Below are 57,671 nucleotides of genomic sequence, written 5' to 3'. Positions count from 1 at the left end.
CAGGCATTCACATCAAATGCCAGCAGCGGCGATTCTGGCGGCGGCAGTTGTGCATGGTTGGTCAACACAAATTCCTGCGCCACACCATCCGGGCTGCGATAAACGGGTGAGCTGACAGGTTTTCCGCCCAAATAGTCTGGCCATCCATACCATGCCCCCTGCTTGATCTCGAACAGGAAATCAGGGCAGTTCCAGACCGGGCGCACACCACGCACATCGGTCCCCTGTTCGGTCGCGATCAAACGGCCATCCGGCAAGAACAGCAAGCCATAGGCATTGCGTATGCCCCATGCTACCAGTTCCAGCTCACTGCCATCCAGATTGCAACGCATGACACTGGCCGTGCAGGGCAATTGTGCCGCCATGCGGGTATCCGCGGCATGCACCTGGCCATAGCGGGCAAAGGCGCTGGTGGACACCAGTCGCCCTTCCGGATCGGTAATGGTCGCCACCTGCCCACTCAGGCTGATGTCATAGCCGGGAATATCAGCCGCATGTTTGATTTCACGCAGCCATGCAAGATCATTCGAATCGGTACCTATGATGCCGCTATTGGTCATGGCTCCCTGGCCGAAATAGATTTTATGATCCGGCCCGATCGCCACCATATTGGTATGGTAGTTGCCAAAACCGGGCAAATCATCCAGCAAGGTATGGTGCTGACCAGTTGCCAGGTCCAAGCGGCTGATACGCCCCGGAAAACCGCCTTCAGAAATGATGAGGCTATTGTCATGCCAGACCAGGCCATTCACCGGTTGCCGCAAATCCTTGAGCAACTCGGCAACGCTGCCATCTTCATTGACACGTAATACGCGCCCGCCTTTGGGGGCATGGTCAAACGGCAAACCCGACTCTGCCACATAGACCTGGCCATCCGGTGCCAGCGCCAGGCTGGTGGGAAAATTAAGCTCGGTAACAAATGCGCGCATGGTCATCAGTCAGTCTGCGATCATCATGCGCACGGCCAGAAAGCACAGGTAAGCACCAGAGAGCATTTCTATGCGCCGTGGCATAAACCGGCGCAACCAGTTGGCCAGGTACAATCCTGAACAAGCCATGGCAGCACTGATCACCCCCACCACAATGGCAGAAGTGAGTACCGGTGCACTGGAAAAACTGATGCCGGCACCGGCAATCACGTTGTCAAGGCTCAGTGACAAGGGCAGCAGAAACAGCACGGCTTTGTGATTCACAAAATCCGGCAAGGCCTTTGCCTCATTGCGAAAAGCCAGCCACAAGATCACCACCCCGCAGGCCAGCATCACCAACGATGCCAGGCCATTGGCCAAGGGACCGATCTGCGCAAGAAAAGCCCGCCCCAGTAGCAGGCCGAGTATGGCACCACCCAGTTCGCAGATACAAAACCCCAGTGCCAGCAGATGCAGGCGCCGGCGCTGCATGGGCATCAGGCCGATGGAAGAACCTACCTGCAAATTGTCCAGGCCAGCGGCAACACCAAATAAAATAACTTCAAGCATCATAGCCTCACTTGTCTTTCAAACCGTAGATACGCAGCACGCCGCCCTGTTTGCCAAATACCAGTGCACCAGCCACCATGTAGTTACCGGCCACCGCAGGCCCCAGGCAATAGCCATAACCGCCATTCATGCCGCCGGTCTGGTCGCCCAGTTGATCTTGCCACAGCATTTTTCCGGTATAGGCATCAAAGGCATACACCGCCACTTTGGAGGTGGAAAAGAACACCAGGTCATTCACCACCACCGGTGAACTGAGGCCAGATTCGCCGGGTGTCCGGTACATGGGTGGCTGTGCTTCGATATACAAGCGCGGATCGCTGTCATCCATGGCCCAGGCATCTTCCAGGGTTTCCCAGTCCAGCGCCCGCAGGAAGGGTGTGGTGCGGTAATCAATACCGGCTTCGACATTATGATAATTATTGCCACCGACACCCATGAACAGACGCCCCAGTTTGGTATGCACGGCTGCCGTGCTATAGGTGCCGGAATAATTTTCCTGATCTTCTTCATCCGATGCCTGATTCGGCACATAAGGATCAAGACGCTGGTCATTCGGTGATACGTGTGGATCAACAGTAGGGATCTGGCTGCCGTCATTGTAGTAAGGCAGTAACTGGCGCCAGTTCAACAATTTCAATGTAGCTGCATCAAGCCTGAAGAAGCCGCCATTCTTGCAACCGGCAGTCACCACGCGCTGGCCATTGATGGTCATCAGGGTGGGCGATCCGCCAAAGTCAACATCAACGTCAGAGGAACGATAACTGCTTTCTGGTGGTGGCTGGAAAAAACCACGGAACGTGCCCGTCGCGGCATCCAGCGACAGGATGCCGTTGGAAAACCCTTTGCTGGGCAAGGCACTGTCCGGCACCGGATTGCCGGTGGCGCAGTACAGGCGATCCAGTCGTTCATCATAGGCAATGGATGACCACACAGAGGCCCCGCGTATGGCCGGATTGTTCGGCCCCATTGAATACATGGCAGGCAAGCTGCCAGACACCGATTCGGGCGGTAATACATTCGGCAAATTGGGTACGCCTTCTTCATACTGGCAGGTGCAGTATATCCATTGCACCTGCCCGCTCAGCGCATCCAGCGCATACACAAAGCCAAAGCAGCCAGGGTTTTCACCCTCGCCCATGCCAACAAACACCAGCCCGTTAGTGCCATCCTGCGAAGCAACCACAGGGGACGACCAGCCCGCAGCAGGGACCCCAGCACTGACATCACCGAGGTTGGAGGTGGGCTGATTATGATCGGGGTCAGCATGGCGCAGGTCAACCACCCAGTTGAGACTGAGATCAGTCGCATTCAGGCAATAAAACTTGCCGTTGAAAGCACTGAAATACACATTATTATTCCATATCGCCGGGGTACAGCCCATGCCCATGAAGCCGTGGGTGTCGCCCTCTTTTGGATCTATCGGCCATTCATAATGGGCCACCGTCTTGCCGCTGGCCAGTTCAATTTTCATGAACTTGCCACCGTTTGCACCAGGTAATTCATGGTTGTTAGCCAGACCGACATACAGATAGTCATCCACGATGGCCGGCACTGACAATACCGGGCCAGGAATCGGTACATCATGCAGCAGCGCAAAGCGCTCCAGACTGTCACGATTGATGTCGCTGCCCTGTACCTCGCCGGTATGGGCAGTGTCACCATGAAACATCCACCAGTTAGTTTGCGTCATCGATGTTCTCCAAAAAAATCAGGCGGGAATATAGTCAAAGGTCGGACCGGCAGTCTGGCCGGGTACCACTTCCTGGGTCATCAGCAGTTGCGCCTGCTCACGCAGTGCCTGCATAGACAGCAGGGCCAGCGCCAGCCGGTCTGGCTGACCATTGAATACGGCATGCAGCTTGCGCAGCATGTCTGAATAGGTGGCATTGAAAGTCAGGTTCAGGTCTGCAATGCGCGGCTGGTATGCATAGTTCAGTCTTTGCGGATTGCTGATAACGGGGTAGATACCACCGGCATCAAATTCTATGCGGTGGCCTTCGAATACCCATGCCGGTTTGCCGGGCTGTGGATCAGGGTTGGCAACGAGTTTCCTGCCATAATAAATTTCGGCATATTTGTAATAGTGGGCCAATTGATGTTCCGGATCGATAGGACTGACATCGCTGCCCTCGCCCTGCTCGACGATCATATCAATGGCTGCCAGCGCACTGGCTTCATCCGTGACACCCTTGTACTGCAATTCGGGAAAACCCGTGACCAGTTGTTTTTCCGGCTTGCCGGTAAAAATATTGCCAAGCTTGCCGAGTGCCGTGATTTCTTTCTGTATATGCTGATAGAACTGCCCTATCGTCATGCCATCAGGTGGCGGATCGACCCCATCTACCGTCTTTGCCGGCTCTTCTATCACCATAAACACATCATGTACTAATTGTTTCGACATGGCTGCCAGCGGCACGATCAGGCTGTCTTCCACAGCACCAGGCAAATGACCAGGGTAATGGGGAATAAAACGCGGATGGTCGATTTTCGGGTGGCCACCTATCGCATTGAGGACATTACAGTCCAGCGCCATATGCAGCATTTCCTGCTTCACGATGGACTTGATGAGATAGGCAATTTCCAGGTTCTGATCAGTCTTGATCGAATACAGGGCATACAGATACGGCGGTATGGTCGAATGCTCTAACTCTATGGCTGTTTGCAATGAATGTTTGAGCGCTTTCAGGCGACCTTCAAAGCTATTGTCATGACATTCAATCAGTGCATGTTTGAGGCGAATCATGAATTCTCCTTGCTGGGATCAGTGCTGACGGTTATTTCATTTACGTTATTTCATTTGCTGGGCATGCATCATAAGCCTGGTGCGCGCTTGCAATGCCTTGTAGTGACTTGTCATGGCGTGACTATCTGTGACTGACAGCAGCCACTGGATCTGCTGAAGCTGCTGTCTGGTATGCAGGTGATACATCGTCATCTCCCTATTGGTACTAATTGGTGCTATTGGTACTAAGATGATGTGGCAACGGTGATTAAAATACGGCTTGCATTTTATGGTCTTATTATCATCTCTTAAGATTGCAATATATGCAAGGCATTAACATATAAATAAGAGAAAAAATTAACATTTATGTGCCATTTATGTAATTGCATATTTGAAATACCGTGCGCTACCAGACAATCGTCTTCCTGGCAATAAACATGTGCACTACATAAACAGTGCACTAAAAAGTTCATCATCCAGTCACAGATCATTGAAATTTCGGCATGAAGTACCGAATTTCAGTACTTCATGTGCAGCAAGACTAAGCCTGTGATTTTCAAATGGCGCTGGCATTCATTCTTTGCGAGACTTCGCTTCGAACTCTCCGCCGGAGAGCTTTAGGCGGCAAACAGGCCGCTATGAATATAAGCACTTTGCGTATCTCGATTAAAGGAACACCATGAACACCATTTTCAAACTCAGTGCCATTGCTCTTTCCAGTTTTATGGCCATGTCATTTTCTGCCCATGCAGAAGACAAGACTGCACCTGAAGCAGAATCTCAGGCAGTCGTTGGTGCTGGCGTATTTTACGGACCTGAATATGTAGGCGCGAAGAAGAACCGCTTCGGCCCTGCACTTTTTGGCGAATACAAAAACAAGAATGGCTTTTTTGCGAGCACCACACGGGGCGTCGGTTTTGCCACGAAGGTCGATGACTTCAATTTAAGTGCCGCAGTCGGTTACCGTGCAGGCCGTGAAGATTCACGCAATTCAAATTCTCTGTTCAGTTCTGATGATCTGAAAGGCATGGGCGACATCAAGGGTTCTGCCACTGCCAACCTGCACGCAGGTACCAATATCGCTGGCCTGATCAATGCCACCTTCGACGCCAACCTGGCCTTGTCACATCGCGAAAACGGTAATATGTATCGCTTTGGATTGTCCGCACCGCTGATGCAAACCAATACCGACAAAGTGGAAATTGGCGCATCGCTTAATTATGGCGACGCCAAATACAACCAGACTTACTTTGGCGTGACACCTACGCAAAGTGCCAATTCCGGCTACAAGGCCTTTACCGCCAAAGCCGGCTTCTCACAAGCCACCAGCAGTGTCGCATGGACACATGTGATTGACAAAAACTGGTCAGTACGCACGGCCGCTGGTGTATCACAGGTATTGGGCGACGCAGGCGACAGCCCGCTGACCAAAAAGAAAACCAATCCACTCGTCATCACCACGGTGAATTACGCGTTCTGATTTTCCCTCAGTGTTTTACTTGTAAGTGTGTTTGACAGCGGAACTGTGTCCTCCCTCGCAGTTTCGCTTTTTTTTGGTGATTTCTGCGCCTTATTCCGGCTTGTTACGCAAGGCCGTCATGACGCCGGCAATTAACAGAGTGATGCCCAGCAAGGTCACAGGTTCAGGAAATTGTCGCTTCAGGATAAACGCATACGTCAGGGCTGCCAGGGTTTCAAAGACGATCAATTGTCCGGCCAGATTGGTGGGCAATAACTGGCTGGCCTTGTTCCAGCACAGGGTACCTATCCAGGATGCAAACAAGCCTATGATCAGCATCAGGCCTATGAAGTACTGCGGGCGCGGGCCAAACGGCATGGCAAAATCCACCTGCGTTGTATTCATTCCGCCCCACAATAGCAAATAACCCAGCACAGCCAGTGGCAAGGTTGCCACTCCCTGCGCGCTGGCCCATATACGTGGATGACGGTCTGGATGATGACGCAGCCAGTCTGCATTGCGCAAGGGATACCAGGTCCAGCAAGCCACGGCAATGATGGCCAGACCGGCACCGCTCAGATAGGTCAGCAAATCGGCACGATTGGCCGTTTTCAAGGCAGCGACTTCTGCCTGATTGACGCAGGCAACGCCTATTGCGATCATTAGCAAAGACGGCAACATGCGGCGCCATGCAATGCGGCCATCACGTTCAGCGTTACGGTAATTGGCGGTGATGGCGATCACTACCGGCAAGGTACCTATCAGCATGGTAGGCAAAGGTGCACCGGCACGCTGTATGGCGCTGGCCAGGCACAGGTAATACAAGAGATTGCCGATAGCTGCCAGCTTCAGTGCTTCCAGCCAGTCTGCCCTGGTCAGCAGGCGCAATTGCCGGCGGTCCAGCCAGGCCAAAGGCAGGGTGATCAGGCCAAAAGCCAGATACCGTCCCACCGATTGCAAGGCCGCCGGATATTCAGGCAATAACAGAGGCCCGATAAATACCAACCCCCACATCAAACCCGCTGCCAACGCATAAAAAATACCTGCCCACATTTCTGGCCTTTCTTAAATAAAGCCAGCTTATAAGCCTGCCCGCATTCTGTCTTGTACCAGATTGCGATTAAAAAGCAGTTTGAAGGATCAGGCAGCAGGTATCAACTAACTACGCACCTGCTGCTGATAACGTGCCGGCGTGACACCATAGCGACGCACAAATGCCTTGTTCAGGTGGGATTGGTCGCTTAAACCGGTCGCTGCTGCTACCTGAGCTGGTGGCAAGCCTTTGCCGAGCAGGCATTTGGCTTCGAACAGGCGCAAGGCCATCAGCATTTGCTGGGGCGTTGCATGATATTGCGTTTTGAAACTGCGCAAAAAATGGAAAGGACTCAAGCCCGCCACCAGGGCCAGCTTGTCCAGGCTAAGGGTTTCCGCCAGGTTGGCACGCATATACTCCAGCACGTCGGCAAAGCGCTGTCTGCCCTCCTCTACCTGGGGCTTGTCGACACAGGCATGCTGACGAAACCCGTTCAATAATTCAAACATCAGGCTGTCAAAACCCAGTTCATCTTCTGTCTGCCATAACTGCTCCAGCAGATAGCTGAGCTTACGCGCACTCAGCGCATCATGGGCCACGGCATCGCGAAACCACCAGCCTTGTTCACCACTTATTTCTTCGAGCGCTTGCGGGTCTATATACAACATGCGATAGCGCCAGCCTGTTGCCGTCTCTGCCCTGCCGGTATGCAGTTCATCCGGGTTCATCATCACCACGGTGTCCTTGGGAGCCAGGTGATCACTGCCAGCGTACCGGAATCTTTCCACACCAGATTCTATCGCCCCCAGGCCAAAGGCTTCATGCGTATGCGGTTCAAATGCATGGGCAACGATATGAGCCCGGTATAGCTCTACGCCTGGCCGGTGGGCGACACGCTTGAATTCGGCCCGGTCAGATACATGTTCAAACACTTGCGGCACACCAGGAAACACCAGGCCTGCATGGGCGACCTGGCGATCAGGTCGTTCCAACTGGGTATCGGTGTTGATTACTGGTGGCGGCATGATGGCTACGACTACAAGACGGTTTCAACGCCACGATTGGCAAGCTGGTCAGCGCGCTCATTGCCGGGGTGACCAGTATGGCCGCGCACCCAGCGCCAGTCTATTTCGTGGATGTTGCGCGCTTCATCCAGTTGCTGCCACAGGTCAACATTCTTGACCGGGGCCTTGGAAGCCGTTTTCCAGCCCTTGGCTTTCCAGCCAGTAATCCATTCGGTAATGCCTCTCAGGACATACTGGCTGTCGGTATGCAGAGTGATCTGGCAAGGGCGTTTTAAGGCGCCCAGGGCTTGTATCACAGCCATCAATTCCATACGGTTATTCGTGGTGTCTTTCTCGCCACCGAATAATTCTTTTTTCTTGTCGCCAGCCACCAGCAAGGCACCCCAGCCACCAATGCCCGGGTTTCCCTTGCAGGCACCATCTGTATAAATATCTATTTTATCCATGTTTATTTTTTGATTTGTTGGCGACCGGCAGTGCGTGCCCGGCAGCTATGCGTTTCTGTTTCCAGGCGGGGCCGATCAGGTGCATGCCCTTGACGCGCTTTACCGCCTGCAACATGTACACGGCCCCCAGATAAGGCCACCAGCGCTGACCTGCCTTTTCCATAAAGCGGCAGCGCTGCAACCATTTTTCCGATTTGAAGGGGGGCGCATAACAACCAAAGTCGCTGCTACCAATTTCCATATCCAATAATTTCAACCAGTCCTTAAGCCGTGGATGGCTGATGAATTCACCTTCCGTGGGCAAGAAATAATTCTTGCTCAAACGCCCGCTGGCCTGTCTTGCGCCCCACAGACTGTTGCGATTGAAGCCGCTGATGATGACCCGGCCTTCGGGTATCAATACCCTTTCCACTTCACGCAATATCTGATGTGGTTCAGCAGCAAATTCCAGCACATGCGGCAACACCACCAGATCAATGCTTTGCGATTCAAAAGGCAATTCGGCAAAATCATGCACCACGACCGTAGGCCGGTTTTGTTTGGGCGCAGCCGGGTCGGGCAAGCGCGAATCGGTCAGCCAGCGGTGCGGCATGCGGCTGGCTGCCAGCGCATCGATTTGCGGCAAACCGATTTGCAGCGCATTATAGCCAAAGATATCCACCGTCAGGGTATCGAGCAAATTTTGCTCCCACTCACGGATATACAGGCCGGCAGGCAACTCTAACCAGGCACCCAGGTCTATAATGTTTTTTTCCAAAGCTTCCATGCGCGTTTATGAAGAATTCCCTGAGTATATTGACTGTACCTGCCTTTGACGACAATTATCTGTGGATCATCCACAATGGCCAGCATGCTGCCGTCGTTGATCCGGGTGATGCCAAACCGATATTGCAGGCTTTGCAAGAGCACGGTCTGATATTGTCCGCTATTTTACTCACTCATCACCATGCCGATCATATCGGTGGTGTGGCCAGCCTGCTGGAACACTATCAGGTGCCCGTGTTTGGACCAAGCAAAGATAAAATTGCGCTGGTCACGCAGAAACTGAAGCAGGACGACATGCTCACCGTACCAGAGCTGGGGCTGGAACTACGCGTGCTTGATGTGCCTGGTCATACCCTGGGCCATATCGCTTTTTATGCACCCTTGCAGCACTGGCTGTTTTGCGGCGATACGCTGTTTGCCGGTGGCTGCGGGCGTCTGTTTGAAGGCACACCAGCTCAGATGCTGCAATCCCTGGATCAGTTGGCAGCCTTGCCAGACGACACTGCCGTGTATTGCGCGCATGAATACACGATGTCAAATTTGCGCTTTGCCAAAGAGGTGGAACCAGGCAATCAAAACCTGCTGGAACGCATACTCAAAGAAAAAGCCAGACGTGACCAGGGTATACCTACCGTTCCCAGCAATATTGCACTGGAAAAGCAAACCAATCCCTTTTTGCGCTGCCGCGAAAGCACAATCGTCGCCCGCTTGCTGGAGAATGGAAAAATCAGCGCAGGCGGGGATGACGTCAGTCACTTTGCCGCCTTGCGTGAATGGAAGAATCATTTCTGAACGAATAACAAAAGAAAATGCAATCAGAAGAACAACAGACTCCCAATCACAAAATTGGACAGCCAGTAAAAACCGCCACTACACTGGCCCTGTTCTGCAAAGTCGTGGACAATTTTGGTGATATCGGCATTTGCTGGCGGCTGGCGCAACAACTGAAGCGTGAACACGGTATTGCCGTCACACTGTGGGTCGATGATTTAATCAGCTTTCGCCGTATCTGCCCGGATGTTGCTATTGATCAGGGCCAGCAAGACATTGCCAACGTGCATGTACGCCACTGGCGCAACCAGGATGGTATGTTCAGCGCGTCTGATGTCGCAGACATTGTCATTGAATTTTTCGCCTGCGATATACCGCCAGGATATATCTGTGCCATGGCAGAATGCACACCCAGGCCAGTATGGCTGAACCTGGAAGGCCTGACTGCAGAGGAATGGGTGGAAGGCTGCCATACCCTGCCATCGCCCCACCCTTCGCTGTCTTTGACCAAACACTTTTTCTTTCCCGGCTTCAATCACAAAACTGGTGGCCTGTTGCGTGAATCAAGCCTGGATCAGGACAGACCAGCCTTTCAGGCAAGCCCGGTTGAGATGGAAAATTTCCTTTCGGGTTTAGGCGTGACACCAGCCGAAATGGCCGCTACCAGAATCTCCCTGTTTTGTTATCCGCATGCACCAGTGGGAGCATTATTTAAAGAATGGCAAAAAAATGCTCAGGCAATCACCTGCCTGGTGCCTGAAGGCGTTGCTACAGAGGCCGTTACCGCCTTCCTGGGGCAAGCTGCCACAGTCGGCAGCACAGCCACCCATGGCGCGCTGACAGTCAGGGTATTGCCTTTTATTCCGCAGGCAGATTACGACAGGCTGTTATGGGCTTGCGACCTCAATTTTGTACGTGGTGAAGATTCTTTTGTCCGGGCACAGTGGGCAAACAAGGCCTTTATCTGGCACATCTATCCGCAAGACAAGAGCCTGCATCATGTCAAACTGAATGCCTTTCTAAAAACCTGCAGTTCTTGCACTTCCAGCCTGGCAGCCTTTGCCCGGGCATGGAATGATGCCAGTATGGAAACGGTGGACTGGTCACAATTATGGCCAGCCTTGCAGGCGGATATGCACCAAATTGCTGATTTATCCACCGAATGGCAACAAAAAATGCGCGAAAATGGTGATCTGGCGTCAAATTTGCTGAAGTTTGTGACATCAGTTCAGCAGGCAAGGCAAAAAGATGCAGTATAATGTTGGGTTAATTTTTAACCTGTTTTAAATCTCAATCAAACGTGGGCTTGCGGTGCTTTTTGCCAGTGGGCGACAGATGATTTTTATGCAACCTACTTTTTACGTATACTCGCTATGAAATTTGCAAAAGAAATTCGTGTTGGCAACATTATTATGGTTGATAGCAAACCTATGATCGTGTTGCGTTCTGACGTCAACGGTTCCAGCCGTACAGGTTTCACTTACAAGTGGAAAATGAAAAACCTGTTGACTAACAGCCCACAAGAAAACGTCTTCCGTGGCGACGACAAGTTTGACGTAGTTGTATTGGACAAAAAGCCAGTTACTTATTCTTACTTCGCTGACCCGCTGTTCGTATTCATGGATCAAGAATACAACCAGTATGAAATCGAAGCCGAAAACATGGGCGACTCCATCAACTACCTGAAAGACGGTATGGAATGTGAAGCCGTGTTCTATGATGGCAAAGCAATCTCCGTTGAATTGCCAACGACTATCGTTCGTCAGGTTATCTATTCTGAGCCTGCAGTCAAAGGCAATACTTCCGGTAACGTACTGAAAGAAGCCAAGATCGAAAATGCAATTGAAGAAAATTGCCATATCGTTCAAGTGCCACTGTTCGTCAGCCAGGACGACATGATCGAGATCGATACACGCACTAACGAATACAAAAAAGTCGTACGTAACTAATACGTAAAGATGCATAAAAAAACGCTGCTTTTTCAAGCAGCGTTTTTTTTCACCCTGAATTCAGCTTGCAAGCGAAAACCCTGGATCAGAATGCAGGAACAACTGCGCCTTTATATTTCTCTTCGATAAATTTTTTGACTTCTGGCGAGTTCAGCGCAGCAATCAGCTTTTTGAATGCCGGACTGTTTTTATTGTCTTCACGTGCCACCAGCAAATTGGCGTAGGGTGAATTGGCATCTTCTATAAACAGCGAGTCTTTCACAGGATTCAGTTTGGCTTCGATCGCATAATTGGTATTGATCAATGCCAGATCAACCTGCCCCAGCACGCGTGGCAATGTCGCAGCTTCCAGTTCCTTGAATTTCAGTTTTTTAGGATTCTCAACAATATCTTTTTGAGTGGCTGAGATGTTTTTCGGATCCTTCAGTTTCAACAAACCTTGCTTGGCCAGCAACAACAGTGCGCGACCAGAATTCGATGGGTCATTCGGGATAGCGACCGTAGCGCCGTCAGGCAAATCGGCCAGCTTCTTGTATTTGCTGGAATATGCAGCGAATGGTTCTACATGTACTTTGGCGATAGGCACTTCGATATCGTTCTTGTGGCTTTTCTTGAATTCATTCAGATAAGGCTGATGCAAAAAGAAATTACCATCCAGGTGTTTTTCATTGACCTGCACTGCTGGCTGTATGTAGTCGGTGAAGACTTTTATTTTCAAATCCACGCCTTCTTTGGCAAGTTGCGGCTTGATGAATTCCAGTATCTCTGCATGCGGTACCGGGCTGGCTGCGATGTTCAAGGTTTCCAGCGCCAATACGGATGCGGGAGCCAACAAGACAGCAGTTGCCAGGCCACCGGCCAGGGTGAAGCTAAGACGGCGTTTCAAATTTAAAGACATATAAACTCCATTTAAAGAATAGAAAACTACTTACTTCCGGGTGAACTTCAACACCAGTTTGTCACCGACAAATTGCAGCAACTGCACCAGCACAATCAAAATAAATACCGTGACGACCATGACTTCTGTTTGAAAACGTTGATAGCCGTAACGCAATGCCAGATCGCCCAGACCACCGCCACCAATAACTCCTGACATGGCTGCGTATGACACCAGAGCAATCGTCGTCACCGTGGCGGCGGCCAACAAACCAGGCAAGGCTTCTGGCAACAAGGCATGCCAGATGATTTGCCAGGTTCTGGCCCCCATGGCCTGACAGGCTTCGATAATTCCCTTATCCACTTCACGCAAAACGTTTTCCACCAGACGTGCAAAAAATGGGGTTGTGCCAATAACCAGCGGTGGTATTGTGCCCGGCACACCCAGTGATGTCCCCATCAATAACAGCGTGAAAGGAATCAGCACTATCAGCAAAATGATGAAAGGAATGGAGCGCAAGACATTCACCACAACAGATAACACTGCGTAGAAAACACCCTGTTCCAGCAATTGTTTTTTACCAGTCAAAAACAGCAGCACCCCCAAAGGCAAGCCCAGCAACACTGTGAACAACAAAGAAGCACCTGTCATGGTCAGCGTATCCAGCGTCGCCACCGCCATATCGGCCCAGTCAATTTGAGAGAAATCCATCAATGCACCTCTACCGCAGCACTGATACTGATCCTTGCCACCCTGACGCCGGCATTCACCAGCAACTGTTCAACCCTGTCTGACTGTTCTTGCGTACTGCGCAACTCGACCAGCAGTTGCCCATACGGCGTATTTTTGATGCGTCCTATCACGCCTTGCAAGATGGCGATATCAATCCCGGTTTGTACGGCGATACGGGTGATGATGGGTTCATGTGTACTTGATCCGACATAACTCAGGCGCAGTAAATGACGGTCCAGATCTTGATCTTTACGCTCCAGCACCGATAAATCCAGCGCCTGGTTTTCTGCCACCAGGCTTTGCGTCACCGCATGCTGTGGATGCAAAAAGACATCAACCACTGCGCCAGTCTCTACAATTTCGCCTGCATCAATGACTGCCACCTCATCACAGATCGTGCGTATCACCTGCATCTCATGCGTGATCAATACGATGGTCAGCCCCAGCTTTTGATTGATATCCAGCAGCAGGCGCAAGATGGCTTGCGTGGTTTCCGGGTCCAGTGCCGAGGTCGCTTCATCACACAATAAAAGTTGTGGATAATTGGCGAGTGCACGGGCTATGCCCACACGCTGCTTTTGCCCGCCAGATAATTGCGCAGGATATTTGCGGCCCTGATCTTTCAAGCCCACCAGCTCCAGTAATTCTTCTACTCTTGCCTGTATGGTGTCGCTGGTATATTCCCCCGTGAGCTTGAGCGGGAAAGCAATATTTTCCGTGACAGTTTTTGCATGCAGCAAGTTGAAATGCTGGAACACCATGCCGATACGCTGACGCAAACCATGCAGGCGCTGACGATCAAACGCGGTGATATCCTCACCCTCTATCCATACTTTGCCGCTGCTTGGTCGTTCCAGAAGATTCAAAGTGCGCAACAAGCTGCTTTTACCTGCGCCTGAACGTCCTATGATGCCGAAAATTTGTCCTTTTTGAATGTCAAGATTGATATTGTGGAGAGCCCTGACTGCATGGCCATTTGCCTTGTAATATTTGCCTAATTGCTCGATACGTAACACTGAATTCCCAACCGAAAGATGTAGCCGATGGAGAACACTGTATCGAAAGGAAATGCGCTTTTCCAATCATATAAACAAACTTGTATATACAAGCCTGACGTATAAAGACAGAAGGAAAAATCATAAACTTGCCACGCATCAAGTTTATTTCAAGCAAGAAAAGTGGATTTGTGTTTAAATCGCTTGTATATTCCAGACATGACTACTATGTTGGAAAGAGATTCTTCAGACGCTCCATGCGAGCAAAGCGAGTTAATATTATGGTTACTTCAGTCACTTCTGCCAGTTCGGCGCAAAACCAGCAACTTATCCAGCAAGCTGCTGACGCACGTGCAAAACAAAATAGCGAAACCATAGGTGCTGCGGCTGATCGCGATTCCGGCACCGCCGATGCGATTGCAGATCAAAAAAGAGTTACGGATGCGCAAGCTGAACAACAGGCGCAGGCAGTCAACAAGCAAAATAGCGCGAAACAAGCCGAATCAAAGCCACCAGAACAGCCTAAGCCCGTCGTCAATACCAGCGGACAAGTGACCGGTACGACAATCAATACGACGGCCTGAACCCCACCTCAAGCATATCAATGCACATAAAAAAAGCCACGCTGAACAAATGTCAGCGTGGCTTTTTTATCTGGGATGTGCTGATCTAAAACAGCAGGCACTGGCAGATAACTATCTGCAAATCAATCACTCTCAGGCTTTATTCTGGAATAAATTGAAGTTGGATTTGTCATAGGTTTGTTCAGGAAATACCTTGATCAATTGATTATCCGACAAGCCCATGTGACGCTCGCATACCTGCGCCAGAACGGAACGAAAATCCGTGGTCACCGGCACATCACGCCCTTCATACAACTGGTCACTGCCCAGACCGCGCCAGTCGCCATAAACTTTGCCGCCCGCGACCTTGCCACCCATGACCCACATGACATTGCCATGTCCATGATCGGTACCGCCATTGCCATTCTGCTTGGCAGTACGGCCAAATTCTGACATGACAACTATCGTGGTGTCGTCAAACATGGGCCCCAGGCGTTTGGCAAGATTGGCCAGGCCCAACCCTAGTGGTGACAGACGGTTGGCCAACTGACCTTTACCAGCACCCTGGTTGGCATGGGTATCCCAGCCGCCCAATGCCATAAAGACCATCTGGATTTTGGGATCATTGCGCATCAGCGTGGCAATACGGGTGCTGTCATCAGGAAAGCCATTAGGCAAAGGTGCGCCACCGTTGGCTACCTGCTGTTCTTTTTCCATCGAAGCGCCCATCATTTCCTGGTGGGCTTCCTGGGCATCGCTAAAGGTTTTCGCGTACTTATCGTTTTCCTTGTACATCTGTTCGAAGGCAGCACCGACCTTGGGTCTGTCGAGCACGTTGGCCTTGGTACCAGCCGCACCGCTGGCAATATTACTGGCAGCGATACTGCCTGACAGAATACGCGGCATGACCGCGCCTACACTGACAGCGCGGGTAGGCGTTGTATTACCTGGCAGCACCCCCAGCAAGCGGTTCATCCAGCCATCTGCCGTGCCTTTACGACCGGGCGTACCGGATTCCAGGTAATCCTGGGCATCAAAATGTGAACGGGTAAAATCTGGTGAGCCACTCGCATGCACGAAGGCCAGTTTCTTTTGTTGCCATAGTTCCTGCATATCAGCCAGTGCGGGATGCAGGCCAAAATAACCGTCCAGATCAATCGCACCATCGGTTTGCCCGGGGCGGGCCAGCGCAATGTTTGGGCGCAGTCGCGCATAATTTGCATCGCCGTAAGGGGCCACCACATTCAAGCCATCGACCGCACCACGCAACATGATGACGATCAGCTTGTTTTTTGTTGCGGCTTCTGTGGCACCGCTACCTGCACTTGCGGCCCATACACCATGACCGACAGGAATCAGCAAGCCAGCTCCGGCTGCCATGGAATATAAAAAATTTCTGCGTTTCATTTTATTCTCTTCATTCTGGATGGTGCACATCGTTCAATCACAGCCGTCTGCTTGCCAGTCGCTTTTCAATGCTGCATAAAATCCGGGCTGCCCAGGATCAGGGCTGCGCGTAAAGCTTCCTGATTGCCATTCACTATTTCTATGGTGCGACCAGACAAGCCTGCGCCCATGGTTTGGATCAAGGCTGCGGCACTCACGGCAGGCATCACTACTGGCCGGTCTGATTTTTCTTCAGCCTGTTTGGCCAATTGTTTCTTACCCATTTTTTCGCCATCTTCAATGTCCTTGTCGAATGGCAGGCGTCCTGTCGCAAGAGCCGTGGCAAAGTTGATGCGACGTGTAATGGCATCCGGGTTCATCCAGGCATCCTGGGTATTTTTATAACCATCTGGCGTCTGGCTACCGTACAGGGGCATACCCAGTTGCGCCAGCACACCCAGTACAGGCCGGACGTTTTGCACTGGTACATCGCTGGCACGGATGGCAGATATGACGTATTGGTACGGGGTTTTATATTTCATTCCCATATTGTGCGGATCACGAAACTCGGCACTGGCAAACAGGCTTTGCAGCACCGCACGGATGTCACCATGGGTATCCAGATAACGTTTGGCCAGCATGTCCACCAATGCTGGTGCAGGTTTGTCGGCGACAAAATACTGTGCCAGCTTGAAACTCAGATGACGGGCAGTGGCTGGGTGCATGGCCAGAACATCCAGCGCAAATTCTGCTTCTGCCTGACCACGTGGTGCAATGGTTTTCCCCAGCCATTGTTTGCTGCCATTATCGTGCCTGTCGGCATCGAAATAAAAATTCTGATTATTCCTGAGCATGGCGCGCTGATCAAATGTCCAGCCTGTCAGCATGCGCGCCAGTTCAGTCACATCTTTCTGGGTATAACCACCATCCACGCCCAGAGTATGCAACTCCATAATTTCACGGGCATAATTTTCATTCAAACCATTCGACTTGCCCTTCTGCCCTGCTGCCTTGGCCTGACGGCCATTTGCATGAAAATCGGCCGAGGTGGACAGCCAGTTATCAAGATAAAACAACATCGCAGGGTGCTTGGCCGTTGCCCCCAGCAAATCACGGAAATTGCCAAAGACATAGGGCCGAATGGCATCACGCTCATAACTGGCAACCAGTGCACGGTCCAGGCCTTTGCCATTGAAGACATTGAAATGATTGAACCAGAAATCCAGCATCACCTCTTCCAACTGGTGTGAGCTTTCTATCGCCCGATACAACCTCGCTTGCGCGGTTTGTTCAATGATGCGACCTACCAGCTCACGACGCTTCTTTTGTGCTGCATCAGACCCATCGTTGGTATCTTTCAGGGCTTTTTGATAATCAAACAATATAGATCCTGCACTCTGTCCCATGACATCAAGGGATTTCAGTTTTGTTTGCAAACCTTCTGGCAAAGGCAGGGATTGTGGATTCAATTGTTGTTCGATATAACTGTCCACACCCATTTTCTTTACCCGTTCTATATCACCGGGGCGCGGGCCAAAAGCCAGACGGTTCAATACATGCACCACTTCTGCATCCGTTGAAACGGCAGCGGCAGCAGAGCCCGGCACTGAACAGATACTTGCAGTAATGACCAATAGCAGCGAGCCAGAAATTTTTGCCAGGTTTTTCATATATTTTTATACCCGTTATTGAAACTGTGGAAACTGTGAAAGTATTTACTCAGAAGAAAAATGTCTTTGCTTATCTGTTTTTCTTATGTCCTCAATATAGAGGCATGGGAAGTGCTTTCACAAGTAACGATATGTAAATCAAATGCGGCAAAACTGTGGATTGTTACAGACGTGCAACCGTCCGCCCTGCACGCTCATTTGCATCGTGTCGCTCTTGTAGAAAATGCTTCCATTTGTAAATTCGCCTTATCAAAAAAACTAGAATATGTTTCATATATACAAATGCAATCCCTGTTCTGATGAAATGTTCAGGCAATGGTAAGCTTGCGCTATTAAAGCTTGAAGGTTGCCCATGTTTTCCATTTCAAAAAAATTGTTTGTCCCTGCTCTGCTTGCCGTTTCAATCGGTGTTGCTTTACCAAGCTTCAGTCATGCTGCCAATCTCAAAATCGGTTTGGCGGCAGATGTAAACTCCCTGGACCCGCATTATTTCAACAGTGGCCCCAACAATGCCATGGCTTCGCATCTGTTTGAAGCATTGGTCAGCGTCGATTCTGACGGTCGTATCGCACCTGGACTGGCCTTGTCCTGGAAGGCCATCAAACCCACCACCTGGGAATTCAAATTACGCCACGGCGTAAAATTTCATGATGGCAGCGAGATGACGGCAGAGGATGTCGTGTTTTCTCTCGACCGGCCAGCGCAGATAAAGAATAGCCCCGGCCCCTATACCAGCTTCACCAAGCAGATTGTCGGCAAGCAAATTGTTGACCCGTACACGCTGCGCCTGAAGACAGCAACAGCTTATGGTCCGCTACCGCTGGACATGAGTTCCATCTTCATCGTTTCAAAGAAAGCCACGTTGCAGGCCAGCACTGACGATTTCAACAGCGGCAAGGCAGCCATCGGTACCGGCCCCTACAAGTTCGCCAGCTTCAAACGTGGCGATGCCGTAGAACTGACAAAAAATGATGCCTACTGGGGTGAAAAATCAGCCTGGGACAAAGTCACTTTCCGCATCATCAGCGCAGGCGCACCGCGCATGGCAGCCCTGTTGTCTGGCGATGTCGATGTCATAGAAAGCATACCTCCGGCAGATTTGAGCAAACTGAAGAGCAATCCAAAATTCAAACTGGAACAAAAGATTTCCTGGCGTACCGTGTTCTGGCAACTGGACCACCAATCCAGAGTATCGCCTTACATTACCGACAAGGCTGGCAAACCGCTGGCGACCAATCCGCTGAAGGATATACGCGTGCGCAAGGCGATCGCCAAGGCCATCAACCGCAACGCATTGACTGAACGCATACTCGAAGGATTGGCTGTACCAGCATCCAACCTGGTCGCCCCCGGTGTGTTTGGCTATAACGACAGTTTGAAGGTCGAAGCCTATGACCCGGAAGGTGCAAAGAAATTGCTGGCTGAGGCTGGCTATCCAAATGGCTTTGCCATCACCCTGCACGGGCCGAATAACCGCTATATCAATGATGAACAGATCGTGCAGACGGTAGCGCAATTTCTGAGCAAGGTCGGCATACAGGCCAAGGTAGAGACACAACCACTGGCAGTGTATTTCCCGAAAGCGGCCAAGGGTGATTACAGCATGGCCCTGCTGGGCTGGGGTTCGCTGGCCGGTGATTTCGCGCTGCGTACCATTTTGGGCACGACCAATGCCGAAAACGGCTGGGGTAGCTGGAACTGGGGCAAATACAGCAATCGTGCGCTGGATGAAGCGATAGAGTCATCGCTGGCAGCCGTTGAAGCCGACAAGCATGAAGCCTTTGCCAAAAAAGCGGCAGCCATCGCCTTGCAAGACTATGCCGTGATCCCGCTGCACCATCAATACGCCAGTTGGGCTTTGCGCAAGGGCCTGCATTACAAGGCCAGGGCGGATGAGTTTACTTTTGCGCACCAATTCAAACCTGACTAATCAAGCATGACTGATCGCGCTTTAATATCCAGTCACAAATAAGAAATCCCGCGATTGCTGTCGCGGGATTTTTTTATTCCAGTCCAATTCAAGTTCCGTTACCTGAACTGAATTAGTAAGCGATCAGGATTTCAGTAATACGCCCTGACACACTGCCTTTTGCGGATCAGTCGCGGGCAGCTTGCCGCAGATACCATCGAGTTGCGTGCGAGCTTTCTGGTAGGCGACCTGATGCTTGCCCTCTTTATTCCAGTCTATGAGTTTCTTACCCATCTTTTCCAGATAAGCACGATTGCGCTCATAGAAGGCATTGTCCACTTTCGCTGCTTCACCAAATACGCTTTGTACAGCCTTGGTTATACGCGCATCATCATTCGGTGCCAGATCCACCAGATTGCTGACGTAGTTGGAACCCCATTGCAAGCGGGTGGCCGGGCCTTTGGCAGCGTCATACGCCTGCTCATACCAGTTTGCTGCCGCCACCTTGTCGCCGCGTTTTTTTGCATTCGAACCCAGGGTGGACATGAAATAGTAAGGCGAATGGGAACGCTTGAGTTCGGCCTTCAGTAAGGCATCAGCATCGTCCAGCAAACCGGCATCCCCCAGTGCGTGAGCAGCTGCATTGACCACGGACTGACGCTCATAGGCATCGGTAGTCGCCTGTTCGATCAGGCCCACACGCTTTTGTACATCCTTTTGCAAAGCTGCCTCTGGCTTGGCATTGTCCAGACTGGCCAGGGCCACCTGGGCACCGACAGCGCCCAGCCGGTCGGTCTTGGACAGCGTCGCATCATCGGCCAGTTTGACCAGCGCTACATTCCAGGCGCGTACCAGCTTGTTGCGTGAATCTGATTTGACCGTGGTCAGAAATTCAGTTACTTCCCCTGCCCCATAGGACAACAAATCCATATTGTCGCGCGCTGTGTTGGCATCTGAAATGGCTTTCAGGATTTTCTCGCTAGCCTGTGCCTTGTCTATCGCTGGCAGAGCCTGACCAGGCTTGGCCGTGGCCGCCGCATAAATGCCACGCAGATACAAGCGTGTCGCATGCAGACCGGCAGGGCTCAATTCAGACAGTTTCAGCAAAGTAGCGGGCAGGTCTTTACCAGCGATCAGTTTCTGTTCAGGGTCATCCCATGAATAATCTGCGAGCAGGCTCCAGTCTTCATTTTTCAAAGTTTTGCCACCAGCCAGTGCCAGCTTCAAGGTGTCTTGCACCGACAGACTGGTGTTCAGGGCCAGCGTCAATACCTGCAAGTAACGTTCTGAATCCACCTCGCCTGGCAGGCGGGTGATTTCTGTTCCATCCGGCTTGAAAAGAATCATGGTCGGGTAACCACGCACCTTGAATTGCGCCGCAAATTTTTGTGCCCCCGGCGTATCCCCATCCAGATAGACGGGGATGAAATGACGCGATTTGTCGATAAATTCCTGACGGTTGAAGATGGTCGCCTTGACCTGGTTACAAGGCGGGCACCAGATCGCACCCCAGTACAGGAACAGGGGTTTGTTGCTTGCCTTGGCCTGGGCAAAGGCCGCATCAACATTATTGTCTTTGCGCCAATCAATACCATTTTGTGCAGCATGCGCAGATGCGGATGCCTTGGCGTCTGCCGCCAATACGGGCAGACTTGCAAAGCTGGTAGCCAGCAAAGCTGCCATCAGGGAGGGGATCATCTTCATAGGATTTGACCAGGAATAAATATATCAAGCAATCAGTGTAACAAAATTAAGCGCCGCTTTGCACCAACAACATGTTGCTCTGCCAGACTGATTTTGCGCAAGCTTATGCGGTTTATGCTTGCCAGAGGCCAACAAGGGCACTTGATATACATTTTTCAAATAAGCAAACAGAAATATCATCGTTCCCAAGGCCGTCATTTTTGCGCAAGATGGGACTACCCCAACACTGGCAAAAATACAGGAGTAATACATGACAAGAATCAAGCATATCCAGCAACTCATCGAAAAACGGCAGAGTCTGCGCCGCAAAAGCATCAGCGTTGCCCTGCTGATTGCAGGCATAGGTCTGTTTGCCACCTATACATCGGCACAGGCAGCCAATAGCATCCTGAACGCTTCGTATGACGTCACCAGGGAATTGTTCAAGGATATCAATCCGGCCTTTGTCGCCGACTGGAAAAAGAAAACCGGCGAAACCGTCAGTGTCAATCAGTCACATGGTGGCTCCAGCAAACAGGCACGCTCTGTGATCGACGGACTGGAAGCTTCGGTCGTTACCATGAATCAGGCAAATGATATTGATATCCTGGCAGACAAGGGTTTGCTGCCGCAAGACTGGGCCAAACAATTCCCGAACAATGCTGCGCCTTTTTATTCCACCATGGTGTTCCTGACACGCAAGGGTAACCCCAAACATATCGCCAACTGGGATGACCTTGGCAAGCCTGGCCTGAAAGTCATCATCCCCAACCCCAAGACATCCGGCAATGGCCGCTACAGCTATCTTGCCGCATGGGGATCCGTGATTAAAAATGGCGGCACCGAAGCACAAGCCCGACAACTGGTGGAAAATTTATTCAAGAATGTGCCGGTACTTGATGGCGGTGGACGCGGCGCCACCACCACCTTTACACAGCGTGAAATCGGCGATGTACTGGTAACCTTTGAAAATGAAGTGCAACTGGTACGTCAGGAATTTGGTGACAATTTTGAAGTGGTGTATCCCAAGATTTCCATCCTGGCAGAATCCCCGGTCGCCGTAGTAGACAAGGTGGCTGACAAACTGGGCACGCGCAAAATCGCTACCGGCTATTTGCAATTCCTGTACACCGAAGCCGGCCAGGACCTGATCGCCAAACATTATCTGCGTCCACGTTCAGAAATCGCAGCAAAAAAATATGCAGCGTCGTTCAAGCCTGTGAGTCTGTTCACCGTGGATGAGGTATTCGGTGGCTGGAAACAGGCACAGAAAAAACACTTTGATGATGGCGGTGAGTTCGACAAGATTTATCAAACCAAGAAATAAGCTGCGCTGTAACTAACTGCTTTCTGTTCTGGCATGGACTGAACGGAAAGTGGATTTTACGGACATAATCCGGCACAAATAAAATCTGCAGCAGAAAAGCAAAAAGCCTTGATTTCTCAAGGCTTTTTATTCTCTTCAAAAGAGCTTACTGGCGTCCCCAAGGGGATTCGAACCCCTGTACTCACCGTGAAAGGGTGATGTCCTAGGCCTCTAGACGATGGGGACAAAATCTGTCCGTATTACTGACCTTAACTTGTTGTCCACAATGAACTTGATGAAGTTGATTGGCGTCCCCAAGGGGATTCGAACCCCTGTACTCACCGTGAAAGGGTGATGTCCTAGGCCTCTAGACGATGGGGACAACAAGTTATGTTCTGCTGCTGCGCATCTTTTGGTGGAGGTAAGCGGGATCGAACCGCTGACCTCTTGCATGCCATGCAAGCGCTCTCCCAGCTGAGCTATACCCCCGACGCTGCAGAACAGAAACGAGATTATAGGGGAAGCTTCATAAGATGTAAAGCCCCCCACCCTCACTAAACTGCAATAAGGCTTAAACGCTGCAAAACAACTTCACGGCCAAACAGCTCTATCACCGCGTCAATGGATGGTGTTTGCAATTGACCTGTCAGCAGCAAGCGCAAAGGCATGGCCAGTTGCGGCATCTTCAACGAGAAATCAGCCAGGGTTTGTTTCATGGCGGCAGACAGGGCCGCCTTATTCCACTCTACGGTTTTGCACAGTTCAGCGTATTGACGCAAGGCGGGCAATACGGCTTCTGTCACGTGCTGTGTCATCAGTGCCGGGTCTGCGGCTGGCTGACGATAAAACAGCATGGCTGCCTGCCCCAGTTCTAATGTGGTATTGGCACGTTCTTTCAAGAGTGCGATCACCGCTGTCAATGGCGGCGCATTGTCGAACTGTGCACCGTCATTCAGCATTTGCGGCTTGATCAAATCAGCCAGACGCTGATTGTCGGCTGCCTTGATGTAATGATTATTGACCCAGGCAAGTTTTTCAGGATTGAACTGGGCAGCAGAACCAGACAAATGATTTAAATCGAACCAGCTGCACATCTGCTCCATGGAAAAGATTTCGTCATCACCATGACTCCAGCCCAGACGCGCCAGGTAGTTCAACATGGCTTCAGGCAGATAGCCTTGCAGTGGATAATCCATCACACTGACAGCGCCATGACGTTTGGACAGCTTTTGTCCATCCGCCCCCAGGATCATCGGCAGATGACCATAATGCGGCAGGGTCGCGCCCAGCGCATTGAGAATATTGATCTGGCGCGGTGTGTTATTGACATGATCGTCACCACGGATAACGTGAGTGATCTGCATGTCCCAGTCATCGACAGCGACGCAGAAGTTATAAGTTGGCGTGCCATCTGGACGGGCAATGACCAGGTCATCGAGCTCGCGATTGGCGATGGTGATTTGTCCTTTGACGACATCCAGCCAGCTGACTTCGCCATCCAGCGGGTTTTTAAAGCGGATGACGGGTTTGCGGTCAGCCGGTATTGCTGGCAGGGTTTTGCCAGCTTCTGGACGCCAGGTACCGTCATAGCGCGGTTTGTCGCCGGCAGCACGCTGACGTTCACGCATGGCTTCGACTTCTTCTGGCGACGAATAGCAGTGGTACGCCGTACCTTTGACCAGCATGTCGGCCAGGACTTCACTGTATCTGTCCATACGCTTCATCTGGTAGAACGGACCTTCATCATGCTGCAGGCCCAGCCAGTTCATGCCATCCAGAATTGCCTGCACGGCTTCCGGGGTGGAGCGTTCAAGATCCGTATCTTCAATACGCAACACAAAAGTGCCACCGAAATGACGGGCAAATGCCCAGCTGAACAAGGCAGTGCGGGCGCCGCCAACATGAAGATAGCCGGTAGGGCTGGGAGCAAAACGGGTGCGTACAGTCATGAGATCACTAGCATGCATCCCACCGCCAATTGAAGACAGGCAGGCAAGACGCTTTAATGGTTAAAACCAGCATTTTACCGTTTTAACATCGGGGACGGATAGCTTTCGACATTGCCTATTGCTGGAATCAAGCCCGCTGCCAGAGTGGCAGACTGCCTGCGTGGTAGTATGGCGCTGAAAATCAGTCCGTTTAAGAGTAGATCACCCTCATGCACGCCCCACTTCCCGTACGCGATGGCATCGCGCCCAGCTATATCTGGATACCTGAAGGCCATTGGGACAATGTCTTCCATTTTTTGCAAGCGTACTTTCCCGATATTACCGCCAGCACCTGGCAGGCACGCCTGGAAAAACACGAAGTCGCCGATCAGCACGGTACAGTCTTGCATGCAGGCAGCAGCGTCAAACGTGGCATGTGTATTTTTTACTACCGCGAACTGGAACATGAAACCCATATCCCGTTTTATGAAGACATCCTGTTCCAGGATGCGCATTTGCTGGTGGTGGACAAGCCACATTTTCTGCCTGTGATTCCGTCTGGACGGTTTCTACAGGAAACCCTGCTGGTCAGGCTGAAGAAAAGCACCGGACTGATGGATCTCAGCCCCATACACAGGCTGGACCGGGAAACAGCAGGAGTAATGCTGTTTTCACATAATCCGGTAACACGCGGCCAATACCAATCTTTGTTCCAGAGCAAAAGCATGGCAAAGACTTACCATGCCGTTGCTGCCCATTTACCTGAACTGACATTCCCGTTGCGTCATTACAGCCGCATGGAAGAAGCAGAAAAGTTTTTCGTCATGCGCGAAGCAGAAGGCAGTCCAAACTCAGAAACCCTGATCAATATCAAGGAAAGACGCGGCGAACATAGCCTTTATCAATTACAACCCATGACAGGTAGAAAACACCAATTGCGCCTGCATATGAGCAGCCTGGGTGCGCCCATACTGAATGATGCCTTCTATCCCGTTGCCCTGCCCTGCAAGGCGGATGATTTTTCTGCGCCTTTGCAACTTCTGGCTAAATCCATCTGTTTTGATGATCCATTGACGGGCCAGCAACGTTATTTTGAAAGTAAGAAATCATTATGAATGCCTGCCGAATGCCTGTCATAGAGGGCGACACTGGCAAACGAGTTGACAGCAAGCCTCTGAAGCGGTAATATTGCGGTCTTCGGAGTGTAGCGCAGCCCGGTAGCGCACCTGCTTTGGGAGCAGGGGGTCCAAGGTTCGAATCCTTGTACTCCGACCAGATTCTAGGGATCGTCACAGACGGTCCCTTTTATTTCAGTAGATTCAAATCTTGGCTATTTCAAGTTGAATAGCCTGAAATAAAAAATGACAGACCAGTTTTTCGGAGTGTAGCGCAGCCCGGTAGCGCACCTGCTTTGGGAGCAGGGGGTCCAAGGTTCGAATCCTTGTACTCCGACCAGTTAAAAAGGATCGTTGATTATTCAACGATCCTTTTTTCTTTTCTGTGCCGACCAGCTATTCAGATTTACCTGAAACGAGCCAGTACCCGCACATCATTGCCCACCAGGCTGACTTCATGAAACTGCAAAACCCTGGCCTGATCTACATGGGTCAATTCAGGTAAATGAAATAAACCAGCTCCACTACCCAGGAGCTTGGGTGCCAGATACAACAATAATTCATTGACGCAACTTTGCTGCATCAATGCGCCATTCAGTGTTGCCCCCGCCTCCACATGCAATTCATTGATTTGCCTGCGACCCAGTTCTTGCATCAGGACTGACAAATCAATTTGCTGATTCGAATCTGGCAAGCAGATTACCTCTACCCCCGCCTGTTCCAGTTGCGCCTGCTTTTTAGCATTTGGCACAGCACATACGATCAAGGCACCGCCTTGCAAAACTTTAGCTTGTGGCGAGATGCGTAACTGCGAATCGACGATAATTTTTTGCGGCTGACGTGGCGTGTTCACACCCCGCACATTCAGCATGGGATCATCTGCCAGCACCGTGCCTATGCCAGTCAAAATGGCATCTGCCCTCGCCCGCCATTGATGACCGTCCTGCCTTGCTGCTGGTCCGGTGATCCACTGGCTTTGGCCGTTTGGCAAAGCCGTGAAGCCATCCAGGCTACCAGCAACTTTCATCCTGACCCAGGGCTTGCCAGTTTCCATGCGCTGGAAAAAACCTATATTCAATTCACGCGCCTGCAAGGCAAGATCAGGAAACAAATCACATTCCACGACCACACCTGCTTCCCGCAAGATACTTAAACCGCGCCCTGCCACTTGCGGATTGGCATCCTGCATGGCAGCCACCACGCGTGCAATACCTGCATCGCGCAAACCATTCGCGCAAGGTGGCGTGCGGCCAAAATGGCTGCATGGTTCCAGCGTGACATAGGCAGTGGCACCTCGCACGTCCTGGCCATTTGCGGCGGCATCACGCAGGGCCTGCACTTCTGCATGCGCCTGCCCGACGGGCTGGGTCCAGCCCTGCCCCAACACCTGGGCATCGCGCACAATCACGCAACCCACTTTGGGATTGGGCGAAGTTTCTATGGTAGCGCGGCCAGCCAGCACCAGCGCCTGTTGCATATACCCATAATCGGCCTGCTGATCCGCGCTCAGGTGATCCATACTCAGATGCGCCTCAAGTATTTTGTATGGTGATGGTGGGGAATTTGCTTGTCATGTCCTTGGCTTTTTCAGCAACCTTGATGGCGACTTTGCGGGCGATGTCTTTATACAGACCGGCGATTTGCCCTTCAGGCTCAGCAATCACTGTTGGCGTACCTGAATCAGCTTGCTGGCGTATCGCCATCGTCAAAGGCAGTCCACCGAGAAAATCAACGCCAAAGTCTGCGCACATTTTCTGGCCGCCACCTTCACCAAAGATATGTTCGGCATGGCCGCAATTCGAGCAGATATGTATGCTCATGTTCTCGACGATGCCCAGGATAGGAATGCCGACTTTTTCAAACATCTTCAAGCCCTTGCGTGCATCCAGCAAGGCAATGTCTTGCGGCGTGGTGACGATCACAGCACCGGTGACCGGTACTTTTTGCGACAGGGTCAGTTGCACGTCACCCGTACCTGGCGGCATGTCGACGATCAGATAATCGAGATCGCGCCAGTTGGTCTGCTCCAGCAATTGTTGCAAGGCCTGGGTGACGATGGGGCCACGCCAGACCATGGGTTCATCCGGATCGATCATGAAACCGATGGACGATACCTGCAGGCCGTGATTTTCCAGCGGTTCCATGGTTTTGCCATCGACGGTTTCAGGGCGACCAGAAATACCCATCATCATCGGTTGTGAAGGGCCATAAATATCGGCATCCAGAATACCTACTGACGCGCCTTCGGCAGCCAGCGCCAGGGCAAGATTGACTGCGGTAGTCGATTTACCGACACCGCCCTTGCCGGATGCGACTGCAATAATATTCTTCACATTCGGCATCAGCTTGATGCCGCGCTGTACGGAGTGGGCAACGATTTTTGAAGTCACATTAACGGCAAGCTTGCCGACGCCAGGCAACGCCGCAAGGGCTGCCACAACGGCAGCATGTATCAATTCGAACTGACTTTTGGCGGGATAGCCAAGCTCAACATCGAGACTGATGTCGGCGCCTTCTATCTTGATATTTTTTGCAGATTTACTCGCAATCAGGTCTTTATTTGTGTTCGGGTCTATCACTTTTGCCAATACGGCTTTTATGTCATCAACTGTAATACTCATGCAATTCTCCATAGATATCCCGCAAGTCTAGCGCAATTTGCGCGCCAGGGCTGCCATAGCTGCATACAGGCTTGTTGTAAGTGGGCATATTGAAACGGCGCAAGCTTCCCCGCAGGATCAAGTTCAAGCATAATGAGTTCGCTACTATTTTGTTTTTTCACAAGAAAATCAGGAGATATTGATGCAAGCAAGAGCCGCACACCCATCCCGCAACAAGTTCTGTCTGTTGTTATCTGCGCTGGGATTGCTCAGTTGTTCCCTGACGGCCCACGCCGGCCTGCTGGTGGGACACTTGACTGACAAGAATACACAGTCCGTCGCCAACGCCGTCCTGTTTGCAACGCCACTGGATACCCCGGTGCCTGCCAAAAAAGCTGGTGACACCAGCATCGTTGCACAAGAAAATTATGCGTTCAGCCCTTTCCTGACGGTGGTACGCAGCGGTAGCCTGATACGCTTCCCCAACAAGGATAATCACGAACATCACCTGAAATCATTTTCGCCGGCAAAAACCTTTGAACTGCGCGTGAACAGCAAAAAAGAAGAGCCTGCCCCCATCCTTTTCGACAAAGCTGGCGAAGTGGCGCTGGTCTGTCATTTCCATGACTGGATGCGCGGTTTTATTTATGTCGTCGATACGCCGTATTTCGCCAAAACGGATGCATCAGGCAGTGCCGTCATCAACAATTTGCCGGCAGGCAAGTATGAAGTCAAGGCATGGGCACCCAATATGCTGGGCGAACCCCTGACGCAAACGGTGCAGGTGGCCAGCGATGGTCCCAGCAATATCAAGTTCCAGTTCAATTTCGTACCCAAGGCACCACCGGCACCCCGCAACCTGAGCAAGGGTACAGCGACCTTTGGTTACGATTAAAGCCATGCTGCATTGATCATCAGCCCGCAACAAACCGGGGCTGATGACCAAGCCACTAAGCCGGGACCAGCACTTGCTGCTCATACTCCAGAATGATAAATTCAGCTGGCATAGTCAAGGCTACCTTTATTGATACACGCATCATGCCCTGTAGTATGTCTTCAGCTGTCATGCTGCTGCCCATCCCCATAATGACACCAAATGCTTCAGCAGGTGAAGACCCCACGAGGCAGCCAGCCTTCCATTGCGCAGTCAGGAAACTGTTGATACTGGCAGTCACGGCAGACCAGGTCGAATTATCATTTGCAGAGAACGCATAGGATTTCAATGCCGTTCTGATGGATTTATCCAGCATGATGACGATGCGCTTGAAATTCACATAACGCCAGTCATCACTATTGCCAGCCATAGTGCGCGCACCCCAGATCAGCATACCAAAATTCGGGAAAACACGAATCGCATTTACAGCAAGGCCATTCAACGGCACGTTTATTTTCGCTTGCTGGCTATCATCAAGCATTACAGCAGGCGAAACCGCATCAATGATGGATGTATTCGCCGGCGCATGAAAAACCCCACTGGTGGCATCATTACGCGTATACACACCTGCCATGGCAGATGAAGGTGGCAGCAGATTGACGCTGGTTGCCAGATTTTGCATGGTTTGCCGGTACAGGGGTGACGCCGCCTGCAGGCCTAGATGGCGCTGCCTGACCGTAGCCGGATCGGCGGCCTGGGTCAAGGTGTCAACCAGGGTAGTCAGATATGTCTGCAATTTATCTGCCGGCTGCAACGCAAACAGCTCCAGCGCTTCGGTAGCCAGGTCAGCACTGAATTGCGGCAGGCTGGCTGCCGATATCCAGGTATAGTCAATGGCACTGACACTCACTACATTGGTGTTAAGCCATGGATAATAACTGACGCCGTACTGGTTAAAGTCTTCCCCCAGGCCTGCCACTTTATAAAATCCGCCATTACCGGTGCCACCCGTGATCGGGTCTTTGCTGCTGCCGTCAGAAGGTAAATAACCGTTCAGCACATCCAGGATATACACCAGGTTCTGCGTTTCACTACATAGTCTCAAGGCAGTCTGTGACACACTCGCCCAGTCATCCAGCGCCAGGTACACGGCGTCCGGCAAGACCAGGGTATCCGGTTCAGGCAAGCCTGCCAGCCCGGCAAGTGCTGCGGTATATGCATCTTTTGAAAAAACACTTCCATTACTGATCACACCGGCATAAGTACCCAGAGAAAGGACGTAGCAAGTGCCACCGCCATTGCTGAAAAACATCTGCAAACCCGGATACAGCAAAAAAGCTGGCGTAGCTGCGTTCACAGCATAAGGAGGATATGCCTGAGTCAGGCTGACATAGTCATATTCAACCTGTGCGGCTCCGCCAAATATGCGCGCATATTCTTCCAGCGAAGTGATGGAAATAGGCTGACCCACGACGCTTTTCCCATCCGCAGTGGCAGTCTGTGTGTAGCCAATAAACAGAGGTATGCCGGTAGCAGCCTGTACTACGTGGCCGGTAAAGCTGGCGACTTCAGCGCTATATTCAGCTGTATGTTCAGTGGTATGTTCAGTGGCAAACACGACGCCTGGCGTGGTTTCTTGTATCGACATGAATCCTTACTCCGGTAAGCATGCAGCACGCCATGATCAGCAATGTCGTATTTGCATAAGTAAAAAACAATCTTATTTAATCACAGAATCCCACAGGCATCTGAACTAATTGACAAGTATTGATGTAATAAATAAGCCCGGAACGAGTATTTGACAAGCTGCTTGCTGAGCCGACGACCGACAAACCTGCAATGACCGGCAGCTTTCCAAGGCAAGAATGGTACCGCTATCCATATTTATCTAGAAGTGAATCCGGGCAACGGCTAACCAAGCCATGGCTACCTCCTTGCAAAGACCGTCAAAGGCTAACAGGTGCTGTTTTTTGCAAAGTGACATTCCCGCTCATTTTTTAACAAAATAATGATTGATCTTTCCAAATGACAGCGCTACCATTGAGAATAACAAGCCTAACATTTGGCAATTTTTTCAGGTAACAGGAAACCACAATGTCAATTGAACATTCCCCCCTCGCTTATGGCGATACTCCCCGCGTCGTTAACATGCGTGTCGTGCCTGTCGCTGGCCGCGACAGCATGTTGCTTAATCTGAGCGGTGCACACGGCCCTTACTTCACCCGCAATATCGTGATCCTGACCGACAGCGCAGGCCGTACCGGCGTTGGCGAGGTACCGGGGGGTGAAAAGATACGGCAGACGCTGGAAGATGCACGCGATCTGCTGATCGGCAAACCCATAGGCCAGTACAACGCCATACTGAACCAGGCACGCACCGCCTTTGCTGACCGCGATGCTGGCGGACGTGGCCTGCAGACCTTTGACCTGCGCATTGCGGTGCATGCCATCACTGCGCTGGAAGCCGCACTGCTTGATCTGATGGGCCAGTTTCTCGGTGTGCCGGTCGCCGCCTTGCTGGGAGAAGGACAACAACGCACTGCCGTCGAGATGCTGGGCTACCTGTTCTATATCGGTGACAGCAAAGTCACTGATTTGCCTTATGCGACAGTACCCACCGACGCCGAAGATGACTGGGCACGCCTTCGCCACGAGGCTGCCCTGACACCAGAAGCCATCGTGCGTCTGGCTGAAGCGACCTATGAACGTTACGGCTTCAACGATTTCAAATTAAAGGGCGGCGTGTTCAGCGGTGAGGCAGAAATGGAAGCCGTGACAGCACTGGCCGAACGCTTTCCTGATGCACGTATCACACTGGACCCGAACGGCGGCTGGTTACTGAAAGATGCCATACGCCTGTGCCGCGATAAGCATGATGTGCTGGCCTATGCAGAAGACCCTTGCGGTGCCGAGAATGGTTATTCAGGGCGTGAGGTGATGGCAGAATTCCGTCGTGCCACCGGTTTACTGACGGCCACCAATATGATCGCCACCGACTGGCGCGAAATGCGCCATGCAATTGCCCTGCAGTCAGTCGACATCCCGCTGGCAGACCCACATTTCTGGACCATGCAAGGCTCAGTGCGTGTAGCGCAGATGTGCCATGAATGGGACCTGACCTGGGGCTCGCATTCGAATAATCACTTCGATATTTCGCTTGCCATGTTCACCCATGTGGCAGCCGCAGCACCGGGCAAAATCACGGCAATTGATACCCACTGGATCTGGCAGGATGGTCAGTTCCTGACCAAAGACCCATTAAAAATCAAAGGCGGCATGGTACAGGTGCCAGATAAACCCGGCCTGGGCATAGAGCTTGATCTGGACGCCGTCGAGGCGGCACATCAACTCTACCTGGGCATGGGCCTGGGGGCACGTGACGATGCGGTAGCCATGCAATATCTGATTCCAGGCTGGAAATTCAATAACAAAATGCCTTGCCTGGTCAGATAAAAAAATAATCGGAACTTATGCAAAATCGTCCCAGCAAGGAGCTGCAACGCAGCTGGGGCGGTTTTGCGTAGGTCCCAACAACATCTAGGAGACAGCAGTATGAATACCGTATCTACAACGGCCCCTATGGCCGTGCCCGCTTCCAGTGTACTTGACCAGGCAGTCAGCAAAGTCAAATGGCGCATCCTGCCACTATTCGTGGTGATGTTCATCGCCAATTACATAGACCGCGTCAACATCGGTTTTGTGCGCAGCCATCTGGAAAAAGATCTGGGTATCGGTGCCGCCGCTTTTGGTTTTGGAGCTGGCATCTTCTTCCTGGCTTATGCATTGTTTGAAGTACCTTCCAACATCCTGCAACAGCGCTTTGGTGCCAAAGCCTGGCTGACGCGCATCATGGCAAGCTGGGGCGTGGTTGCCACCGGCATGGCCTTTGTGCAGGGCGAAACCTCGTTCTACGTGATGCGCTTCCTGCTGGGTGTGGCTGAAGCGGGTTTCTTTCCGGGTGCGGTCTACTATTTCACGCAATGGCTGCCGAACCGTGAGCGCGGCAAGGCAATGGCGATTTTCCTCAGTGGTTCGGCACTGGCATCGGTATTGTCCGGCCCGCTGTCAGGCGCGCTGTTGCAGATTGAAGGCGGTGGTTTCCACGGCTGGCAATGGATGTTTATCATCGAGGGACTGGCTTCCATCGCACTCTGCTTTGTCGTCTGGTTTTGTCTGGATTCTCATCCACGTGACGCCAAATGGCTGACTGACGAAGAACGGAATGAGCTTACCGCCGTCATCGCTGCCGAGCAAAAAGAACGCGATGCCAACAAACCCGGACATGTCAGTGCGTTCAGTCTGTTGCGCGACAGCCGCATTGCTCTGTTTTGCTTTATCTATTTTGCGATCCAGCTGACCATCTACGGTGCTACGTTCTGGCTGCCCAGCATCATCAAGAAGATGGGCCACTTCACTGACTTCCAGGTTGGATTGTTCAACTCGATACCCTGGCTGATTTCAATTGCCGCCATGTATATGTTTGCTGCGCTGGCACTGCGCTTCAGGCATCAGCAGATGTGGGTGGCAATTGCATTGACCATCGCTGCCGGCGGCATGTTGGCATCCACCGTGGGTGGCCCGGTGTTTGCGTTTGTTGCGATCTGTTTCGCAGGCATAGGTTTCAAGGCAGCATCATCGCTTTTCTGGCCGATACCACAGGCTTATCTGGACAGCCGCATCGCCGCTGCCGTGATCGCGTTGATCAATTCATTAGGTAATCTGGGTGGATTCGTGGCACCTGCCACTTTCGGTTTCCTGGAACAAAGAACAGGTTCCATCCAGGGTGGCTTGTATGGCCTGGCAGCGGCTTCCATGGTGGCAGCAGCACTGGTTTTCCTGACACGCAAATCAAAAACTGCGGCTTAAGCATAATGTGCCACACACCTGCCCATGCAGGGGTGTGGCACATAAGTTTCAGAACGAAGACCCTGGCAAAGACAGGAACTGTACTTCTTCCGCCGTTGAAGTACGCCCCAGTATGGCATTACGATGCGGGAAGCGGCCAAACCGCTGTATGACTTCGCGATGCCGTATCGCGTACTGATAATAGCCTTCAAAAATCTCATGCTGCGTTTCTGGCACATCCTTACGCAGGGCATCATACAGAGCCACTGCCCTGTCCTGATCTGCCAGTGCTTCTGAATGTTCCAGCGGCAGATAAAAGAAAACCCTCTGTATCGGGCGCAACTGACGATCTGCCTGCACGGTCAGGCCTGCTTCGGTATATGCCCTGGCCCGGGCATCACATGCAAACGATTCCGGCGTGGCTCTATACATATTCCGGGGGAATTGATCACACAGAATGATCAGCGCCAGCCGCCCTTCGGCGGTATGTTGCCAGCCATCGAGTTCACCACGCATAGCCTGTGCATTCAGATCGGCAAATTGATCTCTTATTGAGGTATCAAGTGCTTCACTCTTCGACCACCACAGTTTTGCCTGGGATTTCGCCGTCCTGGCATCATCCACGACACCGCCCACATCCTGGCCAAACCAGAAATCCAGTACTACATTAATACCATCCATCAATATCTCCCTGAATAAATTGCTGTCAAACAGTAGCATGATCAGGCATTTTCAACATTCTTTTATTTCTGTCTTGACTGAAATAAAAGAATTACCTACACTATGTATATGGAACTTACACCTGTCAAACAAAAATTTATCCTGCACTGGGGCGAAATGGGCACCTTATGGGGCGTCAATCGCACGGTCAGCCAGATCCATGCCTTGCTGTATATCGTGGGTTGCCCCATGCAGGCAGAAGAAATTGCTGACACCCTGGGTGTGGCAAGGTCGAATGTATCGAATTCGCTGAAAGAGCTGCAAAACTGGAAGCTGGTGAAACTGGCCCATGTCATGGGTGACCGCCGGGCGCATTATGAAACTTCACTGGATGTCTGGGAATTGTTTCGCACGGTGGTACGTGAACGCAAGGAAAGGGAATTCAACCCTACTATCACTACCCTGCAACAATGTCTGGACAGCCCCGATCTGGATCAGGAAGACAAGGCAACACAACTACGTATCGCCGAAACCCTGGCCCTGATGAAGACCGTCACCACCTGGACCGATGAAATGTTGCGACTGGAACCAGCTACCCTGATGAAGCTGTTGAAGATGGGTGCTGCAGTACAAAAATTTGTGCGCGGGGATGAGAAGTAAGTGTCTCTGAAACGCAGGGATGGTTGCAGTGAATAAGAACAAAAAATAAGTACAAAGAAAAATGCCCTGGCATTTTTTTTAAAAATAAATTTCTTTTTAAACAGAAATGTCAGAAATAAAAATCAGTACAATATAGGCATAAAAGGAAATCAACGTGAGCGACTATCCACTGACACTGCTGTATGACGAATCCTGTCCCATCTGTAAACTGGAAATGGATAATTTGCGTGAACGGGATCATCTGAACAGATTGCTTTTTGTCGATGCATCTGCCCCTGGTTTTGATGCTGGAAAATATGGGGTGACACTCAGCGAAATCATGCGTGTCATCCATGGTGTCAGGCCCGATGGCAGTATCGTGACCGGGGTGGAAACGATCCATCTTGCCTACAAGGCAGCAGGTTTGGGATGGTTGACGGCAGCGATCAATTTCCCTTTGCTCAAACCCATATGCAATTGGGCTTATGTACATTTTGCAAGCAACCGCCATCATGTGTCTGAAATACTGGCGGATGTCATCATACGCATTGCCGCGAAGCGGGCTGAAAAACGCAGCAGAGCTTGCAAGGCCGGTAAATGCACACTTAAATAAGACGAGATCATGAAAATTCTTATCTGCGGTGCCCAAGGTTTTATCGGTCGCCACATCAGCCTGGCTCTGCAAAAGGCAGGACATGAAGTCTGCCACGGTGTGCGTCGCCCGCAAGCTGTAACTGGTACTGGCCCTGCTGAAATCGCCATCGACTATGCGCACGATACCGACCCGGCCATCTGGGAAACACGTCTGCGGCAGTTGGGGCAAGTCGACGTCGTCATCAATGCAGTAGGCATACTGAATGAAACATCCCGATTACGCTTTGATGCAATACATCGCGATGCGCCTGTAGCCCTGTTCAGGGCGGCAGAAAAATGCGGTGTGAAATCGGTCGTACAAATCTCGGCGCTGGGTGGCAGGCAAGAAGCAGAGCATCCTGACATCATGACTGGCTATATGCAAAGCAAACGCGCTGCCGACAACATGCTGATGGAAAGCGGGTTGACTTACCTGGTCTTGCGCCCTTCTTTGGTGGTTGGTGTGGATGGAGGCAGCAGCCAGTTATTCCGTATTCTGGCCAGTCTGCCGGTACTGGGCTTACCTGGCCGCGGTGAACAGCAAGTGCAACCTGTACATATGGATGACCTGTGTACTGCCATCAATATCTGGCTGGCGAATGCAACCCGCTCGAATCTGGTGTTGAATGCAGTCGGCCCGCAAGCCATGTCTTACCGGCGCATGCTGGAAATTTATCGACAGGCCATGGGTATGCCGGCGCAAACCATGTTCCCCATCCCCATGTCTGTCATGCGTGTAAGCGCGCGTCTTGCAACTCTCTTGCCGCAAACGACCTTGACACCAGACAGCCTGGATATGCTGGAACAAGACAATGTCGCTGATGCGCAGCCATTTGCCGCGCACCTGCATCGGCCAGCAATATCACATGAAGACTGGTTTGCCGGCATACCGGCAAACATGTTGGCAAGTACAGCCATTGCAGCATGGAGTTTGCCATTGTTTCGCTATGTCCTCGCGCTGGTCTGGTTTGTCACAGCAGCGCTGTCCTTCGGGATTTACCCCATCTCGGGTAGCCTGGCCTTATTGCAGCCTTTGGGTCTGAGTGGGGCGCCTGCCATGTTCATGCTGATGGCGGCATCCAGCCTGGATTTATGTCTGGGTCTGGCAACGCTGTTCTGGCCGAGGCGCATTTTATGGCTGATGCAAATTGCCCTGATCGTTGGCTACAGTTGCATCATCGCGATCTATTCGCCTGAATATTATTTACACCCGTTTGGACCGGTTTTGAAAAACCTGCCCATCCTGGCCTTGCTTGCTTTTTTATTTGCTCATCAAAGAGACGCACAATGAACACCTATCTCTTACTTAAAACATTGCATATTTTGTCTTCGGTTTTGCTGGTTGGTACCGGTTTTGGTTCGGCCTTTTATATGTTCTTTACCAATCGCAGCAGGCAGTTCAAGGCACAGGTGGTGGTTGCGCGCCTGGTGGTACTGGCTGACTGGTGCTTTACCACACCAGCCGTGATTATCCAGCCACTGACCGGCTTTGCCATGGTGCATATGGCAGGCTGGCCATTAAGCACACCGTGGATCGTGTGGTCTTTTGTCCTGTATCTGTTTGCCGGTGCCTGCTGGTTGCCCGTGGTATGGCTGCAAATACGCATGAAGGCCATGCTGGAAATTGCCGATGCAAATAACACTGACCTGCCCGATGTATTCTGGCGTTATTCCAGATATTGGGAATGGCTGGGCTACCCTGCCTTCATCGCCATGATAGGCGTGTATTTCCTGATGGTGAACAAGCCCGTTTTTTGAAGCAAAGCCAGCGCTCAGTGATAAAATCAGGCCATGAAAAAAACTACCACGCCCCTGTCAATTACTGAAGCGCCAGGCACCACTGCTGTACGCAGCCGCCGCAAAAGTGGCGGCCTGACCCTGAGTGATGTCGCCAGGATTGCCGACGTTGCGCCGATCACTGCATCACGCGCATTGAAATCACCCGACCTGGTTTCACCTGCCGTCCTGCAAAGGGTGAGGGATGCGGTGGAAAAAACCGGCTATGTACCCAATTTGCTGGCTGGTGGCCTGGCTTCCACCAAGAGCAAACTGGTAGCAGCCGTGGTTCCCACCATCACCGGTGCGGTTTTTCTGGAAATGGTGCAGTCGTTGACAGCCAGCCTGGCCGCGTCTGGATACCAACTCATGCTGGGACAATCCGGCTATGAAGATTCGCGTGAAGATGCCTTGCTGGAAGCGATTATCGGGCGCAGGCCGGATGGCGTTGTTCTGACCGGCATCATGCGGTCTGCACTGGCCAAACGGCGCCTGCAGGTCAGTGGCATACCTGTGGTAGAAACCTGGGATCTGACATCGACACCCATCGATATGCTGGTTGGCTTTTCTCATGAAAAAATCGGCATTGCAGTCGCCGAATTTCTCCATGCGCGTGGACGCCGCAGAGTCGCCACCATCAGTGCCAATGATGACAGGGCGGTGCGACGCAACAAGGCGTTTTCTGATACGGCACAAAACCTGGGCATGTTGGATGCCGATAGCACAGAAGTTCCTACCTGTATCGTCCCCGCCCCCACCACGCTGGGCAGTGGACGCAGCGGCTTGCGCAGCCTGTTGCAGGACCATCCCACCATTGATGCCATATTTTGCAGCTCTGACATGCTGGCGCTGGGTGTTCTGACTGAAGCACAGGCAATGGGTATTGCTGTGCCCGAAAAACTGGCTGTGATCGGGCTTGGTGACCTGAGTTTTTCATGTGACCTGAACCCGGCACTGACATCGGTAAGAATTGATGGCAGCGCCATCGGTGCCATCGCTGCGGATTTTATTATCCAGCGTGCGGACGGAAAAGTGATCAGCGACCCGATACGGGATATCGGGTTTTCCATCATGGAACGGGACAGCACCTGATCTGAACCTTGCTGCAACATCAGTACTTCATCAGATTCAGATCAGGTGCTTGGTGCCTAATCAGTCAGCGCAGCGCTTCATAGAATTCTGCCTCGATAATGGACAGCGCTGCCTTGGCAACCACCTTGGCACCAGTATCCGTATTATTCTGGTTTGCGACTTCCTGCATGGCGAATGCCCGGTCACTGTCTGAAGCCATGCCGGTCAACTCCACTTTGACGACCCGCCCCTGCACAGGTTTCAAAGGCAGACTGACATAACCCAGGCTCTTCGGTGTCAAGCCTTCATACACCAGCTTGCCATCAACACTGATGCGTATCGGGTAACTGCGTTCACGCCAGCCAGTAAATTTGAAAACCGCTTCGGTCAAGGTGGCAGGACGTGCCAGCTCATACGCGATCCATGCTTCACCCGGCACGCTGCTGCTATGCCATGCCGTGGTTTCATCGTCGTCATATGACCTGGCTGCAGTATCGACATTACTACCTGCTGTTACCTTTGCAATATCCATCGCCAGACGCGATGGTTTGAATGACGCCGTGGCCGGTGTTGGTCCACGTTCCAAATACGAAGGCAATTGCGCACTGGCCAGTTGCAAGCCCAGACCGGAATCCACTTTCACTGGTGTTGACGTGATGTCCAGGCTGGCTGATTTCAAACCGGCAGCGGTAGCTGTCAGATGTATTTTCCCAGCCTGTGTAGTGCTGCGCAACAGCACGCGATTGACACCGCCCTCGACCGGCAAACTGGGTGACAGGATGTAGTTATTCTCACCCTGGGCAATACCGCCACGCCATTCTGCCGGGCCATCCAGTTTGAAATCAACCAGGTTCAATGCCACAGGATTGCGCTGGCCATTTGCATCAACCACTTCGACTTCCACCAGCGCCAGATCAGCGCCATCTGCACGCCAGCCACCTGGTGCAGACTTGACACTCAGGCGCAAGGCTGCTGGTTCACCGGCTGTTTTCAATACTGTTTCACAAAGCTTCTTGCCGTCGGCTGCATAGCCCACAGCACGCAATTCACCAGCCTGCCAGTTGACATCCTTGAAGCTGAACAGGAAGCGCGCGCTTTGTTCGCCCTTGCCAAGTGATGTGCCATTCAGGAACAGTTCCACTACATCTGCACTGGATACCACCGTTATTGGCTTGGTGGTCGCTGGTGTGTAATTCCAGTGGCCAATAATATGTATGCGTGGCTGTTCTACATCCACCCAGCCATCCCAGATGACCTGATGCGCATAGAAACCGTCTTTGGGTATGCGCATGGCATCCACTTCGCCACTGCGGCGATAATTTTCTGCGCCGCGATGATGGGTATTGGTGTCAGAAAAAACGATATTCACACCGCCACTGCTGACCCGCTTGCCAGTGCCAGGACGTTCACGCCAATAGTCATACCAGCGCTGTACATCTTCTATGGCGTGGGAATCCTGGTTGCGGTTATAAATGCTGGCATCCTGCCCTTTGTGCAGGGGGCCGTCACCATCCTTGTGATAAGGCGCGGTGTAGTTGTCCCAGTATTTACGCAAGCCTTCATCACGCGAATATTCCATGGCCCAGAATGGCAGTCTGGCGCTCTTGTTGATGTAGAGCATTTCACCACCGTATTCGGCCACCTGGCTGTTCAGCATTTCCCGGCTGCCGGCCGCACGTCCGCCATATGGATCATACTGATCACGGATGGCTTTCATCTCGCGCATATGGGCTTCACTGACACCCTTGTTGCCGGATTCGTAAAACAGAATGCTGGGATTATTGCGGTTATAAATAAGGGCATCGCGCATCAGCAACACCCTTTGTTCCCAGCGGCGGCCTTCAACATCGGCTTCAGAATCACCGGCTGGCATGGCCTGTATCAGCCCTACCCTGTCGGCAGATTCTACGTCCTGCTTCCATGGTGTCACATGCATCCAGCGCACCAGGTTGCCATTGCTTTCCACCATCAGCCGGTTGCTGTAGTCGCTTAACCAGGGTGGCACCGACATGCCGACCGCAGGCCATTCATTCGAGGTACGTTGTGCATAGCCATGCATTTGCAATACACGGTCATTCAGTTTGATCATGCCATTCGCAAATTCGGTTTTGCGAAAGCCGGTGCGGGTATGTACGGTGTCCACTGCACGGCCATTCACTTTCAGCGTTGTGCTGACATCGTACAGATAACCGTAACCCCAGCTCCAGAAATTCAGTTTACTGACACGTGCATTGGCTTTCACTGTCGCCGTTTGGCCTGCGGCGATGGTTTGTGCCGGGCTGGCAAATGTGGCGATCTTTTTGCCATCGAGATCAGTGATAGCGACTTCATAGACCACGTTGCTGGCAGAAGTTGTTTCATTTCTGACCTGGGATTCGGCAGTAATCGTCGCTGCCTTGCCCGGCACATCAAAGTCTTGCGCATAGACATAGGTGCCGGTTGTGCCCAGGTTGGAATACAGCGGCAGGGTCTGGTACAGGCGACCACTCAGATGCAGGCGGATATTCTTGGGAATGCCGCCATAATTCGCATTGAAATTATTGCTGGACCATTGGTAGCGCTGGTTAGTGGCTTTTTCACGGTATTCCCAGGCATTGTCGGTGCGCACGGCGATCGTGTTTTCACCGGTAGTCACGACGTCACTGATATCGACGCCAAAAGCCATGACGCCATTTTCATGCAAGGCAACGGATTTGCCATTCACAAACACTTCTGCCGCCTGGCGAACTCCTTCGAATTCGAGAAACACCTTGCCAGATACGGCACCCGCCGGCAAGCTGAAGCGCTTGCGATACCAGGCAATACCGGTGGACAGGTCCACGATATCTTTTTTAAAGGCATCGTCTTCATTCCAGGCGCGTGGCAAAGTAACGGCTTTCCAACTGGCGTCATCAAATGCCGGGTTGGCCGCACCGGATGCGTCACCAATAAATAATTTCCAGCCAGGATTGAAGTCATAGGTACTGCGGGCAGGTGCAACGACTGGCTCTGTGGCCAGTGCTGCCTGCACTGGCTTTGTCATTCCAGCGCCCAGACCAAGCGCCAGCAACAACAAGCTTTGAAACAATAATGGGGAAGAGCGAAGTGCTGGCATGTTTTTACATTCACAGAAATTGTTGAAATCCGGAGTACCTGCCTTAAACCCACCGGCATCAGGCAACCCGCGCTGAAAATGAAGCTAGGCATTACAAAGTTGACATAAAAATGGTAGCGCTATCAGTTGCGAACGTCAAGCTGGCGTATTTTTACAGCCTGCCTTGAATATATGAGGTTTCTATCCAATTCCTGCTATGGCAAACCATCACCGGCAGGACCATTTCCCGATCAATCAATTTGGCGATTATTTATTGCTTCTGACAAAAAACCAGGCAGGATTGCCTTTTGGCAGACCTGCAAGCCCGGAATGCTAAATCAATAGCAACTAACACGGCTGAAAATCAAACGCCCGGCCTTATTCCATGAGAAAAGCTGCATATCAGGGCAGACAGCCTTAAAATAGGGGTTTTGGACAAAGTCCTCCGGCTGCAGTACCAGCCACCCTAGCAGAAAGAACCATGATTTCCCCCGTAAGCCCCAACGCCACAGCTGCAATGTCTGCCACGCCTGCAACCACAGTTCCAGACAGCTTTTGCGCCTTGCCCGAAGCCGTCATCAAAACCGCTGCGCAACACCTGAGCGATATCCTGTTGCTGGCATTTGAGCATACCGCGCAACAGCGGGCTGTGCTGGTGTTTGACAGTAACTGCGAGCTGGCGATGACGCTGACTGCTGCCTACAGGCTATGCCTGCCACATGCACAGTTCATTGATTTTGATAAAGAAACACCCGATTACATTTTGCAAACCCTGAATGCCCTGTCGGCCAATGACCTGGCGATTCTGGTTCAATCCACCAATTTCCGCCTTGAGGCATACCGGCTGCGGGTAGAGTTATTCAAGCGCAGCCTGAAAGTCATAGAACATCCCCACCTGGCACGCATGTCGGGGCAGGAAGCACTGTATTACATAGAATCGCTGGCTTATGATGCCAGTTATTATCGCGGTACAGGCAATGCACTCAAGCAAAAAATCGACAATGCCAGCAAGGGTATCGTCGATAGTGGTGGTGCCGAACTGATTTTCAGCGGCCGCTTTGAGCCTGCCAAACTGAATGTCGGCGATTATCGCGAGATGAAAAATATCGGCGGGCAATTTCCTATCGGTGAAGTATTCACAGAATCCGTCGTGCTCGAAGATGTATATGGACAGGTGCGGATATTTGCCTTTGGCGATACCAGTTTTACCGTCAACCGCCCGGCACAGCCGATTACCCTGGTCGTGGATAAAGGCCAGGTCGTTGACACCCACGATTCCACACCTGAATTTGATCTGGTACTGGCGAATATCCGTAAGGATGATGGTGTCATCTGGGTGCGTGAACTGGGTTTTGGCATGAACCGTGCCTTTTCCAAAGACCGCAGCGTACGCGATATCGGCACCTACGAACGCATGTGCGGCGTGCATTTGTCCTTGGGAACAAAGCATGGCAGTTATGCAAAACCACATATCAAGCGCGGCGAAGGCAGGCACCATGTTGACGTGTTTGCCGTTACCGAAGCCGTAAGACTGGACGAAGAAGTGGTGTACAGCAACGGTGCCTGGGTGGTCTGAACTGGCTGCGACAAGCAACAAAATTAGCAAAAACACATAAAAACCCTGCTCTCATGCCAGAGCCAGGGGCAAAGCATCTTCAATTTGGGCTTTCGCTGTTAGAATAATGCCCTTGTCCGTTCATAAAAAGTGCATCAACCATGACCCGTAAGCTGTTTGTTACCACTGCCCTGCCGTACGCGAATGCGCCTTTCCACCTTGGTCACATCATGGAGTATATCCAGGCTGACATCTGGGTAAGGCATCAGCGAATGTCAGGTAACGAGGTACATTTCGTCGGCGCGGATGATGCACATGGTGCACCTATCATGATTGCGGCTGAAAAAGCCGGTATCACACCACAGGCTTTCGTGGCGCAGATCGCGGCTGGGCGTAAACAATACCTCGACGGCTTTCATATCCAGTTTGACAACTGGCATTCAACCGATGGTGAAGAAAACCATCAGTTGTCACAGGATATTTACCGCAAGCTGAAATCGGCCGGCTTCATCACCAGCAAAACCATAGAACAGTTCTTTGACCCGGTCAAAAACATGTTCCTGCCTGATCGCTACATCAAGGGTGAATGCCCTAAATGTGGTGCCAAGGACCAATATGGCGATTCCTGTGAAGTCTGTAGCGCCGTGTATGCACCGACTGAATTGAAGAATCCTTACTCGGTCCTGACCGGTGCCACACCAATCATGAAATCGTCAGAGCATTTCTTCTTCAAACTGTCAGATGAAAAATGCGTGGAATTCTTGCGCGGCTGGGCCTTGAAAGACAACCGCCTGCAGTCTGAAGTAGCGAACAAATGCAAAGAATGGCTGGAAGGCGAAGGCGGTCTGGGCGACTGGGATATCAGTCGCGACGCACCTTATTTTGGTATCGAGATTCCTGATCAACCGGGCAAGTATTTCTATGTCTGGCTGGATGCGCCTGTCGGTTACCTGGCGTCGCTGAAGAATTACTTCGGCAAGACCGGTCGTGATTACGATGCTTTCATGGCAGACCCGACGACGGAACAAATTCATTTCATCGGCAAGGACATTACGTATTTCCATACCCTGTTCTGGCCAGCGATGCTGAAGTTTTCTGGTTATAAGACACCGGACAATGTGTATGCACACGGCTTTGTGACTGTCTCTGGCGAAAAAATGTCGAAGTCACGTGGCACAGGTATTTCACCGCTGCGCTATCTCGAAATCGGCATGAACCCGGAATGGCTGCGTTATTACTTCGCCGCCAAACTGAATGCCAAGGTCGAAGATCTGGACATGAATCCGGATGACTTTGTCGCGCGCGTCAATTCCGATCTGATCGGCAAGTACATCAACATCGCCAGCCGTGCAGCAGGCTTCATCACCAAGCGTTTCGATGGTGTGATCGCGACTGACTGGGCCACGGCGGATGATGCTTTCCTGAATAATTTGCGCAAGGTCGCGCCAGAAATCCAGGCGCTGTTTGAAGCACGTGAATATGGCAAAGCCCTGCGTGCCGCCATGGAACAGGCAGATCTGGTGAATGCCTATGTCGATTCCAACAAGCCCTGGGAACTGGCGAAAAAGCCAGAGAACGATGCCAAACTGCAGGAAGTATGCAGCCGCTTGCTGGAAGCTTTCCGCATCCTGACCATCTTCCTGAAACCTGTCTTGCCGCAACTGGCCGCCCAGGTAGAAGCGCAATTGAATATCGCCCCATTGCAATGGGCAGATGTTGCGATGCCATTGCCACATCATCACAAAATCAATCCGTATGCTCACCTGATGCAAAGGGTGGACATCAAGATTTTTGATGATCTGTTTGATATACCTGCTGCTCCTGCAAATTCTGCTACTGCAGAAGCAATCCCTGTGGACGACAGCGCAACAAGCGATATTGAAGCACTGGCCGAAGAAATCAAGATTGATGACTTTGCCAAAGTGGATTTGCGCATTGCCAGGATCGTCAATTGCGAACATGTTGAAGGTTCAGACAAGCTCTTGCGCCTGACCCTGGACGTGGGCGAAGACCGCACCCGCAATGTGTTTTCGGGTATCAAGTCAGCTTACCAACCGGAACAACTGATAGGAAAACTCACCGTCATGGTGGCCAACCTGGCACCACGCAAGATGAAATTTGGTTTATCCGAAGGCATGGTATTGGCTGCATCAGCCGCCGATGAAAAAGCCAATCCGGGTCTGTACATACTGGAAGCATGGCCCGGTGCCCAGCCAGGCATGCGCGTTCGTTAATACCTATCTTTGCTTTGTTCTGATATGCATATCGTCGTCCGTGAAGCCGCCTTTGAAGATGCGCAACTGATCGCGCATCTGACCCGCACTTGCTGGTCAGAAAAGGTCGCGACCAGCTCCACCGGTCATCATGAAAGCAGCGAACGGGTCAACCATGATTTGATGCAGGGCGGCGGTTTTGTTCTGCTGATCGATGACGAACCGGCAGGTTCGGTACGCTGGTTGCCAGTGGATGCAGAAAGCAATTGCTGGGAAATGCTGCGCATGGGTGTGCTGCCCGCGTTTCGTGGCGAAACCCTGTCGCAGCACTTGCTGGAAGCAGTCATCCATGCCGCCCAGATCGCCGGCATAGAAGAATTGCGCCTGGGTGTACGCAGTGACCAGCCGCGCCTGCTGGACCTGTATGCGGCATTTGAATTTGAACTGGCACCCGAACTTGAATATTCGCATGCCAACCCAAATGAGCCAGCCCCTTACGTCATGCGGCGTTTTCTGAGAAACTAACGAAATCGGCATAGATTCTCGTATCTAATATATTTTAGGTATACTCTTTCCTTGTATTCATAGTGCAGGTAATCGCTTGCTCTCCTGTGCTTGCTTTTTTATCCAGCAATGTGTATATGCCCGCCATTGCTTAGTATTGACTTGCTTACATTGGCCCATTCACTGTACCCGTCTATCCTGATTTGGAAATCCATCCATGAACAGCCCCATTAGCCCTTCTGCCGTCACTTCCCCTATCCCTGCACGTCTGGTGCAATTGCGCGCTGCCATGCAGGCACAGGGGCTGGATGCGTATATCGTTCCCTCATCAGACCCCCACCTGTCCGAATACCTGCCTGACCGCTGGCAGGGGCGCACCTATTTTTCCGGTTTTACCGGCTCGGTAGGTACGCTGGTCGTCACCGCTGATTTTGCCGGTTTGTGGGTCGATAGCCGCTACTGGAGTTCAGCAGAAACTGAACTGGCACCAACCGGCATCAAGATGATGAAGATCGCCTCTGCTGCTGCCACACTGTATATAGACTGGCTGGCAGAAAATCTGCAAGCCGGGCAAACTGCAGGCGTGGATGGCACGGTTCTGGGGTTGGCGACTGCCAGGGCTCTGGAACAGGCTTTGAAAGCCAAAAACATCAAACTGGATACCGCTACAGATCTTTTGCAGCAGGTCTGGGATCAACGCCCAGGCTTGCCGCAAGCGCAGATTTATGAACATGCAGCACCGTATGCCGTGGTGTCACGTGCCGACAAACTGGCCATGCTGCGTGAACAGATGCGCAGCAAGAACGCTGACTGGCATTTTGTGTCCACTGTCGATGACCTGGCCTGGATTTTCAATCTGCGCGGCTCTGACGTCAGCTATAACCCGGTGTTTGTTGGCCATGCACTGATCAGCCAAAATGAGGCAACACTGTTTGTATCCAGCGGCAAGGTACCGGCTGAGCTGGCAACAACACTGGCACATGACGGTATCAGCCTGTCTGACTACAGCAATGCAGCAACAGCTCTGGCCGCCCTGCCCGCTGGCAGCAGCATCATGATAGACCCGCGCCGTATTACCTATGGCTTTCGCCAGACCATACCGGCCACTGTGCATGTGATAGAAGCCATCAATCCCTCGGTCTTTGCCAAGTCGCGCAAGACCGCACAGGAAGCGCAGTACGTGCGTGAAGCGATGGAACAGGACGGTGCTGCCCTCTGTGAATTCTTTAGCTGGCTGGAAGGCGCACTCGGCAAGCAACGCATCACCGAACTGACCATTGATGCAGAAATCTGTGCTGCCCGTGCACGCCAGCCACACTTTGTCTCACCGAGCTTCAGTACTATTGCCGGTTTCAATGCCAACGGTGCCATGCCGCATTACCGCGCCACGGAGGAATCACATTCCGTAATTGAGGGCGATGGTTTGCTGCTTATCGATTCTGGTGGTCAATACCTGAACGGCACGACTGACATTACCCGTGTCATGCCCATAGGCCAGGTATCCGATGCACAAAAGCGTGATTTCACGCTGGTGCTGAAGGGCATGATCAATCTTTCGCAAATGCGCTATCCACGCGGCACCCTGTCACCCATGCTTGATACTGTCGCCCGCGCCCCTATCTGGGCCGACGGCATCAACTATGGTCATGGCACCGGTCATGGCGTTGGCTATTTCCTGAATGTGCATGAAGGTCCGCAAAACATTTCAGGCGCTATTGCAGAAGCTCACATGGCGATGGAGCCTGGCATGATCACATCCAATGAGCCTGGTATTTACCGTCCCGGCAAATGGGGCGTCAGGATAGAAAACCTGCTATTGAATGTGCCAGCCATGCACACCGAGTTTGGTGAATACCTGGAATTTGAAACCCTGACACTCTGCCCCATAGACACGCGCTGTATCATCATCAGCCTGTTGCGTGAAGATGAAATCAAGTGGCTCAATGATTACCATGCTACAGTCCTGCAACGCCTGTCAGCCCGCGTCAGTGGCGCTGCGCTGGAATGGCTGCAGGAAAGAACCAGAGCCCTGGTGCGCTAAACAACCAGGATTGTCCATTCACATAACAAGGCACGCCATGGAAGAAAACAAATTATTGCAGGGCCGGAATTTTCATAATATGGATTTGGCCGGTTCAAATTTTGGTCAGGTTCAATTGCGCACCAGTTCATTCCATAGTGTTGATATGGAAGCCTGCCGCTTCAGGGATGTTTCATTCATCAATGTGACGATGGAAGCCTGCGAGTTTACTGGCATGCGGATAGATGGCGTGCTGGTCTCTGATCTGCTGCGTGTCTATGCAGAGAGCAGTAAGAAATAAGCCTGCATCCGGCAGATCAACACAAAAACAGCTTCATGACAGGCGGCATATGCGTTACCGCCTGTCTTTTCTGTAGTCTTGTATACAAATTGCTTCTTATTTCTTGCCTGTTTCCGCCAGTACTTTCAGTCGATTGACGGCATTGGTATTTTGCGGATTAAGCTCCAGCGATTTCTGGTAATTGCTGACCGCCAGTTCATTCATGCTAACTGCTTCATAGGCTTCCGCCAGGCTGTCATAGGTATTGGCGCTCTTGGGATACAAGTGCACCGCCAGTTTGAATAATTCCACCGTACCCTGATCTTTTTTATCTTTCAGTCTGAAGTAAGCCCATTCATTCAAGACTTCTTCCCGCAGGTAAAAATCGGCATCTTTTGCTTTAAGCTCCTGATAAACGGCAATCGCCTTCTCATAACCGGCTTTATCCAGCGCCTGCAAAAATACGGGTGGTATTTTTAGTTGCGCCAGACGGTATTCGCTATTGATGATCTTGCTGCCGATATCGGCAACATCCGTTGTTGCATTGGACAAGACCACAACACCCTTGCCAGCTTTCCGGTCAAAACCGATATAGCTGCGATAACCACCGGTACCACCTGAATGCCCCGTGATTTCACTGCCATATCTTGTGCTGTACCCGCCCCATGCCAGCCTGACTGGTTTGCCCGGCTCTTGCGGTTCCAGCGGTTCCTGCATCTTGTTGATGACTGCCTTCAGTGTGCTGTCTTTCCCCATATTGGCAGCCAGAAATTTCAGCATGTCATTCGTGGAAGAACGGATACCCCCTGCGCTTTCCAACACACCAAGATCCCAATTGGATGTGGCATCCAGTTTTGTTTCGCCGCCAAAATTCCCTCCCACGACATACGGTGTAGCCAGATGTTTTTTCATGTCGTCGGTCAGGCGTATGCCGGTACTGCGCATATCCAGTGGAATAAGGATACGGTTTCTTATCAGGGTTTCGTAATCCGTACCAGCACGCAAACTGAGTGCATGTCCCAGCAGGCCTACACCTACATTTGAATATTCTGGATTGGCGCCGATATCACGTGTCAACTGATAGCCGGATAAAAACTGGTAGAGCAAATCCTGGGTGTAATCGACGTAAGGATTTTGAGGATTCTTTGGTGCAAAATTGGTTGGCATTCTGGGCAAACCGGACACATGCGTGGACAAATCACGCAGACTGATCTGCTTGCCACCTCGACCTGGCACGGTCACCGTTGCTGGCAAGTACTTCGCCACGGGATCATTCAGCCTGACTTCGCCTTTTTCTGCCATATCCATCAAAATCAGGCCGGTGAATACCTTGCTGATGGAACCTATTTCAAACACGGTATCTGCATCTGCCCGGGTACGATCCTGCACATTGGCATAGCCATGGCTGATCACGCGACTACCTTTATCGTCAATGATGCCAATAACAATACTGGCCCCCATTTGTTCACTGTCTATGCGCTGTTTGAGAATAGCCAGTATGTCTGCATCATTGAGTGCAACTGGGGCAGCAGCCTGGACATTGATGGCGCAAAGCGTCAATGTGACCAGGCTCAACTGACAAATGCGGCGCAGAATTGGTGTTTTCAATTTTTTCCTCCATGATATGCAAAGGTTTTATGTCACGCCCTCTCCTGCCCGCAAGATGGAAGGGATCAGAGTGAGCCTTGGCTTACTTGCACAGCATGAAATATGCCACGATGTAGATGTGGCAACTTAAGTGTTTGATTTTATTCAGATTATCTATCTACATCTGTGCCCGCTTTACAAATAACGGGCAACTGCGGACAACCGCGGACACATGCCGGACAGGATAGAGAGAGGATAGAGAGAGGATAGAGAGAGGATAGAGAGAGGATAGAGAGGGAATAGAGACAGGATACCCTGCCACTAGTCCCTCCCATCCCAGACAAGCAGGGTAATTTATGCGCTGACTATCGTACCGGGAAATTGCACGCAAAACTTGCTGCCGACATCCGGTGTGGATTCGATCAGCAGGTTTGCCTTGTGCCGTAGCAGTACATGCTTGACGATCGCCAGGCCCAGGCCCGTACCCTGGGTTTCGCGTGAACGGCTTTTATCAACGCGATAAAAACGCTCTGTCAGACGAGAGATGTGTTCAGTACTGATACCTATGCCGTCATCCTGTACTGCAAATTTTGGTCCCTGTTCGGTATCAATCCAGCTGATTTTGATATGGCCATTCTCTGGCGTATAACGGATTGCATTCGTCACCAGATTGGTCAGTGCACTGCGGATTTCATCATTGCTGCCACGAATGTCCGGCCCGGTGCATTCCAGGGTAATCGTGTGCTTGCCGGCAGATAGCGCATGCGCTTCCTGCAATATCTGCTCCAGCAAACCCAGCATGTTGATGCGTTCAGGGCGTGGCGGATAATCGACTGATTCCAGCCTGGTCAGGGTCAGCATGTCTTCAACCAGACGCTGCATGCGCTCGCCCTGCTCTGTCATCAGTTTCAAATGCATGTTGCGGGTCTGGTTATCCAGATCAGCCTGCATCGATGCGATTTCCAGAAAACCATTGATGACGGTTAAAGGTGTGCGCAATTCATGCGAGGCATTGGCGATAAAATCGCGCCGCATCATGTCTATGCGTTCAGACTCGGTGACATCGTGAGTCACCAGAATCTGGCGCCGATTTTCAAACGGGATGATATGCGCAATAAGCTTGCGGTCACGGAAAGACAGCGTCAAAGGTGTTTCGTAACGCCCCAGGATGATGTAATCCATAAATTCCGGGCTGCGTACCAGATTGGTGACGCGCATGCCCTTGTCTTGTGCCAGGCTCAGGCCCAGATGGCTTTCCGCAGCAGGATTGCACCATTCGAGGAACAATACATCGTCCATGATGACTACGCCATCCGGCAACAGAGTCATGGCCTGGCGAAAACGCGCTAGCCATTCCGCCAGCTCGGCCTGGTTTTTTTCATCACCGCGACGCAGTTTGTACAAGCGAGAAAAAATATCAGTCCAGGCGCCCCAGCCATCCGGCAAACGCGAACTGCTGGGATGGTCCAGCCAGTCCGCCAGGCGCTGCAGATAAAACAGCTGGATACAAAACAGGCCAATCAGCCCGGCCATGCCTATCAACAGACCGGTAACAGCGCCCCACAGATAGGCAGCACAGGCAGTTCCTATCAATACGACTAAAATACGCACAAACGCAGAAATCCAGAAAATGAGGCGTGGTGACATGAATGATCCTGAATATTGCTTGGAATGATAGATGGCTACTTGTACCAGGTCATGCCGACAGCCGGCTTGTTTTCAACTTGTTTCCGGCATCTGTCCAGCCTGCCCAAGCTTGTTGAACTTGATACCTTGTCAAGCTTACTCTATCTGAAAAAGAATGGTGTGTTTTCTCATGATCCTTGCCATGAACGATGGCAAGCAAAATCACGGATGCAAGAGATGATGCAGTCAGATGCAGGGAGGCAGCAAAATGGCTTGCTGCTAACCCTCCACGATGAAGTGATGTAATTCGCATAAATGATGCTCAGACTGACAGCATATGCCTGAGTAGCTGCACTTATTTTTCAGACAGCATATAGCCTACGCTACGTACTGTCTTGATCAGGGATTCGGCATTTTTCAAGACTTTGCGCAGACGCAAGACATGCACGTCAACAGTTCGTTCTTCAATGACGACATGATCGCCCCAGACCTTGTCCAGCAACTGGCTGCGCGAAAATACACGCTCCGGGTGGGCCATGAAGAATTTCAACAATTTGTATTCAGCGTGGCCGATATCGACCTTATTGTCTTCAATCTTGACCGTGCAACTGACGGGATCAAGCACTACCGGCCCGGCAGTCAGAGCAGTTTGTGCATGTTCAGGACTCTTGCGACGCAACAGCGCCTTGATCCGGGCAGTCAGTTCACGTGGTGAAAAAGGCTTGGTCACGTAATCGTCAGCACCATGATCGAGGCCGGCAATCTTGTCTTCTTCCATGCTTTTCGCAGTCAGCATGATGACCGGGATTTCATTGAATTGACGATCGGAACGTATCTTGGACAAAAGTCGCAAGCCACTTTGATCTGGCAACATCCAGTCCAGCAAAATCAGTTGCGGTGTGCGGCGCTGCAAGTAATCCCAGGCTTCTGCTGTAGAGTTGACCGCAAAAGTGTTCCAGCCGGCAGCACGCAGTGAAAAACTCACCAGTTCCACGATCGCCGGCTCATCTTCCACAATGAGTATTGTTGTGTCTGTAGCCATTATCAATAATTAATTCTGTTGTTCCTGCTTGCTGGTCACATAGTCGGAATGACGAATGTCTTTGCCTTCAACGATATAAATCGTATGCTCGGCAATATTCTTGGCATGATCACCGATACGTTCTATCGCCTTCGCTACCCACAGGGCGTTCAGTGAGGATGATATCGTAGATGGGTCTTCCATCATGAAAGTAATCAGATTACGCATGATGGAACGGAAATCATTGTCGATAATCGCATCCTGTGCAATCAACTGCACAGCCTTGGCACCGTCCTGGCGGGCAAAGGCATCCAGCGCCTGATGCAGCATGTCTGCCACGCTGCTGGCCAGTACACGAACGGTTTCATAGCCGCTGAACATCGGTGCACCACGTTTGCTGGTTGCCGCATCCCTGGAAATACGTGCAATTTTAGTCGACTCGTCACCAATGCGCTCGAGATCGGTAATCACTTTACCAGTCGCCATGACAGTACGCAGATCATTCGCTGCAGGCTGACGTTTGACAATCAGGTGGCTGCACATGTCGTCCAGACTGACTTCCAGCCGGTTGACTTCCAGATCAGACTGTATCACTGCTTCAGCTTGTTCAGCATTACCTGTACGGAAGCAGGACATCGCATCATGGAAATGGCTTTCTACCAAGCCGCCCATCAACAGGACCTTGGAACGTATAGTCTCCAGATCCATATCATATTGTTTTGAGGAATGTTCGCCTGTCACAGGTTTCTCCTGAATTCGCAATTGCAATAATTAAACACCGCCATGCCGCCTTGTGTCTGGCCCACACACATGCGGGCCGACAGACAAGGCAAGCTATCGTTTTCTTAGCCGAAACGGCCAGTTATATAGTCTTGAGTTTCTTTCTTCACCGGGTTCATGAAGATATGGTCTGTTTCACCGAATTCGACCAGTTCGCCCAGGTACATATAGGCGGTATAGTCAGAACAACGCGCCGCCTGTTGCATATTATGGGTAACGATGGCGATGGTGTATTCTTCTTTCAGCTCATTGATCAATTCTTCGATTTTCACCGTAGAAATCGGATCCAGTGCTGATGTCGGCTCATCCAGCAACAACACTTCCGGCCTGACGGATACACCACGGGCGATGCACAGACGCTGTTGCTGACCACCGGACAGGCTCAGACCACTCTTGTTGAGTTTGTCTTTGACTTCAGTCCAGATAGCGGCTTTTTTCAACGCCCATTCAACACGTTCATCCATCTCACCTTTGGACAGGTTTTCATACAGACGCACACCAAAGGCGATGTTGTCATAGACCGACATCGGGAAAGGCGTAGGCTTCTGGAACACCATGCCAACGCGTGCGCGCAGCAGGTTGATGTCCTGATCGGCATCCAGGATGTTTTTGCCGTTGTAAATGATATTACCTTCAGCACGCTGACCTGGATACAGATCATACATACGGTTCAGAGTACGCAACAAAGTCGATTTGCCACAACCGGATGGACCGATGAAAGCGGTGACTTTTTTATCGTAAATATTCAGATTGATATCGCGCAGGCTGCGTGTTGCACCGTAGAAGAAATTCAGCCCGCTGATTTCGATTGCTTTTTTCTGTTGATTGTCTTGTGGAGTAGTCATATCGGGGCCAGTATTAATGCTGTGTTTTTTGGTTAAACAAAGTACGCGATAAAATATTCAAACCGAGGACGCTGAAAGTAATCAGCAAGGCACCACCCCAGGCCAGCTCGCGCCAGTTGTCATAGGGACTCATTGCAAACTGATAAATTACCATAGGCAAGTTAGCCATAGGCTTGTTCATGTCGGCATTGAAGAACTGATTGCTCAAGGCTGTGTACAGCAAAGGCGCTGTTTCACCAGAAATACGGGCAACCGCCAACAAGATACCAGTCACCACACCGGCCTTTACGGCACGCAAACGTATCAGCAAAGCCACTTTCCAGCGTGGTGCGCCCAGTGCAAATGCAGCTTCACGCAAACTGGTCGGAACCAGGCCCAGCATATTATCGGTAGTACGGACAACGACAGGAATGGCAATCAGTGAGATGGCGATACTGCCGGCCCAACCAGAAAAATGCTTGACGTTAGCAACATAGATCGCATACACAAACAGGCCGATCACAATCGACGGTGCGGACAGCATGATGTCAGTCACAAAGCGCGTGACAAAACCAAACCAGCTTTTATCTCCGTACTCTGCCAGATAAATACCGGCCAGGATACCGATGGGTGTTGAGATCACGGCTGCACTGACAACCATCACAAAACTACCAAAGATCGCATTCATCAACCCGCCGCCATCACTACCGGGAGCAGGTGTCGACTCGGTGAACATGGCGATGTTGACTGCACTCAATCCTTTTGTCATCAAGGTAAACAATATCCACATCAGGAAGAATATACCCAGTGCCATGGCAAATGACGACAGGCCTATGCCCAGTTTATGCATGAGCAATCGACGGCGATAAACCGGATTGCTGGCAGATTGCATTGTTGAGTTTTCCATTATTTGGCTCCTTCTTTTCTGGACAAGCCCAGCAACATCAGTTTGGCAGCAGACAATACAATGAAAGTAATGACAAACAAAATCAGGCCAAGCAAGAACAATGAGGATGTGTGCAAGACTGTTTCTGCTTCTGCAAATTCATTCGCCAGAGTTGAAGCGATACTATTTCCAGCGGCGAACAATGACCAGGACAGATGATGTGAATTACCGATCATGAAGGTAATTGCCATGGTTTCACCCAGTGCACGACCCAGACCCAGCATGACACCACCGACTACACCAATCTTTGTGTATGGCAGCACGATCTTGCGTACCACTTCCCACTTGGTGCAGCCAAGACCGTAAGCAGATTCTTTCAGTACCGGTGGCACGACTTCAAACACGTCACGCATCACTGAAGAGATGAACGGAATAATCATGATTGCCAGAACTATCCCGGCAGAGAGCATGCCCATGCCTATCATCGCACCTGAAAATAAAACACCGATGACCGGCAGTTTGCCCAGCGTTGCCGCCAACACGGGCTGCACATACTGTGAAAACAATGGGGCAAATACAAACAAACCCCACATACCGTAAATAATACTGGGCACGCCTGCCAGCAATTCAATCGCTGTACCCAAAGGGCGCTTAAGCCAATTTGGACAAATTTCTGTCAGAAACAAGGCAATACCAAAACTGACAGGGAAAGCAATCACCAATGCAATGATTGATGTCACCAGAGTACCAACAATGGCGATCATGCCGCCAAACTTGTCATTAACAGGGTCCCATTCTATCGTCCAGATAAATGGCAACCCGAATTCCTTCATCGCCGGAATGGAGCGCAGAAACAGGGAAATAATAATACCGACCAGTACCACCATCACAAAAGCGGCGAAACCGAAGGTCAGTTTATGAAAAAAGAAATCTTGCCAGCGCTGACGGCGCATCACTGCAGCCATTTTTACCGAATCAACCTGATTCGACTGCTGCTGTGCCATATTGGCTGTGGGTGGGATTGCAGTTGGTGCAGTCATGTTGACGGAGGACATTTGGGTAGTCATGGGTGTCTTTTCCACCGGAAGGTAATCCGGGCAGTCCCGGATTACCTCATTCTGTTTAGTTCAATTTCTGAACAGGTTAAAGCTTTTTATTACCACAGCGCCTTGCCGGAACCGTCTTTGACTTTTGCTTTCCAGCTGTCTTCGATCAGCTTGACAACCGGTGCTGGCAGGGCCACATATTCCAGTTCAGCAGCCATGGCGCCACCGTTTTTGAATGCCCAGTCAAAGAATTTCAATACTTCTTTGCCTTTTTCAGAATCAGCCTGTGCTTTGTGCATCAGGATGAAAGAAGCACCAGTGATAGGCCAGGTGATTTTGCCAGGCTGGTTAGTCAGCACCAGGTACATGCCAGGAGCTTTGCTCCAGTCAGCACCGGCAGCAGCAGCCTTGAAGTTTTCATCATCAGGTTCTGCAAACTGGCCATCGGCATTTTTCAACAAGGTGTAAGTCATCTTGTTTTTCTTGACGTAGGCATATTCAACATAGCCGATAGAATTTCTGATTTGCTTGACGCTGGAAGCAACGCCTTCATTGCCCTTGCCACCTACACCAACTGGCCATTTAACGGCAGTAGAAGAACCTACGGCTGTTTTGAAGTCAGCATTGACTTTGCTCAGGTAATCAGTCCACAGGAAGGTCGTGCCGGAACCGTCAGAACGGTGTACGACAGTGATGTCTTCTGCTGGCAGTTTCAGGCCTGGGTTGATGGCTGCGATTTCAGGTGCATTCCATTTTGTGATTTTGCCCATGTAGATGGCGGCCAGTACATCACCTGTCATCTTCATTTTGCCTGCAGCGATACCGTCCAGATTTACAACAGGAACCACACCACCGATAATGGCTGGGAACTGTGTCAGGCCTTCAGCGTCGAGTTCTTCTGCTTTCAATGGCATGTCAGACGCGCCAAAATCTACAGTTTTCGCTTTGATCTGCTTGATACCGCCACCAGAACCGATAGACTGGTAATTCAAACCGTTACCGCTGGCTTTTTTATAAGCTTCAGCCCATTTGGCATAAATTGGGTAAGGGAAAGTCGCGCCAGCGCCGGTAATATCGGCAGCTTGAGCAGCGCCGAATGTGACAGCAACGCCGATTGCAGCGATGAGAGTTTTGACAACACGTTTGATTTGCATGTTCACCTCAGAGTTAAATAACAGGTATTCAGTACTACGAGGCGCACTGTACAAGCCAAATATGACAAGATTATGACGTGCTGCAATACCCATGAAATAATTGGATTTATTACCATTTTTATGTCATAAACTTGTCATGTAAGGCAACTAAAATGCTAGCGTGTATATATATGATGGCTTTTATGACATGCG

Annotated in this window: 50 protein-coding genes and 5 tRNA genes (1 of these 55 only partly in view); 23 read left to right on the top strand and 32 right to left on the bottom strand. The window is 51.4% G+C overall.

The genetic code is table 11. The annotated features are described in order from the left end of the window. The 4 genes in view from H8L32_RS19900 to H8L32_RS19885 are tightly spaced (at most 18 nt apart) and all read right to left on the bottom strand, a layout consistent with a single transcriptional unit that may run on beyond the window. On the bottom strand, nt 1–929 hold the 5' portion of the coding sequence (locus tag H8L32_RS19900) for a PQQ-dependent sugar dehydrogenase (RefSeq protein ID WP_186949008.1). Its footprint begins 334 nt before the window's first position; only the first 929 of its 1,263 coding nucleotides appear in the window; the start codon lies at nt 927–929; its stop codon lies beyond the left edge, outside the window. 9 nt (nt 930–938) lie between these two features. Further along, nucleotides 939–1,478 carry a manganese efflux pump MntP gene (locus tag H8L32_RS19895; RefSeq protein WP_186949007.1) on the bottom strand — a complete coding sequence of 180 codons (540 nt, stop codon included), beginning with the start codon at nt 1,476–1,478 and terminating at the stop codon, nt 939–941. Nucleotides 1,479–1,485: 7 nt separating this feature from the next. Then, a complete protein-coding gene (locus tag H8L32_RS19890; RefSeq protein ID WP_186949006.1) occupies nt 1,486–3,168 on the bottom strand; it encodes an outer membrane protein assembly factor BamB family protein in 1,683 nt (560 codons plus the stop codon). An 18-nt stretch (nt 3,169–3,186) separates the two neighbouring features. Further along, on the bottom strand, nt 3,187–4,221 hold the full coding sequence (locus H8L32_RS19885; protein ID WP_186949005.1) for a ferritin-like domain-containing protein: 1,035 nt from the start codon (nt 4,219–4,221) through the stop codon (nt 3,187–3,189). Between the two features lie 658 nt (nt 4,222–4,879). Between H8L32_RS19885 and H8L32_RS19880 the strand changes: the two genes are divergently transcribed. Then, nucleotides 4,880–5,680, top strand: a complete 801-nt coding sequence (locus tag H8L32_RS19880; protein ID WP_186949004.1) for a MipA/OmpV family protein — start codon at nt 4,880–4,882, stop codon at nt 5,678–5,680. Nucleotides 5,681–5,770: 90 nt separating this feature from the next. On the opposite strand, the gene H8L32_RS19875 is transcribed toward H8L32_RS19880, so the two are convergent. The 4 genes from H8L32_RS19875 to H8L32_RS19860 form a co-directional block, all read right to left on the bottom strand. Continuing rightward, nucleotides 5,771–6,712: a DMT family transporter gene (locus H8L32_RS19875; RefSeq protein WP_186949003.1), complete on the bottom strand. Its 942-nt coding sequence runs from the start codon at nt 6,710–6,712 to the stop codon at nt 5,771–5,773. 105 nt (nt 6,713–6,817) lie between these two features. After that, nucleotides 6,818–7,717, bottom strand: a complete 900-nt coding sequence (locus H8L32_RS19870; protein WP_186949002.1) for an AraC family transcriptional regulator — start codon at nt 7,715–7,717, stop codon at nt 6,818–6,820. Nucleotides 7,718–7,728: 11 nt separating this feature from the next. Next, nucleotides 7,729–8,163, bottom strand: a complete 435-nt coding sequence (gene rnhA / locus H8L32_RS19865) for a ribonuclease HI (protein WP_186949001.1) — start codon at nt 8,161–8,163, stop codon at nt 7,729–7,731. After that, nucleotides 8,156–8,929: a class I SAM-dependent methyltransferase gene (locus H8L32_RS19860; protein ID WP_186949000.1), complete on the bottom strand. Its 774-nt coding sequence runs from the start codon at nt 8,927–8,929 to the stop codon at nt 8,156–8,158. The genes rnhA and H8L32_RS19860 overlap by 8 nt, the downstream gene beginning before the upstream one ends. Before the next feature lie 8 nt (nt 8,930–8,937). Here H8L32_RS19860 and gloB point away from each other — a divergent pair, with 8 nt between their 5' ends. The 3 genes from gloB (at nt 8,938) to H8L32_RS19845 (ending at nt 11,648) form a co-directional block, all read left to right on the top strand. Next, nucleotides 8,938–9,720 carry a hydroxyacylglutathione hydrolase gene (gene gloB, locus H8L32_RS19855; RefSeq protein ID WP_186948999.1) on the top strand — a complete coding sequence of 261 codons (783 nt, stop codon included), beginning with the start codon at nt 8,938–8,940 and terminating at the stop codon, nt 9,718–9,720. Nucleotides 9,721–9,737: 17 nt separating this feature from the next. Then, entirely contained in the window at nt 9,738–10,958 is a 1,221-nt protein-coding gene (gene earP, locus H8L32_RS19850) for an elongation factor P maturation arginine rhamnosyltransferase EarP (RefSeq protein ID WP_186948998.1), read from the top strand. A 114-nt stretch (nt 10,959–11,072) separates the two neighbouring features. Further along, nucleotides 11,073–11,648, top strand: coding sequence for an elongation factor P (locus H8L32_RS19845; RefSeq protein ID WP_186948997.1), 576 nt, complete (start codon nt 11,073–11,075; stop codon nt 11,646–11,648). An 85-nt stretch (nt 11,649–11,733) separates the two neighbouring features. Here the strand turns inward: H8L32_RS19845 and H8L32_RS19840 are convergent, their stop codons facing one another. From H8L32_RS19840 to H8L32_RS19830, 3 genes are read right to left on the bottom strand one after another with little or no spacing between them, the layout of a single operon-like run. Then, complete coding sequence (locus tag H8L32_RS19840) at nt 11,734–12,546, bottom strand: MetQ/NlpA family ABC transporter substrate-binding protein (RefSeq protein ID WP_186948996.1); 813 nt, start codon at nt 12,544–12,546, stop codon at nt 11,734–11,736. Between the two features lie 30 nt (nt 12,547–12,576). Continuing rightward, entirely contained in the window at nt 12,577–13,236 is a 660-nt protein-coding gene (locus H8L32_RS19835) for a methionine ABC transporter permease (protein ID WP_186948995.1), read from the bottom strand. Then, on the bottom strand, nt 13,236–14,273 hold the full coding sequence (locus H8L32_RS19830; protein ID WP_186948994.1) for a methionine ABC transporter ATP-binding protein: 1,038 nt from the start codon (nt 14,271–14,273) through the stop codon (nt 13,236–13,238). Before H8L32_RS19830 ends, H8L32_RS19835 begins: the two co-directional genes overlap by 1 nt. Nucleotides 14,274–14,401: 128 nt before the next feature. Between H8L32_RS19830 and H8L32_RS19825 the strand changes: the two genes are divergently transcribed. Further along, nucleotides 14,402–14,836, top strand: coding sequence for a hypothetical protein (locus H8L32_RS19825; protein WP_222619424.1), 435 nt, complete (start codon nt 14,402–14,404; stop codon nt 14,834–14,836). A 132-nt stretch (nt 14,837–14,968) separates the two neighbouring features. Here H8L32_RS19825 and H8L32_RS19820 read toward each other — a convergent pair whose 3' ends face one another. Next, nucleotides 14,969–16,222, bottom strand: a complete 1,254-nt coding sequence (locus tag H8L32_RS19820; protein ID WP_186948992.1) for a DUF1501 domain-containing protein — start codon at nt 16,220–16,222, stop codon at nt 14,969–14,971. A gap of 65 nt (nt 16,223–16,287) precedes the next feature. Beyond that, the gene (locus H8L32_RS19815) at nt 16,288–17,871 is read right to left on the bottom strand and encodes a DUF1800 domain-containing protein (RefSeq protein ID WP_186948991.1); all 1,584 of its coding nucleotides are present in this window, start codon (nt 17,869–17,871) and stop codon (nt 16,288–16,290) included. 352 nt (nt 17,872–18,223) lie between these two features. Here H8L32_RS19815 and H8L32_RS19810 point away from each other — a divergent pair, with 352 nt between their 5' ends. Next, nucleotides 18,224–19,801 (top strand): ABC transporter substrate-binding protein, encoded by a 1,578-nt coding sequence (locus H8L32_RS19810; protein ID WP_186948990.1) that lies wholly within the window; start codon nt 18,224–18,226, stop codon nt 19,799–19,801. A 123-nt stretch (nt 19,802–19,924) separates the two neighbouring features. Here H8L32_RS19810 and H8L32_RS19805 read toward each other — a convergent pair whose 3' ends face one another. Then, the gene (locus tag H8L32_RS19805) at nt 19,925–21,484 is read right to left on the bottom strand and encodes a thioredoxin family protein (protein ID WP_222619423.1); all 1,560 of its coding nucleotides are present in this window, start codon (nt 21,482–21,484) and stop codon (nt 19,925–19,927) included. A gap of 250 nt (nt 21,485–21,734) precedes the next feature. Here H8L32_RS19805 and H8L32_RS19800 point away from each other — a divergent pair, with 250 nt between their 5' ends. Further along, on the top strand, nt 21,735–22,790 hold the full coding sequence (locus H8L32_RS19800) for a sulfate ABC transporter substrate-binding protein (RefSeq protein ID WP_186948989.1): 1,056 nt from the start codon (nt 21,735–21,737) through the stop codon (nt 22,788–22,790). A gap of 149 nt (nt 22,791–22,939) precedes the next feature. On the opposite strand, the gene H8L32_RS19795 is transcribed toward H8L32_RS19800, so the two are convergent. From H8L32_RS19795 to gltX, 4 genes are all read right to left on the bottom strand, one after another. Beyond that, nucleotides 22,940–23,015: transfer RNA gene (locus H8L32_RS19795), tRNA-Glu, on the bottom strand. A 60-nt stretch (nt 23,016–23,075) separates the two neighbouring features. Further along, a tRNA-Glu gene (locus H8L32_RS19790) sits at nt 23,076–23,151 on the bottom strand. Nucleotides 23,152–23,182: 31 nt separating this feature from the next. After that, nucleotides 23,183–23,258: transfer RNA gene (locus H8L32_RS19785), tRNA-Ala, on the bottom strand. Nucleotides 23,259–23,323: 65 nt separating this feature from the next. After that, a complete protein-coding gene (gene gltX / locus H8L32_RS19780; protein WP_186948988.1) occupies nt 23,324–24,718 on the bottom strand; it encodes a glutamate--tRNA ligase in 1,395 nt (464 codons plus the stop codon). A 209-nt stretch (nt 24,719–24,927) separates the two neighbouring features. Between gltX and H8L32_RS19775 the strand changes: the two genes are divergently transcribed. The 3 genes from H8L32_RS19775 to H8L32_RS19765 all read left to right on the top strand — a co-directional run bounded on the left by H8L32_RS19775 (nt 24,928) and on the right by H8L32_RS19765 (nt 26,152). Beyond that, nucleotides 24,928–25,812 carry a pseudouridine synthase gene (locus tag H8L32_RS19775; RefSeq protein ID WP_186948987.1) on the top strand — a complete coding sequence of 295 codons (885 nt, stop codon included), beginning with the start codon at nt 24,928–24,930 and terminating at the stop codon, nt 25,810–25,812. 83 nt (nt 25,813–25,895) lie between these two features. Further along, nucleotides 25,896–25,972: transfer RNA gene (locus H8L32_RS19770), tRNA-Pro, on the top strand. Between the two features lie 103 nt (nt 25,973–26,075). Further along, nucleotides 26,076–26,152: transfer RNA gene (locus H8L32_RS19765), tRNA-Pro, on the top strand. A gap of 66 nt (nt 26,153–26,218) precedes the next feature. Here the strand turns inward: H8L32_RS19765 and ribD are convergent. Both ribD and apbC read right to left on the bottom strand, forming a co-directional pair. Further along, nucleotides 26,219–27,331, bottom strand: coding sequence for a bifunctional diaminohydroxyphosphoribosylaminopyrimidine deaminase/5-amino-6-(5-phosphoribosylamino)uracil reductase RibD (ribD, locus tag H8L32_RS19760; RefSeq protein WP_408058952.1), 1,113 nt, complete (start codon nt 27,329–27,331; stop codon nt 26,219–26,221). Nucleotides 27,332–27,344: 13 nt separating this feature from the next. Then, a complete protein-coding gene (gene apbC / locus H8L32_RS19755; RefSeq protein WP_186948986.1) occupies nt 27,345–28,433 on the bottom strand; it encodes an iron-sulfur cluster carrier protein ApbC in 1,089 nt (362 codons plus the stop codon). Between the two features lie 181 nt (nt 28,434–28,614). Here apbC and H8L32_RS19750 point away from each other — a divergent pair, with 181 nt between their 5' ends. Then, nucleotides 28,615–29,307, top strand: coding sequence for a hypothetical protein (locus H8L32_RS19750; protein WP_186948985.1), 693 nt, complete (start codon nt 28,615–28,617; stop codon nt 29,305–29,307). Nucleotides 29,308–29,362: 55 nt separating this feature from the next. Here the strand turns inward: H8L32_RS19750 and H8L32_RS19745 are convergent, their stop codons facing one another. Continuing rightward, nucleotides 29,363–30,934, bottom strand: coding sequence for a phage tail sheath family protein (locus tag H8L32_RS19745; RefSeq protein ID WP_186948984.1), 1,572 nt, complete (start codon nt 30,932–30,934; stop codon nt 29,363–29,365). 446 nt (nt 30,935–31,380) lie between these two features. On the opposite strand from H8L32_RS19745, the gene gudD reads away from it, so the two are divergent. Both gudD and H8L32_RS19735 read left to right on the top strand, forming a co-directional pair. Continuing rightward, entirely contained in the window at nt 31,381–32,739 is a 1,359-nt protein-coding gene (gudD, locus tag H8L32_RS19740; RefSeq protein WP_186948983.1) for a glucarate dehydratase, read from the top strand. A 99-nt stretch (nt 32,740–32,838) separates the two neighbouring features. Next, the gene (locus tag H8L32_RS19735; protein ID WP_186948982.1) at nt 32,839–34,152 is read left to right on the top strand and encodes an MFS transporter; all 1,314 of its coding nucleotides are present in this window, start codon (nt 32,839–32,841) and stop codon (nt 34,150–34,152) included. 48 nt (nt 34,153–34,200) lie between these two features. On the opposite strand, the gene H8L32_RS19730 is transcribed toward H8L32_RS19735, so the two are convergent. Continuing rightward, complete coding sequence (locus H8L32_RS19730; protein ID WP_186948981.1) at nt 34,201–34,812, bottom strand: DUF924 family protein; 612 nt, start codon at nt 34,810–34,812, stop codon at nt 34,201–34,203. Nucleotides 34,813–34,920: 108 nt separating this feature from the next. Here H8L32_RS19730 and H8L32_RS19725 point away from each other — a divergent pair, with 108 nt between their 5' ends. From H8L32_RS19725 to H8L32_RS19705, 5 genes are all read left to right on the top strand, one after another. Continuing rightward, a complete protein-coding gene (locus tag H8L32_RS19725) occupies nt 34,921–35,451 on the top strand; it encodes a GbsR/MarR family transcriptional regulator (RefSeq protein ID WP_186948980.1) in 531 nt (176 codons plus the stop codon). A gap of 154 nt (nt 35,452–35,605) precedes the next feature. After that, on the top strand, nt 35,606–36,043 hold the full coding sequence (locus H8L32_RS19720; RefSeq protein WP_186948979.1) for a thiol-disulfide oxidoreductase DCC family protein: 438 nt from the start codon (nt 35,606–35,608) through the stop codon (nt 36,041–36,043). Nucleotides 36,044–36,052: 9 nt separating this feature from the next. Then, nucleotides 36,053–37,354 (top strand): SDR family oxidoreductase, encoded by a 1,302-nt coding sequence (locus H8L32_RS19715; RefSeq protein ID WP_186948978.1) that lies wholly within the window; start codon nt 36,053–36,055, stop codon nt 37,352–37,354. Next, nucleotides 37,351–37,821, top strand: a complete 471-nt coding sequence (locus H8L32_RS19710) for a DUF2269 family protein (protein ID WP_186948977.1) — start codon at nt 37,351–37,353, stop codon at nt 37,819–37,821. Before H8L32_RS19715 ends, H8L32_RS19710 begins: the two co-directional genes overlap by 4 nt. Before the next feature lie 33 nt (nt 37,822–37,854). Next, a complete protein-coding gene (locus H8L32_RS19705; RefSeq protein WP_186948976.1) occupies nt 37,855–38,931 on the top strand; it encodes a LacI family DNA-binding transcriptional regulator in 1,077 nt (358 codons plus the stop codon). Nucleotides 38,932–38,995: 64 nt separating this feature from the next. Here H8L32_RS19705 and H8L32_RS19700 read toward each other — a convergent pair whose 3' ends face one another. Next, on the bottom strand, nt 38,996–42,004 hold the full coding sequence (locus H8L32_RS19700; protein ID WP_230412320.1) for a DUF4982 domain-containing protein: 3,009 nt from the start codon (nt 42,002–42,004) through the stop codon (nt 38,996–38,998). A gap of 460 nt (nt 42,005–42,464) precedes the next feature. Here H8L32_RS19700 and H8L32_RS19695 point away from each other — a divergent pair, with 460 nt between their 5' ends. From H8L32_RS19695 to H8L32_RS19675, 5 genes are all read left to right on the top strand, one after another. Further along, complete coding sequence (locus H8L32_RS19695; protein ID WP_230412319.1) at nt 42,465–43,559, top strand: M29 family metallopeptidase; 1,095 nt, start codon at nt 42,465–42,467, stop codon at nt 43,557–43,559. Nucleotides 43,560–43,699: 140 nt separating this feature from the next. After that, nucleotides 43,700–45,772, top strand: a complete 2,073-nt coding sequence (gene metG, locus H8L32_RS19690) for a methionine--tRNA ligase (RefSeq protein ID WP_186948975.1) — start codon at nt 43,700–43,702, stop codon at nt 45,770–45,772. 24 nt (nt 45,773–45,796) lie between these two features. Continuing rightward, complete coding sequence (locus H8L32_RS19685) at nt 45,797–46,276, top strand: GNAT family N-acetyltransferase (RefSeq protein WP_186948974.1); 480 nt, start codon at nt 45,797–45,799, stop codon at nt 46,274–46,276. A gap of 196 nt (nt 46,277–46,472) precedes the next feature. Beyond that, nucleotides 46,473–48,296: an aminopeptidase P family protein gene (locus tag H8L32_RS19680; protein WP_186948973.1), complete on the top strand. Its 1,824-nt coding sequence runs from the start codon at nt 46,473–46,475 to the stop codon at nt 48,294–48,296. A gap of 37 nt (nt 48,297–48,333) precedes the next feature. Further along, nucleotides 48,334–48,576, top strand: coding sequence for a pentapeptide repeat-containing protein (locus tag H8L32_RS19675; RefSeq protein ID WP_186948972.1), 243 nt, complete (start codon nt 48,334–48,336; stop codon nt 48,574–48,576). Nucleotides 48,577–48,672: 96 nt separating this feature from the next. On the opposite strand, the gene H8L32_RS19670 is transcribed toward H8L32_RS19675, so the two are convergent. The 9 genes from H8L32_RS19670 to pstS form a co-directional block, all read right to left on the bottom strand. Beyond that, nucleotides 48,673–50,163, bottom strand: a complete 1,491-nt coding sequence (locus tag H8L32_RS19670; protein ID WP_186948971.1) for a serine hydrolase — start codon at nt 50,161–50,163, stop codon at nt 48,673–48,675. Nucleotides 50,164–50,496: 333 nt separating this feature from the next. Next, a complete protein-coding gene (phoR, locus tag H8L32_RS19665) occupies nt 50,497–51,789 on the bottom strand; it encodes a phosphate regulon sensor histidine kinase PhoR (protein WP_186948970.1) in 1,293 nt (430 codons plus the stop codon). A gap of 49 nt (nt 51,790–51,838) precedes the next feature. After that, nucleotides 51,839–52,081: a hypothetical protein gene (locus H8L32_RS19660; protein ID WP_186948969.1), complete on the bottom strand. Its 243-nt coding sequence runs from the start codon at nt 52,079–52,081 to the stop codon at nt 51,839–51,841. A gap of 42 nt (nt 52,082–52,123) precedes the next feature. Next, nucleotides 52,124–52,810: a phosphate regulon transcriptional regulator PhoB gene (gene phoB, locus H8L32_RS19655; protein ID WP_186948968.1), complete on the bottom strand. Its 687-nt coding sequence runs from the start codon at nt 52,808–52,810 to the stop codon at nt 52,124–52,126. A gap of 9 nt (nt 52,811–52,819) precedes the next feature. Beyond that, nucleotides 52,820–53,530 carry a phosphate signaling complex protein PhoU gene (gene phoU / locus H8L32_RS19650; RefSeq protein ID WP_186948967.1) on the bottom strand — a complete coding sequence of 237 codons (711 nt, stop codon included), beginning with the start codon at nt 53,528–53,530 and terminating at the stop codon, nt 52,820–52,822. A 104-nt stretch (nt 53,531–53,634) separates the two neighbouring features. After that, on the bottom strand, nt 53,635–54,414 hold the full coding sequence (pstB, locus tag H8L32_RS19645; RefSeq protein WP_186948966.1) for a phosphate ABC transporter ATP-binding protein PstB: 780 nt from the start codon (nt 54,412–54,414) through the stop codon (nt 53,635–53,637). Nucleotides 54,415–54,427: 13 nt separating this feature from the next. Further along, nucleotides 54,428–55,300, bottom strand: a complete 873-nt coding sequence (gene pstA / locus H8L32_RS19640; RefSeq protein WP_186948965.1) for a phosphate ABC transporter permease PstA — start codon at nt 55,298–55,300, stop codon at nt 54,428–54,430. Then, on the bottom strand, nt 55,300–56,283 hold the full coding sequence (gene pstC, locus H8L32_RS19635; protein WP_222619428.1) for a phosphate ABC transporter permease subunit PstC: 984 nt from the start codon (nt 56,281–56,283) through the stop codon (nt 55,300–55,302). The genes pstA and pstC overlap by 1 nt, the downstream gene beginning before the upstream one ends. A 152-nt stretch (nt 56,284–56,435) precedes the next feature. Then, nucleotides 56,436–57,479: a phosphate ABC transporter substrate-binding protein PstS gene (gene pstS / locus H8L32_RS19630; RefSeq protein WP_186948964.1), complete on the bottom strand. Its 1,044-nt coding sequence runs from the start codon at nt 57,477–57,479 to the stop codon at nt 56,436–56,438. Nucleotides 57,480–57,671 lie beyond the last annotated feature (192 nt).

The sequence above is a fragment of the Undibacterium hunanense genome, from assembly GCF_014284335.1.
In the GTDB taxonomy this organism is placed as follows: domain Bacteria; phylum Pseudomonadota; class Gammaproteobacteria; order Burkholderiales; family Burkholderiaceae_D; genus Undibacterium; species Undibacterium hunanense.
Note: the sequence above shows the minus strand (reverse complement) of the source record. Positions and strands in the feature narration are given on the sequence as shown.

What these genes read in the sequence shown, in the direction of transcription:
- H8L32_RS19870 (WP_186949002.1), bottom strand. Translation starts at nt 7,717, where the DNA reads ATGCCGCCACCAGTAATCAACACCGATACCCAGTTGGAACGACCTGAT.
- gudD (WP_186948983.1), top strand. Translation starts at nt 31,381, where the DNA reads ATGTCAATTGAACATTCCCCCCTCGCTTATGGCGATACTCCCCGCGTC.
- H8L32_RS19725 (WP_186948980.1), top strand. Translation starts at nt 34,921, where the DNA reads ATGGAACTTACACCTGTCAAACAAAAATTTATCCTGCACTGGGGCGAA.
- pstB (WP_186948966.1), bottom strand. Translation starts at nt 54,414, where the DNA reads ATGACTACTCCACAAGACAATCAACAGAAAAAAGCAATCGAAATCAGC.
- H8L32_RS19775 (WP_186948987.1), top strand. Translation starts at nt 24,928, where the DNA reads ATGCACGCCCCACTTCCCGTACGCGATGGCATCGCGCCCAGCTATATC.
- ribD (WP_408058952.1), bottom strand. Translation starts at nt 27,331, where the DNA reads ATGGATCACCTGAGCGCGGATCAGCAGGCCGATTATGGGTATATGCAA.
- phoR (WP_186948970.1), bottom strand. Translation starts at nt 51,789, where the DNA reads ATGTCACCACGCCTCATTTTCTGGATTTCTGCGTTTGTGCGTATTTTA.
- H8L32_RS19885 (WP_186949005.1), bottom strand. Translation starts at nt 4,221, where the DNA reads ATGATTCGCCTCAAACATGCACTGATTGAATGTCATGACAATAGCTTT.
- H8L32_RS19805 (WP_222619423.1), bottom strand. Translation starts at nt 21,484, where the DNA reads ATGAAGATGATCCCCTCCCTGATGGCAGCTTTGCTGGCTACCAGCTTT.
- H8L32_RS19815 (WP_186948991.1), bottom strand. Translation starts at nt 17,871, where the DNA reads ATGAAAAACCTGGCAAAAATTTCTGGCTCGCTGCTATTGGTCATTACT.
- H8L32_RS19705 (WP_186948976.1), top strand. Translation starts at nt 37,855, where the DNA reads ATGAAAAAAACTACCACGCCCCTGTCAATTACTGAAGCGCCAGGCACC.
- gloB (WP_186948999.1), top strand. Translation starts at nt 8,938, where the DNA reads ATGAAGAATTCCCTGAGTATATTGACTGTACCTGCCTTTGACGACAAT.
- gltX (WP_186948988.1), bottom strand. Translation starts at nt 24,718, where the DNA reads ATGACTGTACGCACCCGTTTTGCTCCCAGCCCTACCGGCTATCTTCAT.
- H8L32_RS19810 (WP_186948990.1), top strand. Translation starts at nt 18,224, where the DNA reads ATGTTTTCCATTTCAAAAAAATTGTTTGTCCCTGCTCTGCTTGCCGTT.
- H8L32_RS19745 (WP_186948984.1), bottom strand. Translation starts at nt 30,934, where the DNA reads ATGTCGATACAAGAAACCACGCCAGGCGTCGTGTTTGCCACTGAACAT.
- H8L32_RS19895 (WP_186949007.1), bottom strand. Translation starts at nt 1,478, where the DNA reads ATGCTTGAAGTTATTTTATTTGGTGTTGCCGCTGGCCTGGACAATTTG.
- pstC (WP_222619428.1), bottom strand. Translation starts at nt 56,283, where the DNA reads ATGGCACAGCAGCAGTCGAATCAGGTTGATTCGGTAAAAATGGCTGCA.
- H8L32_RS19840 (WP_186948996.1), bottom strand. Translation starts at nt 12,546, where the DNA reads ATGTCTTTAAATTTGAAACGCCGTCTTAGCTTCACCCTGGCCGGTGGC.
- H8L32_RS19680 (WP_186948973.1), top strand. Translation starts at nt 46,473, where the DNA reads ATGAACAGCCCCATTAGCCCTTCTGCCGTCACTTCCCCTATCCCTGCA.
- H8L32_RS19835 (WP_186948995.1), bottom strand. Translation starts at nt 13,236, where the DNA reads ATGGATTTCTCTCAAATTGACTGGGCCGATATGGCGGTGGCGACGCTG.
- H8L32_RS19820 (WP_186948992.1), bottom strand. Translation starts at nt 16,222, where the DNA reads ATGAAACGCAGAAATTTTTTATATTCCATGGCAGCCGGAGCTGGCTTG.
- H8L32_RS19660 (WP_186948969.1), bottom strand. Translation starts at nt 52,081, where the DNA reads ATGCGAATTACATCACTTCATCGTGGAGGGTTAGCAGCAAGCCATTTT.
- H8L32_RS19715 (WP_186948978.1), top strand. Translation starts at nt 36,053, where the DNA reads ATGAAAATTCTTATCTGCGGTGCCCAAGGTTTTATCGGTCGCCACATC.
- H8L32_RS19875 (WP_186949003.1), bottom strand. Translation starts at nt 6,712, where the DNA reads ATGTGGGCAGGTATTTTTTATGCGTTGGCAGCGGGTTTGATGTGGGGG.
- H8L32_RS19800 (WP_186948989.1), top strand. Translation starts at nt 21,735, where the DNA reads ATGACAAGAATCAAGCATATCCAGCAACTCATCGAAAAACGGCAGAGT.
- H8L32_RS19880 (WP_186949004.1), top strand. Translation starts at nt 4,880, where the DNA reads ATGAACACCATTTTCAAACTCAGTGCCATTGCTCTTTCCAGTTTTATG.
- H8L32_RS19695 (WP_230412319.1), top strand. Translation starts at nt 42,465, where the DNA reads ATGATTTCCCCCGTAAGCCCCAACGCCACAGCTGCAATGTCTGCCACG.
- H8L32_RS19860 (WP_186949000.1), bottom strand. Translation starts at nt 8,929, where the DNA reads ATGGAAGCTTTGGAAAAAAACATTATAGACCTGGGTGCCTGGTTAGAG.
- H8L32_RS19710 (WP_186948977.1), top strand. Translation starts at nt 37,351, where the DNA reads ATGAACACCTATCTCTTACTTAAAACATTGCATATTTTGTCTTCGGTT.
- H8L32_RS19685 (WP_186948974.1), top strand. Translation starts at nt 45,797, where the DNA reads ATGCATATCGTCGTCCGTGAAGCCGCCTTTGAAGATGCGCAACTGATC.
- metG (WP_186948975.1), top strand. Translation starts at nt 43,700, where the DNA reads ATGACCCGTAAGCTGTTTGTTACCACTGCCCTGCCGTACGCGAATGCG.
- H8L32_RS19890 (WP_186949006.1), bottom strand. Translation starts at nt 3,168, where the DNA reads ATGACGCAAACTAACTGGTGGATGTTTCATGGTGACACTGCCCATACC.
- H8L32_RS19675 (WP_186948972.1), top strand. Translation starts at nt 48,334, where the DNA reads ATGGAAGAAAACAAATTATTGCAGGGCCGGAATTTTCATAATATGGAT.
- rnhA (WP_186949001.1), bottom strand. Translation starts at nt 8,163, where the DNA reads ATGGATAAAATAGATATTTATACAGATGGTGCCTGCAAGGGAAACCCG.
- apbC (WP_186948986.1), bottom strand. Translation starts at nt 28,433, where the DNA reads ATGAGTATTACAGTTGATGACATAAAAGCCGTATTGGCAAAAGTGATA.
- H8L32_RS19730 (WP_186948981.1), bottom strand. Translation starts at nt 34,812, where the DNA reads ATGGATGGTATTAATGTAGTACTGGATTTCTGGTTTGGCCAGGATGTG.
- pstS (WP_186948964.1), bottom strand. Translation starts at nt 57,479, where the DNA reads ATGCAAATCAAACGTGTTGTCAAAACTCTCATCGCTGCAATCGGCGTT.
- H8L32_RS19750 (WP_186948985.1), top strand. Translation starts at nt 28,615, where the DNA reads ATGCAAGCAAGAGCCGCACACCCATCCCGCAACAAGTTCTGTCTGTTG.
- earP (WP_186948998.1), top strand. Translation starts at nt 9,738, where the DNA reads ATGCAATCAGAAGAACAACAGACTCCCAATCACAAAATTGGACAGCCA.
- H8L32_RS19735 (WP_186948982.1), top strand. Translation starts at nt 32,839, where the DNA reads ATGAATACCGTATCTACAACGGCCCCTATGGCCGTGCCCGCTTCCAGT.
- H8L32_RS19700 (WP_230412320.1), bottom strand. Translation starts at nt 42,004, where the DNA reads ATGCCAGCACTTCGCTCTTCCCCATTATTGTTTCAAAGCTTGTTGTTG.
- pstA (WP_186948965.1), bottom strand. Translation starts at nt 55,300, where the DNA reads ATGGAAAACTCAACAATGCAATCTGCCAGCAATCCGGTTTATCGCCGT.
- H8L32_RS19845 (WP_186948997.1), top strand. Translation starts at nt 11,073, where the DNA reads ATGAAATTTGCAAAAGAAATTCGTGTTGGCAACATTATTATGGTTGAT.
- phoB (WP_186948968.1), bottom strand. Translation starts at nt 52,810, where the DNA reads ATGGCTACAGACACAACAATACTCATTGTGGAAGATGAGCCGGCGATC.